We start from the raw sequence: 57,671 nt of genomic DNA on the forward strand, positions 1-57,671 counted from the left end.
TCCTTCTTTGTTGTGGTGTGGCCTCCCCCCCCGGGGGGGGCCCCCCCGCCCGTGGGGGGGGGGGGGCCGGGGGGGGGGGGGGGCCCCCGGGGGGGGGGGGGGCCCCCCCCCCCCACCCCCCCCCCCCCCCCGCTCCAGGTTGACGCTGTCGGCGAGCCGACGACCCGTCAGACCTCCACGACGACAGGCAGGATCATCGGCCGGCGCCGGTAGGTGTCCGAGACCCACTTGCCGAGGGTCCGGCGGATCAGCTGCTGGAGCTGGTGGGGCTCTACGACACCGTCCTGGGCCGAGCGCTCGAGTGCCTCGGTGATCTTGGGGAGCACCGCGGTGAAGGCCGAGTCCTCGATGCCCGAGCCACGGGCCTGGACGTGCGGACCACCGGTGATCTTGCCGGTGGAGGAGTCCATGACCACGAAGACCGAGATGATGCCCTCGTCGCCGAGGATCTTCCGGTCCTTCAGGGCCGGTTCGCCGACGTCACCGACCGAGAGGCCGTCGACGTAGACGTATCCGGCCTGGACCTTGCCGGTGATCTTCGCCTTGCCCTCGACCAGGTCGACCACCACGCCGTCCTCGGCGATGACGATCCGGTCGTGCGGGACTCCGGTCAGCGCACCCAGCTCGGCGTTGGCGCGCAGGTGTCGCCATTCGCCGTGGACCGGCATCAGGTTCTTCGGGCGGCAGATGTTGTAGAAGTACAGCAGCTCGCCGGCCGAGGCGTGGCCCGAGACGTGGACCTTGGCGTTGCCCTTGTGGACGACGTTGGCGCCCCAGCGGGTGAGGCCGTTGATCACGCGGTACACCGCGTTCTCGTTGCCCGGGATGAGGGACGAGGCCAGGATCACCGTGTCGCCGTTGACGATGCGGATCTGGTGGTCTCGGTTGGCCATGCGGGACAGGGCCGCCATCGGTTCGCCCTGGGAGCCCGTGCAGACCAGGACGACCTCGCTGTCGGGCAGGTCGTCGAGCGTCTTGACGTCGACCACCAGGCCCGGCGGGACCTTCAGGTAGCCGAGGTCTCTCGCGATGCCCATGTTGCGGACCATGGAGCGGCCGACGAAGGCGACCCGGCGGCCGTACTCGTGCGCGGCGTCCAGGATCTGCTGGATGCGGTGGACGTGGCTGGCGAAGCTGGCGACGATGATCCGCTTGCGGGCGCCGGCGAAGACCTGCCGCAGGACGTTGGAGATGTCCCGCTCGGGCGGGACGAAGCCCGGCACCTCGGCGTTGGTCGAGTCGGCGAGGAGCAGGTCGATGCCCTCCTCGCTGAGCCGGGCGAACGCGTGCAGGTCCGTGAGGCGGCCGTCCAGCGGAAGCTGGTCCATCTTGAAGTCGCCGGTGTGGACGACCATGCCCGCCGGGGTGCGGATGGCGACGGCCAGCGCGTCCGGGATGGAGTGGTTGACCGCGACGAACTCGCAGTCGAAGGGACCGACGCGCTCACGGTGTCCCTCCGCCACCTCGAGGGTGTACGGGCGGATGCGGTGCTCCTGGAGCTTGGCCTCGATGAGCGCGAGGGTCAGCTTGGAGCCGATCAGCGGGATGTCCGGCTTCTCGCGGAGGAGGAAGGGGACGCCGCCGATGTGGTCCTCGTGGCCGTGGGTCAGGACGATGCCCTCGATGTCGTCGAGGCGGTCCCGGATGGACGAGAAGTCCGGCAGGATCAGGTCGATGCCGGGCTGCTCCTCCTCGGGGAAGAGCACGCCGCAGTCGACGATCAGCAGACGGCCGCCGTATTCGAAGACCGTCATGTTGCGGCCGATTTCGCCGAGGCCGCCCAGCGGCGTGACCCGCAGGCCGCCCTTGGGGAGCGCCGGGGGCCGGCCCAGTTCAGGATGCGGATGACTCAAAAGACTCTCCTCACCACACGCGCCACGTACCGGTGGGCACGTGGCGCGCATGACGTTCGTGCAGAAGCAGTTGTCGGTGGGGTGCGGGCACCGGTGGCCCGCCTATTCAGTTGTGAAGTCCGTCGGTCGTGCGGTGGTGCGAAGTCTGATGTCAGAGCTGTACCCCGCCGGCGGCAAGATCGATCTTGAGCTGCTCGGTTTCCTCCGGCGTGAGGCCGACCATGGGGGCGCGCAGCGGACCGGCGGGCAGTCCCTGGAGGGCGAGCGCGGTCTTGGTGGTCATGACGCCCTGGGTACGGAACATGCCGGTGAAGACCGGGAGCAGCTTCTGGTGGATCTCCAGCGCCTTCTGTACGTCACCCGCGACGTGCGCGTCCACCATGGCGCGCAGCTCCGGGGTGACGACGTGGCCGACGACGGAGACGAAGCCGACCGCGCCCACGGCGAGCAGCGGCAGGTTGAGCATGTCGTCGCCGGAGTACCAGGCGAGGCCGGAGCGTGCGATGGCCCAGCTCGCGCGGCCGAGGTCGCCCTTGGCGTCCTTGTTGGCGACGATCCGGGGGTGCTCGGCGAGGCGGACCAGAGTCTCGGTGTTGATCGGGACACCGCTGCGGCCGGGGATGTCGTAGAGCATGACCGGCAGTGTCGAGGCGTCGGCGATCGCCTTGAAGTGCAGGTAGAGGCCCTCCTGCGGAGGCTTGTTGTAGTACGGCGTGACGAGCAGCAGGCCGTGTGCACCGGCGCGCTCGGCGGCGTGGGCCAGCTCGATGCTGTGCTGGGTGTTGTTGGTGCCGACTCCGGCGACGACGTGTGCCCGGTCGCCGACGGCCTCCAGGACGGCTCGTACGAGGTCCGCTTTCTCCGCGTCGCTGGTGGTGGGCGACTCGCCGGTGGTGCCGTTGATGATCAGGCCGTCGTTGCCTGCGTCCACCAGGTGGGCGGCGAGTCGCTGGGCACCGTCGAGGTCGAGTGCGCCGTCCGCCGTGAAGGGCGTGACCATGGCGGTGAGGACCCGCCCGAAGGGGGTCTGCGGAGTGGAGGTCGGAGCCATGGGTTACACGCTACTCGTTGCTCAGAGCGGGGTCTGCCCTCGGGGGAGGCGGCAGGACGGTACGGAAGTGGAGCCCGGCACTGCCTGCTCGGGGGTTCAAGCAGTGCCGGGTCCCTTTGATCAGGCTAAGTGAACTTCTCCAAACGCCGCAATCCGGACACTTCGCATGGTTGATGCGTACATCTGTGCCCGGTCCGGCGGTCCGGAGGCCGCGGGCTACGGCGCGACGCGGCCGTTGGCGTTGAAGGCGGCGTGGGTGAGCGGCATCAGGCGGGCCCACTCCTCCTCCATCTTCTCGCCGACCATCTCGATCTCCCGCTGCGGGAAGGAGGGCACCTTCGCCAGCTCGTGCTGGGTGCGCAGGCCCAGGAAGTGCATCAGGGAGCGGGCGTTGCAGGTCGCGTACATCGAGGAGTACAGCCCGACGGGGAGGACCGCGCGGGCCACCTCGCGGGCGACGCCGGCGGCGAGCATCTTCTGGTACGTCGCGTAGGCCTGGCGGTAGGAGTCCTCCATCGCGCCGCCGACCAGCTCGTGCTGCTCGGGGGTGCCCTCGACGAAGACGTACTTGCCGGGGCGGCCCTGCTGCACCAGCTTGCGGGAGGCGTCCGGCACGTAGAAGACCGGCTGGAGCTCCCGGTAGCGGCCCGACTCCTCGTTGTAGGACCAGCCGACGCGGTGCCGCATGAACTCCCGGAAGACGAAGATCGGCGCGCTGACGAAGAAGGTCATCGAGTTGTGCTCGAACGGGCTGCCGTGCCGGTCCCGCATGAGGTAGTTGATCAGGCCCTTGGAGCGCTCCGGGTCCTTCTTCAGCTCGTCCAGGGACTGCTCCCCGGCGGTCGAGACGCGGGCGGCGAACAGCACGTCGGAGTCGGTCGCGGCGCTCTTGACCAGCTCTACGGTGATCTCGCTGCGCAGGTCGATCTTGAAATCGTCGGCGGGGGTGTCGGTCACGGTGTGGAGGGCCTTCCCATCTCGTCGCACGGCGCCCGTCGGGTCACTCGGCGCGCGTCTCCTCGCTTGGCGAGGCCACTCTACGGCCCGCCGTGGGGCACCGAATCGGGCGTTCGGTGCCGTGCCGCGATGAAGTCGGTGAAACAGGGCACCTGGAGGGCGGTTCGTTCGTCTGTATGAGTAACAGCACTTGAATCCAGTCCCTGAAGGGAGACGCAGTCCCTATGATCCGCCGGCGTGAACCCGTGCCGTTCGCCTTCGTCGCCGAAGCCGACAGGTTCCGCAGCAATGTCACACCCCCGCCGCGCGAGCGGGCGTCCTTCGGCCAGCTGGCCGGACGCTGGCTGCTCGGCCTCACCGTCGCCGCCGGCCTCGTGGGCTCCCTGGTGATCGGGATGCCGGCCCTGTCGGCCGACCAGCCCGCTTCGCACAAGCAGCCGTCACAGGCGTCCGAGGGACGCTGAGGCGCGACCACCGCCGTCGGCCCGGCCTCCGTACGGGCCCCCGAGGGTGGTGACCCGAGACACAGGTCGGTAGCCTCACCGGGCACAACACTTGCCATGGAACGAGTGAGGACCAGCCGTGCCCCTGCCCTTCCTGACGGCCGACCGCGCCTTTGACACGGCCGACGACGTCGCGCTGCCGTTCGACGACCGCGACCTGTGGCGCCGGCCCTACCGGCCGGGACCGTGGCGCGTGGGGGCGGCGGCGCTGATGCTGCTGCTCGCCTCGTTCGTCCTGTTCGCGGCGGTCATCATCGCGGTGACGGGCGGGCCGTCCGCCGCCGGGCTGGTCTTCGGCATCGCGGGCGTCGTCATCGTGTGCGCCCTGCGGATGCTGCGCATGGGCGTGTGGGTGAGCGCGCACGGGGTGCGGCAGGTGGGCTTCTTCACCACGCGCACGGTGGCCTGGCAGCAGGTCGCCAGTGTGCGCACGGTGCAGCAGCCGGTGCGCTGGCTCGGGCTGCCGCGCACGGTGCAGGGCCAGGCGCTGCTGCTCGTGCGGCAGGGCCGGACGGCGGAGCCCATGACGCCGCTGCTGACCACGCACAACTCCGACTTCCTCGCCCGCGACGGCGCCTTCAACCGGGCGGCCGACGCGGTGGAGGCGTGGGCGGACGAGTACCGCCGGGGCTGAGCGCCCGGACGACGAAAGGCCGGGGCCCGGACCGCAGCTGTGCGGTCCGGGCCCCGGCCTTTCGGCTGCCGCCTGCTCAGGCCACCTCGACGTGCTTGCCGTCGTGGAGGGCGATCGCCCGTTGCATCGCCTTGCGGGCGCGCGGGGTGTCGCGGGCGTCGTGGTAGGCGACGGCGAGGCGGAACCAGGTGCGCCAGTCGCCGGGTGCGTCCTCCGTCTCGGCCTTGCGCAGGGCGAAGACCTCGTCGGCGGACTCCCGGTCGACCCGGCCGCTCGGGGTGCGCTTCAGCTCGTCGACGGGCAGTCCGCCCTCGGCGTCGAGTTCGGCGGCGAGCTGGTTGGCCCGGCGGACGAACTGGGTGTTCTTCCACAGGAACCACAGGCCGATCACGGGCAGGATCAGCACCGCGACGCCGAAGGTGACCGTGAGGAGGGTGCCGGTCTCGATGAGCAGTACGCCGCGGCTGCCGACCAGGACGAAGTAGAAGACCAGGACGGCGGCCGTGACGAGGTAGGTGATCTTCGCGCGCATCGGGGTCGGGGCCTCAGTTCAGGTCCAGGAAGTGTTCCAGGCCGAAGGTGAGGCCCGGGGTGGTGACCACCCGGCGGGCGCCCAGCAGGATGCCCGGCATGAAGCTGCTGTGGTGCAGGGAGTCGTGCCGGACGGTGAGGGTCTCGCCCTCGCCGCCCAGCAGGACCTCCTGGTGGGCCAGCAGACCGCGCAGCCGGATCGCGTGGACCGGGACCCCGTCGACGTCCGCGCCGCGGGCGCCGTCCAGGGCGGTGGCAGTGGCGTCGGGCGCCGGTGCGGCGCCTGCCTTCTGCCGGGCCTGGGCGATCAGCTGGGCGGTGCGGGTGGCGGTGCCGCTGGGGGCGTCCACCTTGTTCGGGTGGTGCAGCTCGACGACCTCGACGGACTCGAAGTACGGGGCGGCGATCTGCGCGAACTTCATGGTGAGCACGGCCCCGATGGAGAAGTTCGGCGCGATGAGCACGCCGGTCTCCGGGGAGGCCTCCAGCCACGCGTTCAGCCGGGCAAGGCGCTCGTCGGTCCAGCCGGTGGTGCCGACGACGGCGTGGATGCCGTGGCGCACGCAGTAGTCGAGGTTGTCCATCACCGAGGCGGGGGTGGTCAGCTCGACGGCGACCTGGGCGCCGGACTCGGCCAGCGACTCCAGGGCGTCGCCCCGGCCGAGGGCGGCGACCAGCTCCATGTCCTCGGCGGCCTCCACCGCCCGTACCGCCTCGGAGCCGATCCGGCCCTTGGCACCGAGGACGGCCACGCGCAGCTTGCTCATGTCACATGCTTCCTTCTCGAAAGGGACCGTCAGGCGACGGCGTCGTGCAGCCGGGCCGCCTGCTTGTCCTTGAGCGGGCCGATGACCGACAAGGACGGCCGGCGGCCCAGGACGTCACGGGCGACGGCGCGGACGTCGTCCGGCGTGACCGAGGCTATCCGGGCCAGCATGTCGTCGACGGACATCTGCTCGCCCCAGCACAGCTCGCTCTTGCCGATGCGGTTCATCAGCGCGCCCGTGTCCTCCAGGCCGAGGACCGTGGAGCCCTGGAGCTGGCCGACGGCGCGGCCGATCTCGTCGTCGGTGAGGCCGTGCTCGGCGACGTGGTCCAGCTCGTCGCGGCAGATCTTGAGCACGTCGTGCACCTGGGAGGGCCGGCAGCCCGCGTACACGCCGAAGAGACCGCAGTCGGCGAAGCCCGAGGTGTACGAGTACACGCTGTACGCCAGGCCGCGCTTCTCGCGGACCTCCTGGAAGAGGCGCGAGGACATGCCGCCGCCGAGGGCGGTGTTGAGCACGCCCATCGCCCAGCGGCGCTCGTCGGTGCGGGCCAGGCCCGGCATGCCGAGGATGACGTGGGCCTGCTCGGTCTTGCGGCCGATCAGCTCGACGCGGCCGGCGGCTCGGACGGTGCGCCGTCCGTCGCGCGGGGCGAGCGGCTGGGCCACCGGGTCCTTGAGGGCGCCGGCCTTCTCGAAGGCGGCACGGACCTGTCGTACGACCTTGTCGTGGTCGACGTTGCCCGCCGCGGCGACCACGAGGTGGGTGGGGTCGTAGTGCTTCTTGTAGAAGCGGCGGATGCGCTCGGCGGTGAGGGCGTTGACCGTGTCGACGGTGCCGAGGACGGGGCGGCCCAGCGCGCTGTCGCCGAACATGGTGTGCGCGAAGAGGTCGTGCACGCAGTCGCCGGGGTCGTCCTCGGTCATCGCGATCTCCTCGAGGATGGCGCCGCGCTCGACGTCGACGTCCTCCTCCTGGATCAGCGAGCCGGTCAGCATGTCGCAGACGACGTCGATGGCGAGCGGCAGGTCGGTGTCGAGCACGCGCGCGTAGTAGCACGTGTACTCCTTCGCCGTGAACGCGTTCATCTCGCCGCCGACCGCGTCGATGGCGGAGGAGATGTCCAGGGCGCTGCGCTTGCGGGTGCCCTTGAAGAGCAGGTGCTCCAGGTAGTGGGTGGCGCCGTTCAGCGCGGGGGTCTCGTCGCGGGAGCCGACGTGGGCCCAGATGCCGAAGGTCGCCGAGCGGACCGAGGGCAGGGTCTCGGTGACGATGCGCAGGCCGCCGGGGAGGGTCGTCCGGCGGACCGTGCCGATGCCGTGCTCGCCCTTGATGAGCGTTTGGGTACGGGCGACGGCCCGCGCCTCCGAGGAGGTGCGGGCCGTCGCCTTGGCGCTACGGGACGTCACTGGTCGGCGTCGTCCTTCTTGTCGTCGCCCTCTTCGCCCTCGATCACGGGGATGAGGGAGAGCTTGCCGCGGGAGTCGATCTCGGCGATCTCGACCTGGACCTTGGCGCCCACGCCGAGCACGTCCTCGACGTTCTCCACGCGCTTGCCGCCGGCGAGCTTGCGGATCTGCGAGATGTGCAGCAGACCGTCCTTGCCGGGCAGCAGGGAGACGAACGCGCCGAAGGTGGTCGTCTTGACGACCGTGCCCAGGTAGCGCTCGCCGACCTCGGGCATGGTCGGGTTGGCGATGCCGTTGATCGTGGCGCGCGCGGCCTCGGCCTGCGAGCCCTGGGCGGCACCGATGTAGATGGTGCCGTCGTCCTCGATCGTGATGTCGGCGCCCGTGTCCTCCTGGATCTGGTTGATCATCTTGCCCTTGGGGCCGATGACCTCACCGATCTTGTCGACGGGGATCTTCACGGTGATGATCCGCGGCGCGTTCGGGGACATCTCGTCCGGGGTGTCGATCGCTTCCATCATCACGTCGAGGATGTGGAGGCGGGCGTCACGGGCCTGCTTGAGGGCGGCGGCCAGGACGGAGGCGGGGATGCCGTCCAGCTTGGTGTCGAGCTGGAGGGCGGTCACGAACTCCTTGGTGCCGGCGACCTTGAAGTCCATGTCGCCGAAGGCGTCCTCCGCACCGAGGATGTCGGTGAGGGCGACGTAGTGGGTCTCGCCGTTGATCTCCTGGGAGATCAGGCCCATGGCGATGCCGGCGACGGGGGCCTTCAGCGGCACACCGGCGTTCAGCAGCGACATAGTGGAGGCGCAGACCGAGCCCATGGACGTCGAACCGTTGGAGCCGAGGGCCTCGGACACCTGGCGGATCGCGTAGGGGAACTCCTCGCGCGTCGGCAGCACCGGCACGATGGCGCGCTCGGCGAGGGCGCCGTGGCCGATCTCGCGGCGCTTCGGGGAGCCGACGCGGCCGGTCTCGCCGACGGAGTACGGCGGGAAGTTGTAGTTGTGCATGTAGCGCTTGCGGGTCACCGGGGAGAGGGTGTCCAGCTGCTGCTCCATGCGGAGCATGTTCAGGGTGGTGACGCCCAGGATCTGGGTCTCGCCACGCTCGAACAGGGCGGAACCGTGCACGCGCGGGATGGCCTCGACCTCGGCGGCCAGGGTGCGGATGTCGGTGACACCGCGGCCGTCGATGCGCTTCTTCTCCTTGATGACGCGCTCGCGGACCAGGGACTTGGTCAGCGCGCGGTACGCGGCGGAGATCTCCTTCTCGCGGCCCTCGAACTCCGGCAGGAGCTTCTCGGCGGCGATGCCCTTGACGCGGTCCAGCTCGGCCTCGCGCTCCTGCTTGCCGGCGATGGTGAGCGCCTGGGCCAGCTCGGGGCGGACGGCGCCGGTCAGCGCCTCGAGGACGTCGTCCTGGAAGTCCAGGAAGATCGGGAACTCGCCGGTCGGCTTGGCGGCCTTGGCGGCGAGGTCGGCCTGGGCGCGGCAGAGCACCTTGATGAAGGGCTTCGCGGCCTCGAGACCGGCGGCGACGACCTCCTCGGTGGGCGCCTCGGCGCCGCCCTCGACCAGCTTGACGGTCTTCTCGGTGGCCTCGGCCTCGACCATCATGATCGCGACGTCGCCGTCCTCCAGGGCACGGCCCGCGACGACCATGTCGAAGACGGCGTCCTCGAGCTCGGTGTGCGTCGGGAAGGCCACCCACTGGCCGCGGATCAGCGCGACGCGGACGCCGCCGATCGGGCCGGAGAAGGGCAGGCCGGCCAGCTGCGTCGACGCGGACGCGGCGTTGATCGCCACGACGTCGTACAGGTGGTCGGGGTTGAGGGCCATGACCGTGGCCACGACCTGGATCTCGTTGCGCAGGCCCTTCTTGAAGGACGGGCGCAGCGGGCGGTCGATCAGGCGGCAGGTGAGGACCGCGTCCTCGGAGGGCCGGCCCTCACGGCGGAAGAAGCTGCCGGGGATCTTGCCGGCGGCGTACATCCGCTCCTCGACGTCCACCGTGAGCGGGAAGAAGTCGAGCTGGTCCTTCGGGTTCTTGGAGGCGCTGGTGGCCGACAGCACCATGGTGTCGTCGTCCAGGTACGCCACGGCGGAACCGGCGGCCTGACGGGCCAGACGGCCCGTCTCGAAGCGGATGGTGCGGGTGCCGAACGCGCCGTTGTCGATCACGGCTTCGGCGTAGTGGGTCTCGTTCTCCACTAGTGATTTCTCCGATACTTTGTCGTCTTTTGTCCCACGCCGCCCGTGTGGCGGGGGGACGATGCCGGAGAAGCGTTCCGTGCAATGCGGGCCGGTCTTCGATCGAAGCACCCGGGGATCTGCCCCCGGGGGCCACTACCGAGGACCGGCGGCGGCGTGAGGTCCGCTTCTCCTCGTACGTCTGGTGTTCTGCTACCACACTACAAAGGTGCGGCGACAGTGCGCACGTACAGCAAAGGGAGCGGCCCCCTTGAGTCGGGAACCGCTCCCTTCACGGCGTGCTATCGGGCGCCCGCCGCACCGCGGCGGATGCCGAGGCGCTCGACCAGCGCACGGAAGCGCTGGATGTCCTTCTTGGCGAGGTACTGCAGCAGCCGGCGACGCTGGCCGACCAGGATGAGCAGACCACGACGGGAGTGGTGGTCGTGCTTGTGGGTCTTGAGGTGCTCGGTCAGGTCGGAGATCCGACGGGACAGCAGAGCGACCTGGACCTCGGGGGAGCCGGTGTCGCCCTCCTTGGTACCGAACTCGGTGATGATCTGCTTCTTCACTGCGGCGTCGAGCGACACGCGTACTCCTCTTGGTCTGTGACTGGCCACCGAGTGCCCCCGGTCTACGTCTCGGGGGATCTTCCACGACTCGGAAGGCGGGGATCCGCTGGGCGCGACCTCCAGGGCTCGAGGGCTCCGGGGGCGCGTACACATACGGCCGTCACACAGCGTACCAGTCGGGAGGCACCGCCCGTCCCGGGCCCGGGGAGTCACCGGCCCGCACGTCCCGGCCCGGGCGGCAGGTGGATGCCCGGGCAGGTGCGTAGTGGGCGTGGGAGGCCGAAGCGCACGGTGGAGGTCTTCGGGCCGAGAGAGTCGTGTCTCGGCGAGTCGCCGAGTCGGAATGTCAAGGAGTCGACAGTGCCGTCACTCCCTGCCTGGTGAGAGGTGTGCGAACGGCACTTCGGCAGGAAGGGCAGCAAGTAGGGTAGCCGCACAGTTCGTTGGCGCAGCAGGAAGGACCGGAGCCCCGATGGCCGATGTCGAGGACAAGGAACTCCGAGCACGCAAGGACAGGGAGCGGGACGAGCTCTACGCCCTGGACATCTCCGGCGTCGAATGGCACAGCGCGCCCGGCACCGAGACCCACGAGGAACGGGTCGAGATCGCCTACCTCCCGGACGGCGCGGTCGCCATGCGGTCGTCCCTCGACCCGGACACCGTGCTGCGGTACACCGAGGCGGAGTGGCGGGCGTTCGTGCTCGGTGCGCGGGACGGGGAGTTCGACCTGGAGCCGGCGCCCCGGGAGAGCGGGAAAGACGCCGGCTGACGCTTCGGCCGGGCGGACGCTGCTGCCCCGCCGGACGGACTGATCACCAGGTGTCCCACCCCGTCCGCCCGGTCCGGTCCGTCAGGGCTTCTTCGATGCGCTGCCGCCGATGCCCAGTACGAGGTAGCTCCACTGCTTGGTCTTGGGTTCGGCCGGGCCGTTCGCGGCCTTGACGCCGAAGAAGAGGCGGCCGTTCTGGACCACGATGTCGTTCTCGTTCGTCCCCGTCATCATCTGCGCCTCGCTCGGCAGGCCGAAGTAGAGGTACGGCACCTCCTCGTCCGTCGCCGGATCCACGGCGACCAGTGCGTTCGGTGCGATGTCGTCGTTGCTCAGCCGCAGGGCGAGGAGCTGGTCGCCGCTCATGCGCACCGGGTGGAGCAGCGCCCCGGGGCCGGAGTCGAACTTCTTGGTGGTGTTCCCGGTGGCGAGGTCGAAGCCGATGATCCAGTTGGAGGTCTGCTTCTCGAGCTGGTCCTTGCTGCGGATGAAGACCTCGTCCTTTCCGACGGCGATGGTCGGGCAGTCGTCGATCAGGAGGTAGTCGGTGAGGGAGCACTCGGCTGCGTAGGCGCCGTTGCGCAGACTGATGGTGGCGCGGTTGCGGCCCCGGTCGTCGAGGGAGATGAGGTCGGTGACCACGGTGTCACCGGCGGACACGGCGATGACCGCCGGATCGACCGAGGGCACGTCGAGGGTGCGGACGCCCTTGGCCGCGGAGTACGTCCACCGGGCCTCACCCGTCGCCGGGTCCAGCTTGCGCAGTTTGTACGTGCCGTTCTGCGGGGAGCCCGCGGGAAGGCTCTCGTCGCCGCTCCAGCACTCCTCCCGGACGATCAGGCCGCGGCCGCCGGCGACGCCCATGTCCTGGCAGGGCGCGGTGGTCGTCGTGGTCCAGCGGGTGGCGCCCTTCTTCATGTCGTACCCGACGGTGCCACCGCCCCAGGTGACGGCGACCGTGCCGTGCGCGAGGGCGACGCCGGGCCGGTCCTTGTCGGTGCCCGCCACGTCGCCGGACTCCCGCCCGGCCGCGGAGACGGGGAACTTGGCTTCCCAGACCAGGCGGCCGTCGTCGAGGTCGACGAGGGCGACCTGGTTGCAGAGGGCCTCCTCCGCCCAGTCGTTGGCCCGGAAGAGGACGGCGGTGCGGTGGTCGCCGGTGACGTGGCGTGTGTAGCCGCAGATCGGGCCGTCGAGTTCGAGCCGCCACTTCTCGTCGCCCGGCGCGGCGTCGGTGCCGATGGCCAGACCGACGAGGGTCTTGTTGATGCCCTTGGCGAGGATGCGGTCCGTGGCCCACATCCCGGGCATCTCCACGTGCTCCCCGGTCTTCATGTCGTCCACCGAGAAGCGGAACGCCATCTGGCCGTTGGTGCTCGCGGGCGGCTTCTCGACCGTCTCGCGGACGTCGAGCGGGCCCTGCGCGATCGGATCCCGGGACTTGCCCGGGGTGTCGGAGGCCCCGCCGTCGCGCCCCCACAGCAGCCAGCCGCCGGTGCCGAGCGCCCCGGCCAGGACCACCGCGAGCAGCACGATCAGCAGCTTGCGGGGGCCTGTTCGCCCCGCGCCGCCGTTCCCGCTGCCGCCGGGGCCGCGCGGGCCGGGCCGGCTCTCGGCGGAATCAGCGGCGGTCGGGGGCCCTGAGGGCATGGACGGGGGCGGGCCGAAGCTCACTCGGGGCCTCTTCCTCTTCTCTGGGAATTCCGGTGGTTCCGGTTCTCTGGGAATTCCGGTGGTTTCGGGGGGAATTCCGGCAACGGGACGACGGAGATCGCCACCAACTATGCCGGGCTCGTGATCACTCGATGGAACCGGGTGGTGACGGGCGGAGTCATCCTCCGTACGAGGGTGGGCAGATGAAGCGACGTGATGCTTCCCGGACGCCTGCGGTGCGACGGGCGGGACTTCCGGGGGAGGGCAGGGGCTGCCGGGGCGGGGCTCGTGATGATTAGGCTGGTGTCGGGCGCGACACCAGAACCCGTGAGCGGGCGTCGGCGTCCCAGGGGGAGGACCGGTGGATCGGACGACCTCGGACCATTCCGAAAGACAAGCAAGGGTCGCCCCAGCACGGCTTGAGGGTGCTCGACCACACCAGGAGGAACTGTGAGCAGCGATCGGGACGGGACGCGCGGGGGCTGGGCTACACCCGGCGATGACCAGCCCGACGCGGAGTCCTCCATCGAGACGACCGGTGAGTTCACCATCGACTACGCGCCGCCCGCCTGGTACACGCAGAACGCGTCCGGTGACGGTGGGCAGGAGGAGAGCGAGGAGTCCGGGACCCCTTCCGGGTCCTCTTCCGGGTCCTCTCCCGAGCCGTCTTCAGAGCCTTCCTCCGGTTCGTCCTCTTCTTCCGGACCTTCGGGACCTTCCGGTCCGTCTACTCCGCGTGGTCCGGTTCCGCCCTTGCCGGGGCTGACTCCGCCGCCGCACGCGACGCCCAACGGGTCTTCGTCCGTTCCAGCTCCCGCTCCTGGTGCGCCGTTCACGCCGCCGCCTCCGGCGCCCGCTCCGGGTGCCGCCTTCACGCCGCCTCCGCCGCCGGGGCCGGGCGCGCCGTTCACGCCCCCCGCGCCGCCGAGCGCAGGACCGACCGGGGTGCCCAGGCTGCCGGTGGGGAGCGGGTTCGAGCCGCAGCCTCAGCCGGTGCCCCGGCAGTCGCCGGTGCCGGAGCCCGAGGACGGGCCGGCAGCGCAGGTGCCGGAGCCGGAGTCGCAGGCCCCGGCCGACCGGGCTCCGGCCGACCGGGCTCCGGGCGCGGATCCCGCGTCTCCCACGGCCCTGCCGGCGTTTCCGGCCGGTGGATTCCAGCTCCAGGCCCCCACGCCGCCGCCCGCCGAGAAGCCCGAACCTGCCGTCCAGCCCGAACCGGTCGCCGAGCCGGAGCCTGCCGTCACGCCCGAGGCGGCGGCCGAGCCGGAGTTCGGCGTCGACGACCTCGGCAGCGGGGATCTGGACAGCGGTGCCACCATGCGCTTCTCCGCGGTCGCCCTGAAGCGCGCGATCGCCGAACGGGCCGCGGCGGAAGACGCTTCCGGGGAGACCCCGGACAGCTCCCCCGCGGTCACGGACGACGTCGCGGAGACCGGGCGCGCCGACGGTACCGAAGACACCGCTGCAGGAGCCTCGGACGGCGACGCCGGCGCCGACGCCGACTCCGACGCCGTTTCCGAGAAGGTCTCCGGCGAGGCCCCCGACGAGGCGTCCGACGCCGGGGACGGCGACGTGGACGACTTCCGCCCCGATGTGCCCGCCCAGGACGCCGAGCCGGAGCCGGTCGCCCCGGCCGCCGAGCCCGGTCCCGTCCTCGATGCCGGGGCCAAGGACGACCCCGCGGACAGCGTTTCCGCGGCGGGCGAGCCCGAGGACGCGGTGCCCTCCGACGCCGCACCACCGGCCGACAGCGCGCCTCAGGACGCCGTTCCGCAGGACGCCGTTCCGCAGGACGCACCGCCTCCCGCTCCGGCACCGGCACCGGCACCGGCACCGGCACCGGGCGGAATGCCGCCGCTGCCTCCGTCGTACCCGCCGGTCGCACCCGCGCCGGCCCAGCAGTGGCCCGTGCAGCCGCAGCCCGCCCCGGCCGTTCCGGAGCAGCCCTCCGTGCCGGCCCAGCAGCCTTCGTTCCAGCCGCAGGCTCCGCAGCCGGCGCCCGCCGCCTGGAACCAGCCGGCCGCCGCGCCCGACCAGGTGACCGCACCGCCCGCTCCCCCGGCCCCGCAGACCGGTTACGGCTTCCCGCAGCCCGGTGCACCGGCTCCCCAGCCGCACCCGCAGCAGCACTCCCCCGCCCAGCCCGGCGGATACGGCTTCCCGCAGGCGCCGTACGGCCAGCCGCCGCAGCAGCCGTACCCCGGCATGCCCCAGCCTGGACAGCAGGGGCACCAGGCGCCGCAGGCACCGCAGGTGCCACCGGCCCAGGCAGGTCAGCCGGGCCACCCGGGCCAGGCCCCGGACGCACCCCACGCCATGCAGCCGCCCCAGGCGATGCAGCCGCCCGCGCAGCAGCCCCAGCAGCTTGGACAGCAGCAGCCGGGACAGCAGCCGGAGCAACACCAGGCCCACCAGCCGCTTCAGCCCCACCCGCAGGCACCGCAGCCCCAGCCCCAGCCCCAGCCACCGACGCAGCAGCCGCCGCAGCCGCAGCACCCCGAGCCGCCCGCCGATCCCCGGCTCGGTGCCGCCTGGCCTCAGCCCATGCAGCACGACCAGCGGCAGCCCACCAACCCGGGGGCGGCACCGCTCGGTTACACGGCTGCCGTGGAGCTGTCGTCCGACCGGCTGCTCAACAACAAGCGCCAGAAGGCGAGGAGCAGCCGTCCCGCGGCCGGCGGTTCGCGGTTCAAGCTGGGCGGGAAGAAGGAAGAGGCCGAGCGGCAGCGGAAGCTGGACCTGATCCGCACGCCGGTGCTGTCCTGCTACCGCATCGCCGTCATCAGCCTCAAGGGCGGCGTCGGCAAGACGACCACCACCACCGCGCTCGGCTCCACGCTCGCCACCGAGCGGCAGGACAAGATCCTCGCGATCGACGCCAACCCGGACGCCGGTACGCTCGGCCGCCGGGTGCGCCGGGAGACCGGCGCCACCATCCGTGACCTCGTCCAGGCGATCCCGTACCTCAACTCGTACATGGACATCAGGCGGTTCACCTCGCAGGCCTCGTCCGGTCTGGAGATCATCGCCAACGACGTCGACCCGGCCGTGTCCACGGCCTTCAACGACGAGGACTACCGGCGCGCGATCGACGTGCTCGGTCAGCAGTACCCGATCATCCTCACCGACTCGGGCACCGGTCTCCTCTACAGCGCCATGCGCGGTGTGCTGGACCTCGCCGACCAGCTCATCATCATCTCGACGCCGTCCGTGGACGGTGCGAGCAGCGCCAGTACGACCCTGGACTGGCTGTCCGCGCACGGGTACGCCGACCTCGTCTCCCGGTCGATCACGGTCATCTCCGGGGTCCGTGAGACCGGCAAGATGATCAAGGTCGACGACATCGTGGGGCATTTCCAGACGCGGTGCCGGGGTGTGGTCGTGGTGCCGTTCGACGAGCATCTGGCCGCCGGCGCCGAGGTCGACCTGGACATGATGCGGCCGAAGGTGCGGGAGGCGTACTTCAACCTCGCGGCGATGGTCGCCGAGGACTTCGTCCGTCACCAGCAGTCGCACGGCCTGTGGACGTCCGACGGCAACCCGCCGCCGGTGGCCGCCCCGCCCATGCCGGGCCACGCGATGCCGCCGCAGCCGATGCCGGGCCAGGGCGTTCCGGGCCCGCCGATGCCGGGCCAAGCGGTTCCGGGCCAGCCGATGCCCCCGCAGCCGGGGCAGCCGTACCCGCCGCAGCCGGGACCCGGAGCCGGACAGCAGCAGCCGTATCCCCAGCCGGGTTACGGTCAGCCCCACGCCCAGCAGCCCGGATACGGGTACCCGCCGCAACAAGGCCAGCCGGGACAGCCCGGGCAGCCCGGGCAGGCGCCGCCTCCCCCGCCCCAGCAGTAGCCCGACCCGCCTCCGAAGGCCCGCACCGTCCCCTCGGTGCGGGCCTTTGTGCGTGTGCGAACGACAACGTCCGCCCCAGCCGTCACGCTCTCACCAGCAAGGCGCCAGTGGTCTGCGCCAATGAGGGTCACACATCGGTCAAGTAGCCGTTTCCGCAGGCCACATGGGGTTTGACATACCGTTGACGCGCGCAGACTGCCGCTGGTAGACACACATGTCGTTCCGCGTTCACCACCGTTCAAGCCCGCCTCACGCGAGGGCGCCCCGGCGTCTGCGCGTGCGATGACGCGAGGTCAGGTAGTCATGAGCACACACGATCAGCACGGCAGCGGACGACGTTCCGCCCACCGGCCGTGGAGAATCCGCCTCCTCGCGGCAGCGGGGGCCGGCGCGCTGCTCCTCGCCTCGGGGGCGATCGCCCCCTCGGCCTCGGCGAAGGACGACGGCGGGGACGACGGCGGGGACAAGGTGCTCAACGTCGCCGTGGCGCAGAGCGTGGACTCGCTCAGCCCCTTCCTCGCGGTACGGCTGCTCAGCACAAGCATCCACCGGCTGACGTACGAGTACCTGACCAACTACGACGCCAAGGACAACCACGTCATACCCGGGCTCGCCACCGAGTGGAAGTCCTCCTCGGACAAGCTGACCTGGACGTACACGATCCGCTCCGACTCCAAGTGGTCGGACGGCGAGCAGGCCACCGCCGAGGACGCGGCGTGGACGTTCAACACGATGATGACCGACCCGGGCGCCGCCACCGCCAACGGCAGCTTCGTCGGCAACTTCGCGAAGGTCACCGCGCCCAGCCCGACCCAGCTGGTGATCCGGCTGAAGAAGCCGCAGGCGACGATGACCGCGCTGGACGTGCCGATCGTGCCCAAGCACGTGTGGGAGAAGGTCGACGACTTCTCGAAGTTCAACAACGACAAGGACTTCCCGGTCGTCGGCAACGGCCCCTTCGTGCTGACCGACTACAAGCCGGACAGCTATGTGCGGCTGAAGGCCAACAAGGACTTCTGGCGCGGCGCACCGAAGTTCGACGAGCTGGTGTTCCGGTACTACAAGGACCAGGACGCCGCCGTCGCCGCCCTGCGCAAGGGCGAGGTGTCGTTCGTCGCCGGGTCGCCCTCGCTGACGCCGGCCCAGGCCGACTCGCTCAAGGGCGAGGAGAACATCCGCGTCAACGACGCCCCCGGCCGCCGCTTCTACGCCCTGGCCACCAACCCGGGCGCGCGGGCGAAGGACGGCACGAAGTTCGGTGACGGCGACCCCTCGCTGCTGGACCAGCGGGTGCGCAACGCGTTGTTCATGGCGGTGGACCGCAAGGCGATCGTCGACAAGGTGTTCCAGGGCCACGCGGTCGAGGGGGCCGGCTACATACCGCCGCGCTTCTCCTCGTACTTCTTCGAGCCGTCGTCCGGGCAGGAGCTGGCGTACGACCCGGAGCGGGCCGCCAAGCTGCTCGACGAGGCGGGCTACCGGACGAACGCCGACGGCAAGCGCCTCGGCAAGGACGGCAAGCCGCTGGACTACCGCGTGCTGTGCCACGCCACCGACCCGAACGACAAGGCGGTCGGCAAGTACCTCCAGGAGTGGTGGGGCGAGCTGGGCATCTCGGTGACCCTCGACTGCCTGGACAACGTGACCGATCCGTGGCTGGCCGGCAAGTACGACCTCGCCTTCGACGGCTGGTCCGTCAACCCCGACCCGGACTTCGTGCTCTCCATCCACACCTGCGCGGCGCTCCCTGCGACGCCGAAGGACACCGGGGCCACGGACAACTTCATCTGCGACAAGAAGTACGACGAGCTGTACGCGAAGCAGTTGGGCGAGTACGACGCCGGCAAGCGGGCCGAGGTCGTCAAGCAGATGCAGTCCCGGCTGTACGACACCGGGTACATGAACGTGATGGCGTACCCGAACGCGGTCGAGGCCTATCGCACGGACCAGATCAAGTCGATCACGACGATGCCCTCCGACGCGGGCAACATCTACGGACAGGACGGCTACTGGAGCTGGTGGTCGGCGGTTCCCGCGGACTCCGGTGACTCCTCCGGGAGTTCGTCGTCGACCGGCACGGTGATCGGGATCGCGGCGGGCGTCGTCGTCCTCGCCGGTCTCGGAGTGCTCTTCGCCGTCCGCCGCCGGGCGTCGGCGGACGACCGTGAGTAGCGTCGCCGGCTCCGCGGCCGACTCCGTGAGCGTCGCCGCGCTCGGGAAGCGGCCGCCCACGCCGTCGCGCGGGCGCTCCCGCAGCGGGTATCCGCGGTACGTGGCGGGCAAGCTGGCGGGCGCGGTCGTCTCCCTGCTCGCCGTCCTCGTCACGAGCTTCTTCCTCTTCCGGCTGATCCCCGGTGATCCGGTGAAGTTCATGACCGGCGGACGCCAGGTCTCGGCCGAGCAGCTCGCCGCGTACAAGGAGGAGTTCGGGCTCGACCTGCCGTTGTGGGAGCAGTTCACGGACTACTGCGCCAAGGCGCTGACCGGGGACCTGGGCACGTCGTACCAGTTCCACGCGCCCGTCATGGACAAGATCACCGAGGCGCTGCCGAACACCCTGCTGCTCACCGGGACGGCCTTCGTGCTCTACACCGCGCTGGGTGTCTTCCTCGGCACCCGCTCGGCGTGGCGGCACGGCGGGCTCGGCGACCGGCTCAACACCGGTCTGGCGCTGACCCTTTACTCCATCCCGTCCTTCTGGCTGGGGCTGCTGCTCATCATCGTGCTGTCGGTGGGCGTCGACCCGATCCCGGGTCTGTTCCCGACCGGGGGCATGGAGTCGGGCCGCGAGCAGGGCTTCGCCCACGTGCTCGACGTGGCGCACCATCTCGTCCTGCCGGTGGTGACGCTGGTAGCCGTGGAGTACGGGCAGACGCTGCTGGTCACCCGGTCGGCGCTGCTGGACGAGATGGGGGGCGACTATCTGACGACCGCGCGGGCCAAGGGACTCAGGGACGACCTCGTACGGCGCCGGCACGCCGTGCCCAACGCGCTGCTGCCGACCGTGACGCTGGTCTTCGTGAATCTCGGACGGACCGTGGCGGGGGTCATCCTCGTCGAGACGGTCTTCTCCTGGCCGGGCCTGGGAGGGCTGTTCTACCAGGCGCTCAGTGTGCCCGATCTCCCGCTGGTGCAGGGGTTGTTCTTCGTGTTCGCCGCCGCGGTGATCCTGATGAACACGCTGGCCGACCTGTTGTATCCGATGCTCGATCCGAGGGTGGGCCGATGACCGCCAAGACCACCGAGCCCGCCGAGCCCGCCGTGAAAGCGAACGCGCCGAGTCCGCGTGCTCTCGCCCGGCGGCGGCGCCGCGCGTCCGCGGCCCGCTTCTGGAGGGAGTACCGCAAGCACCGCGCCGGAGTCTTCGGGCTGGCCGCGCTGGTGCTGTTCGTGCTCGTGGCGCTGACCGCGCCGCTGACCGTCGGGTCGGACGTGGACAGCGTGACCGACGCGCCCGGGCAGCCGCTGGAGAGTCCGAGCGGCCGGTTCCCGCTGGGCACCGACCAGTTCGGGCGGAGCCTGCTGGGCCTGCTGGTCTGGGGCTCGCGCGTCTCGCTGCTGGTCGGGCTGCTCGCGGCGGTGCTGTCGGTGCTCATCGGGGCGCTGATCGGGATCACGGCAGGGCACTTCCGCGGCTGGTACGCCACGGTGATGATGCGGATCACGGACTGGTTCCTGGTGATGCCGACGCTGGTGCTCGCGATCGTGCTGGCGACGGTGCTGTCCCGGTCGCTCGGCACCATCGTGCTCGCGATCGGCGTGACCACCTGGCCCACCACGGCGCGCCTGGTGCGGGCGCAGACGCTGGCGGTGGAGTCACGGCCGTACATCGAACGGGCGAAGGCGCTCGGGGGCGGGCACTGGCACATCATGTCGCGGCACGTGCTGCCCAACGTCATGCCGCTGATCCTCGCGCAGACGACGCTGATCATCTCCTCCGCGATCCTGGCCGAGGCGACCCTGGCCTTCCTCGGGCTCGGGGACCCGACGGTGGTGTCCTGGGGCGGGTTGCTGCAGGACGCGCGGGAGGCGGGTTCGGTGAGTTCCGGCGACTGGTGGTACCTGGTGCCGCCGGGTGTCGGGATCGCGGTCGTGGCGCTGGCGTTCACGCTGTGCGGGCGCGCGGTGGAGGCCGTTCTCAATCCCAGGCTGGGGGTGTCCCGTTGAGTCTGCTGGAGGTCCGGGACCTGGAGGTGACGTATCCGGGCGGCGCGGCCGCGGTGCGCGGGGTCGACCTGACGCTGGAGGCGGGCGAGAAGCTCGGCATCGCGGGCGAGTCCGGCTGCGGCAAGTCCACGCTGGCACTGTCGCTGCTGCGGCTGCTGCCGCCGGGCGCGCGGGTCGGCGGGGAGATCCTGCTGGACGGCGAGGACGTGCTCACGATGAAGTGGGGCCGGCTGCGGGCGGTCCGGTGGGCGGGGGCGTCGATCGTCTTCCAGGGCGCCATGCACTCCCTGAACGCCGTCCACCGCATCGGTGACCAGATCGCCGAGCCGATCCTGCTGCACCGCAGGGCCACCCCGGCGGGGGCGCGCAAGCGGGCCGGGGAGCTGCTGGAGCAGGTGGGGCTGCCGGCCGCCCGGGCGAGTGCCTACCCGCACGAGCTGTCGGGCGGCCAGCGGCAGCGGGTGATGATCGCGATGGCGCTGGCCTGCGACCCGCGTCTGATCGTCGCCGACGAGCCGACCACCGCGCTCGACGTGATGATCCAGGCGCAGATCCTGCGGCTGATCGAGGGTCTGGTGGGCGAGCAGGACGTCGGCCTGATCATGATCAGTCACGACCTGGCCGTGCTGGCCGACACCTGCGACCGGCTGGCGGTGATGTACGCGGGCCGGGTGGTCGAGGAGGGCCCGGCCCGGCAGGTCTACGACGACGCCCGGCATCCCTACGGCCGGGCCCTGTCCGGGGCGTTCCCGAGGATCGGCGACCCGGCCTCGCGGTTCGCGCCGCGCGGACTGCCCGGTGATCCGCCCGACCCGGCGGCAGTACCCTCCGGGTGCGCGTTCCACCCGCGCTGCCCGGTCGCCCTGGACCTCTGCGCCACCGAGGACCAGGCGTTGCGGACGGCGGGCGCGGGGCGCCGGGCGGCGTGCGTGCACGTGGGGGCGGACGGCTCCGGGACACCGGGCGGCGGCGCCGCTGCCGGTGGCGGGGAGCCGGACGGCGACGGCGGGAAGGGCGGTGACGCCCGGGAGGGCGGCAGCGGAACGCCCGGCGTGGACGCCGGACCGGTCGCCGCCGACGACCGTACGGGTGCGACCGCCGACGACCGTACGGGTGCGGGCGGCGAGGACCGTACGGGTGCGGCCGGCGGTGTCCCGTCCGCGCAGGACGACGGAGTGAGGAGCAGCACCCCATGAGCAGCACCACGTCAGGCGACGCGTCGCACCCCACGGCCGGTACCGCGCCGCCGCTGCTGAGCGTCCGGGGGCTGCACGTCACCTTTCCCGGGCGGCACGGGGCCGCCGCCGCGCGGGCCGTGGACGGGGTCGACCTCGACATCGGGCGCGGTGAGATCGTCGCGCTGGTCGGGGAGTCGGGCTGCGGCAAGACGACCCTCGCCCGTTCGCTGCTCGGCCTGGTCCGGCCGAGCGGGGGGCGCGTCACCTTCGACGGTGCCCCCCTCGCGTACTCCGCCCGGGCACTCAAGGCGTACCGCAGGCGGGCGCAGCTGGTCCTGCAGGATCCGAGCGGCTCGCTGAACCCGCGGCACACGGTGTACGACATCGTCGCCGAGGGCCTGCGCATCCACGGCCACGCCGGGGACGAACGGACGGCGGTCGCCGAGGCGCTGGCGCGGGCCGGGCTGCGGCCTCCGGAGCGCTTCTTCCTGCGCTACCCGCACGAGCTGTCCGGTGGCCAGCGCCAGCGCGTCGTCATCGCGGGCGCGCTGGTGCTGCGGCCCGAACTCCTCGTCGCCGACGAGCCGGTGGCCTCCCTCGACGCGTCGGTGCGCGGCGAGATCCTGGCGCTGCTGCTGCGGCTGCGGGCCGAGCTGGGCCTGTCCGCGCTGGTGGTGACCCACGACCTGGGGCTGGCCTGGAACATCGCCGACCGGGTCGCGGTGATGTACCTCGGCCGGATCGTCGAGACGGGGTCGGTGGAGCAGGTCCTGACGGCGCCCCGGCACCCGTACACCCGGGCGCTGCTGTCCGTGCTTCCGGAGGCGCCCGGCACCCCGGTCGTGCTCACCGGTGAGCCGCCGGACCCGTCGTACGTGCCCGGCGGCTGCCGCTTCCACGTCCGCTGCCCGGTCCTTGCGGGGGGCGAGGCCGAGCGCGCCGGTGTCGCGGACGCCTGCCGGAACCAGGAGCTGGAGATCCTGCGCGGCGGCGACGAGTCGCAGGTCGCCTGTCACTGGGCCCGGGCGGAGCGGCCCACGGCCGGGCGTCCCGTCTGACGCCGAGGACGGGACGGTGCCGTCAGGCCCTCGGGGCGTCCGCCCTGGTGGCCGTTAGGCCCTCGGGGCGTCCGCCCCGGTGATCTCGCGGCACCTGTCCACGTCCTCGGCCATCTGCACGAGGAGCGCGTCCAGCGTCTCGAACCTCGCCTGCCCGCGGACGAAGGCCACGAAGTCCACGGCGACGTGCAGGCCGTACAGCTCGAGGTCCACGCGGTCGATGGCGTAGGCCTCGACGGTGCGCTCGGTCCCCTCGAACTGCGGGTTGGTGCCGACGGAGATCGCGGCCGGCATGGCCTCGCCCTGGGCGTGCAGCCAGCCGGCGTAGACGCCGTCGGCCGGAATCGCGGTGTGCGGGAGGGTCTCGACGTTGGCCGTCGGGAAGCCCATCTCGCGGCCTCGCTGGGCACCGCGCACGACCACGCCCTCCACGCGGTGCGGGCGGCCCAGGATCTCGGCGGCGCCCGCCACGTCGCCCTCGGCGACCAGGCGGCGGGTCAGGGTGGAGGAGAACGGCTCGCCGCCGCCCGCCTCGCCGGTGACGAACAGGTCGACGACCTCGACCTCGAAGTCGTAGACCTTGCCCTGCTCGACGAGGAAGTCCACGGTGCCGGCGGCCTTGTGGCCGAAGCGGAAGTTGGGGCCCTCGACGACGGCCTTGGCGCGCAGCCGGTCGACCAGGACCTTGACCACGAAGTCGGCCGGGGAGAGCTTCGAGAACTCCTTGGTGAAGGGGAGGATCAGCACCGCGTCCACGCCCAGGTCGGCCATCAGTTCGGCCCGGCGGTGGTGCGGGGCGAGCAGCGGGGGGTGGCTGCCGGGGCGGACGACCTCGCTGGGGTGCGGGTCGAAGGTGACGACGACGGCGGGGACGCCCAGCTCGCGGGCGCGGTCCACGGCGTGCCTGATGATCAGCTGGTGCCCGCGGTGGACACCGTCGTAGGAGCCGATGGTGACGACGCTGCGTCCCCAGTCCTCGGGGATGTCCTCCAAGCCACGCCAGCGCTGCACTGTGTCCGCTCCTCGGTGCTTCCGTGGTTTCCATGGTTTCCGTGGTGACCCTTACGCAGGACTAAGGGTGCCATGCCGTACGGCTCCCGCCCGCATCGGCGTCGGTGCTGTGACCGGGTGCACGCCGCCGGGAGCCCCGGAGTCGGGACCGGGGCCAGGGCCGGGGTCAGGCGGGGACGCGGACACCCGCCAGGTGCTCGATCGTGCGGCGGGTGCTCGGACCCACCAGCGCCGCCCAGTCCTCGGGTGCGTGGCGGAGCCAGCCGGTCAGGCGGGTGGCGAACCCCGGGAGGTGGCGGGCCAGGTCGACGAGGCCCCGGTCGAAGCGGGTGGCACCGTCCGGAGTGCGGACGAGGAGCCGGCCGGTGCGGTGGACGAGGGCGCGCAGCTCCGCTCGGTCGCACCGGACGGCCGCGTGCAGCAGGGCGTCCAGGACGGCGGGTTCGTGCTCGTGGGTGAACAGGTGCTCCCGCAGCGTGCGGCGAACCGGAGCGCCGGCCGTGGCCCCGTCCGCGGCGAGGATGCCGGCGAGCGCGGCCCGCGCGGGCTCGGGTCCGTCGTCCAGGAGACGGGTGACCAGCGGGAGGAGTACGGCGTGGGGGTCGGGGTCCCGGTCCAGACGGCGGTCGACGTACGCGGCCAGGTGCCCGGCGGTCTCGGGACGCTCCGCCACGGCCCGACCGACGACGGCGGCCACCCGGCCGGCCAGTGCGGGTGTGGTGGCGTCGGCGAGCCCGCGCAGCGCCTCACCGGCGTCAGGGCCCGGCAGCCGCACCCGGAAGGCTTCCAGGACGGGCCCGGGGTGGGTCGGCAGGGCGGCGGCCACCGCGCTCGGCGGGAGGTACGGGTCACCCGCGGCGAAGTGGTCCAAGGCGCTGGGGAGGTGGCGGTCGCGGCAGCCCGGGTCCTGGACGAGCAGGGCGAGCGCGCCACCGCGCAGGGGGCTGCCGGAGGGCCCGGCGAGCAGCACCAGGGCGGCGTGGCGGAGCAGGGCGCGGTCGGCGCCGGTGCGGGCGTGCGGGGCGGTGCGCAGACCGTGGGTGACCGCGGCGGCCTGCCGATCCGGACGCTCGTCGCGGGCCCAGCGCTCCACGGCTCGGCACAGCGCCGACGGCTCCTCCTCGGCCAGGACCGCGAGCAGTTCGTCGGCGCGTCGGTGGGCGCTGTCGGCGAGCGCCTCGGTGAGGCCGTCCAGGCCGCGGTGGCGGTGGGTGTGCAGCAGCGCCTGCGCGGCCGTCGCGACAGTGGCGTGCGGGGCGGCGGGCAGCGGCCGCTCGTCGTCGAACCAGCGGACGAGCAGCGGTTGTACGGCCGCGGGGTCGTCGGTGAGCAGCCCGGCCACGGTGTCGAGGTGGCGGGGGCCGGGCTCGTGCGGAGGGCCGTCGGCGAGGACGAGGCGGCGCAGCAGGTCCAGGCGGACGGCCCCGGGCAGCCGCAGGGCCGTCCAGAAGCCGGGCCCGAAGACCCGGGGTGAGCGGTGCCCTTCCCCGCCCCGCTCCGCGATGCCGTCGGCGAGCAGCCGCAGCACCTCGGTGTACGGCGTCGCGTCCGGTACCCGGGTCAGCACCTCGGCGAGCAGCCGGGCGGCCCACCAGGAGTGCGGGTCGAGGTCGAGGGCGTGCACCAGCTCTTCGAGGGTCAGGGCGAGTTGCGGGACGCCGTGCTGACGGGCGAGGAGCAGGAGTGCCTCGACGACGGAGCCGACGCGGTGGTGCGGGACGGGGAGGGTGCGCGTGCCCGGGGGTGGGGTGTCCCGGCGGTGGACGAGGGCGCGCAGGGCCCCGTCCAGGTCGAGGTGGACGCCCTGGATCCAGTCGGCCAGCTCCTCGTGCGCGAAGCGGTAGCCGCTGCCCGCGGGGGTGAAGAGCCCCTCGGCGAGCACGGCCGGCGCCCAGCCGGTGCCGCCGCCCAGCCGGGCCGGGGCCGGTCCCCACGGGAAGAGCGCCTCGAAGGACTCCCGGTCCAGTCCGCCCTGCCCGGGTCCGAGACTGCGCCGGGCCGCCTCGTGGACCTGCCCGGAGACCTTCGCGGCGAGCCTGCGCACGGCGGAGCCGTGCAGGCCGTTCTCCCCGGCCAGGCGGGTCGCGACGCGCAGGCACATCAGGTCCAGGTACGCGGCGAACACCGCGTCCCGGGTGACGGTCGCGGGGGCCGGAGGGCCGGGGAGGGCGGCGTGGACCTCCGCGAGCAGGCGGAGGGTGAGGGGATGCCTCGCGTCCGGGTCCGTCAGGGCACCTTCCGGTACCCGGTACCGCGCGCGGGCTTCACGGGCCTCGTCCTCGGCCAGGTCGCCGAGGCGGACACAGGGCGGCAGCCCGGCGCCTCCGGAGCGCGCGGTGGCCCCGGACCCGGCGGGCCCCGGTTCGGCGACCGCCGGTCCGGGACGGGGGGCCGTCGAACGGGGACGGGGGGCCGCCGGTCGGGGGGCGGGGCCCGCCGGCCCCGGCGCGAGGCCCGCGGCGGCCACCGGGGACAGCGCTTCCGGCCGCCACGCTCCGCCGGCGGCCGCGGTACCCCCGAACCCGGCGGGCAACGGTTCGGCGGCTCCCGGACCAGGGGCGGAGCCCGCCGGCCCCCGCGCAACGCCAGCCGCCGCAACCCCGGACAACCCCTCCCGCCAGCCCGCGTCCCCGGCACCCGCGGTGCCCCCGAGGCCGGTGGGCACCCTCCTGGCGAGAGACCCCCGGGGCGGCGGCACTTCGCTCGCCCGCGCGGACGTCCGCGCCGCGGTCTCCCGACCGGACGGCGGCATGCCGATGGCCCGAGGCGCAGACGGCGCCCCCGCGACCGCCCCGTACAGCAGCTCCCTCGGGAACTCCGCCCCCGCGTGCTCCCAGTACTCCGCACGGCAGGCCACCACGAGCCGGGCCTCGGTCTCCCGCAGCCAGGCCGCCGTGCCCTCGGTCCACTCGGGCAGGCGGTGGGCCAGGACCGGCGGCATCTCCTCGGGACCGTCGAGGAGGACCAGGAGGGGCCGGCCGGCGGCGCGGGCCAGGTGGGCGAGGCGTTCCGGAGTGGTGTCGCCGAGGTCGGCGGGGCGGGCGACGTCCGGTGCCGCGACGAGACGGGCGGCCCTGGCCAGCGTCCGGCGGGCCGCGTCCGCCAGCGACATGTCGTCGTCACGTAGATCGGCCCCGCGCAGCCACAGCGTGGGGGCCGCGTCCGTCCCCCCGGCGCGGCGGGCGGCGAGGGCCGCGAGCTCGGTCGTACGGCCGCTGCCCGGCGCGCCGACCAGACCCAGCACCCGGGCGGGGCTCGCGGCGAAGGCGGCGAACTCGCGGGCCGTCCCCGCGCGTTCGACCGGTGCCACGGCGCCCGGACCGCCGCATGTCCCGGCGGCGGGCCCCCCGTCCGTGACCGTGGTCGTCGTGAGGGCGAGCACGCCGGCCAGGTTGAGGTCGGCGCCGTACGCCGGGACCGTCGCCGCGTTCTCGGCGAGCAGGTCGGCGAGCGGACCGGGGGCCGCGCGGCGCAGCGCCACGGCGAAACCGACGTCGCTGTGGCCGGAGCTGAGCGCGGTGCCGAGGACGCCGACGACGGCGCCGGTCGTCACGTCGAGCACGGGTCCGCCCGCCGCGCCGCCGCCCAGCCGCAGGGCGTCCCGTCCGCAGGTGCCGACGGCCAGTTCGAGGGCGTCGCCGAGGACGTGGAAGCGGTCGGTGGCCGTGTAGGTGACGTCGGTGACGCCGAGGACCCGGGCCTCGCGCCAGCCGCCGGCGGCGATGCGGACGTAGGTACCGGACTCGACGCGCTCCCGCGTGGTGAGGGGCAGCGGGGCGACTCCGAGGCCCTCGGTGCGCACGAGGGCCAGACCGAGCTCGGGCAGCGGGGTCACGTCGGCGGCTGCCACGACGCGGCGGCGGTCCCCGGCGGTGCTCAGGACCAGCCGGGTCAGGCCGTCGACCGCCTCGTGGCTGGTGAGCACCGTGCCGTGGTGGTCGGCGACGAACCCGGTGCCGCGGGGGCGCCCGGCCAGGTCGTGGACGCGGACGAGGGCGGCGTCGAGCACCGCGCTCCCCACCGTGTCGGCCCCCCGGACGGCCGGAGGTCCGCCCCGCGCCTCCCGGAAGCCGTTTCCCGGCCGCTCCCCCGCCCTGCCGCCCGACGCCTCCCGGGACCGGTTCCGCGACGCCATCGTCGAACCTCCCCGCCGTACACCCGTGCCGTGTGCTCGACGGTAGGCGCGCGATGATCAGCGGGACAGATCCCCTGGCGAACGCGCCCCCTTCCACTCCCCCGCTTCACTCCGAGCGCCTGCCCGGACGGGTGAACAGAAGGGGTGGGTTGGATACACCCTAGGGAGTGGGGGAACCGAGGGGGGACCGTGGAGCGGCGACAGTGGCAGTCCCCGTGATCGCCGCTCCACGGACGGACGGTGACGGTGCGTCGGCTCAGCCGAACACGGCCAGGCTCTTGGCCTTGCCCTTCTGCTCCTCCACCAGGGCGAGCAGGCGCCCCTCGGGACCGAAGACGGCGACGGCACCGGCGCCGGTGTACTCCTCGGGCATCTCCAGCCGTACACCGTTGGTGAGCAGCCGGGCCCTCCTGGTGTCCACGTCCCAGCGCGGGAAGGCGGCGGCGGCCGCGTCCGCGACGGGCATGACGGCGAGGTCCTGCTGGAGCTGGTCCAGCGTCCGGGCGCCGTCCAGCTTGTACGGACCGACCCGGGTGCGGCGCAGCGCCGTGAGGTGCCCGCCGACGCCGAGGTCGGCGCCCAGGTCGCGGGCGAGCGCCCGGATGTACGTACCGGAGGAGCAGGTCACCGAGACCACGAGGTCGAGCACCGGGGTGCCGTCGTCGGCGACGGCGTCCCGGACGTCGTACACCGCGAAGGAGGAGACGGTGACGGGGCGGGCGGGGATCTCGAAGTCCTCGCCCTCGCGCGCCCGCTTGTAGGAGCGCACGCCCTTGATCTTGATGGCGCTGACCTTGGACGGCACCTGCATGATGTCGCCGCTCAGCTTGGCGACGCCGGCGTCGATCGCTTCCCGGGTGACCTTCGAGGCGTCCCGCGACCCCGTGATCTCGCCCTCGGCGTCGTCGGTCAGCGTCGTCTGCCCGAGCCTGACGGTGCCCAGGTACTCCTTCTCGGTGAGGGCGAGGTGCCCGAGGAGCTTGGTCGCCCGCTCCACACCGAGGACCAGGACGCCCGTCGCCATCGGGTCGAGCGTGCCGGCGTGCCCGACGCGCCGGGTGCGGGCGATGCCCCGCATCTTGGCGACGACGTCGTGCGAAGTGAAGCCCGACGGCTTGTCGACGATGACAAGGCCGTCGGGCGTGGTGTGCTTCTCGGTCATTTAGCGGTGTCGTCCGTCTCGTCGGCCTCGGTCTCGTCCTCGTCCGGCTTGCGGTACGGGTCCGCCTCGCCCGCGTACGCGGCGCCCGCGGACGCCTCGCGCACCTTCTCGTCGGACTGCCGCGCCTTGTCGAGGAGGTCCTCGATGTTCCGGGCGGTGTCCGGCAGGGCGTCCATGACGAAGGTCAGGGTCGGCGTGAACTTCACGCCCGCCGCCTTGCCGACCTCGGAGCGCAGGATGCCCTTGGCGCTCTCCAGGCCCGCCGAGGCGGCCTTGCGCTCCTCGTCGTCCCCGTAGACCGTGTAGAAGACGGTCGCCTCCCGCAGGTCACCCGTGACCCGGGTGTCCGTGATGGTGACGTGTGAGCCGAGCCGCGGGTCCTTGATCCCGCGCTGCAGCTTCTGGGCCACCACCTCTCGGATGAGGTCCGCCAGCCTTTTCGCCCGCGCGTTGTCGGCCACTGGTCCGTCTCCCGTTCTTTCTTCTCTTGCCTGATCTGGCTTCTCTTGCCTGATCCGGTCCTCTGCCCGATCCGGTCAGTCGTCGTCGCCGTGGAAGCGCCGCCTGACGGACAGCAGCTCCACCTCGGGGCGACCGGCCACCAGCCGCTCGCACCGGTCGAGCACGTCGCTGAGGTGGCCCGCGTCGCCGGACACCACGGCCAGACCGACGACGGCCCGGCGATGGAGGTTCATGTGCTCCACCTCCGCCGCGCTCACCGCGTACTTCCGCTGGAGCTCGGCGACGATCGGGCGGACGACGGAGCGCTTCTCCTTCAGCGAATGTACGTCGCCGAGGAGGAGGTCGAAGGACAGCGTCCCCACATACATGTGCAACCGGTTCACCCGCCGGTCCGGGATCGATGGCCCCGCCGTCCACCGGCGGGGGCATCAGAACCGTACAACGAACGGCCGGGGCCGATCGACGGATATTGTGCTCCGCCGACCGGCCCCGGACCGGTCACTCCCGGAAGTCGCGGTGCTTACACCCGCGGCTTCTCGCGCATCTCGTACGTCGCGATGACGTCGTCGACCTTGATGTCGTTGAAGTTTCCGAGGTTGATACCGCCCTCGAAGCCTTCGCGGATCTCGGTGACGTCGTCCTTGAAGCGACGCAGACCCTCGATGTTGAGGTTCTCCGCGATGACCTTGCCATCGCGCAGGAGGCGCGCCTTGGTGTTGCGCTTGACCTCGCCGGAGCGGATGAGCACACCCGCGATGTTGCCCAGCTTGGAGGAGCGGAAGACCTCGCGGATCTCCGCCGTGCCCAGCTCGACCTCTTCGTACTCCGGCTTGAGCATGCCCTTGAGGGCCGCCTCGATCTCCTCGATCGCCTGGTAGATGACCGAGTAGTACCGGACGTCCACGCCTTCGCGCTCGGCCATCTGCGCGGCACGCCCGGCGGCGCGCACGTTGAAGCCGATCACGATGGCGTCGGAGCCCATCGCCAGGTCGATGTCGGACTCCGTGACCGCACCGACGCCGCGGTGCAGGACGCGGATGTCGACCTCTTCGCCGACGTCCAGCTGGAGCAGGGAGGATTCCAGCGCCTCGACCGATCCGGACGCGTCGCCCTTGATGATCAGGTTGAGCTGCTGGACCTCGCCGGCCTTCAGCACCTTGTCCAGGTCCTCCAGCGACACGCGGCGCGTGCGCTTGGCGAACGCGGCGTTGCGCTCGCGGGCGGCGCGCTTCTCCGCGATCTGGCGGGCCGTACGGTCCTCCTCGACCACGATGAAGTTGTCACCGGCGCCCGGGACGTTGGTCAGACCCAGCACCTGGACCGGCGTGGACGGACCCGCCTCGGCGACGTTGTTGCCGTTGTCGTCGAGCATGGCGCGGACGCGGCCGTAGGCGTCGCCCACCACCATCGTGTCGCCGACCCGCAGGGTGCCTCGCTGCACGAGGACGGTAGCCACGGCACCGCGGCCGCGGTCGAGACGGGACTCGATCGAGATGCCCTGCGCGTCCTGGACCGGGTTGGCCCGCAGGTCGAGCGAGGCGTCCGCGGTGAGGACCACGGCCTCCAGCAGGGAGTCGATGTGCAGACCCTGCTTGGCGGAGATGTCGACGAACATGGTCTCGCCGCCGTACTCCTCGGCCACCAGGCCGTACTCGGTCAGCTGACCGCGCACCTTGGTCGGGTCGGCGCCCTCGACGTCGATCTTGTTGACCGCGACGACGATCGGCACGTCGGCCGCCTTCGCGTGGTTGAGCGCCTCGACCGTCTGCGGCATGACGCCGTCGTTGGCCGCGACGACCAGGATCGCGATGTCGGTCGACCGGGCACCACGGGCACGCATGGCGGTGAACGCCTCGTGACCCGGGGTGTCGATGAAGGTGATCTTGCGCTCTTCTTCGTTGACCTCGGTCGCGACCTGGTAGGCACCGATGTGCTGCGTGATGCCGCCGGCCTCGCCCGCGATCACGTTCGTCTTGCGGATGGCGTCGAGCAGTCGGGTCTTACCGTGGTCGACGTGACCCATGACGGTCACGACCGGCGGACGGACGACCAGGTCCTCCTCGGAGCCCTCGTCCTCGCCGAACTCCAGATCGAAGGACTCGAGCAGCTCGCGGTCCTCCTCCTCCGGGCTGACGATCTGAACCGTGTAGTTCATCTCGTCGGCGAGGAGCTGGAGCGTCTCGTCGGAGACGGACTGGGTCGCGGTGACCATCTCGCCGAGGTTCATCATGACCGCGACGAGCGACGCCGGGTTGGCGTTGATCTTCTCCGCGAAGTCGGTGAGCGACGCACCGCGCGACAGGCGAATGGTCTCGCCGTTGCCGCGAGGCAGCATCACGCCGCCGACCGACGGGGCCTGCATGGCCTCGTACTCCTGGCGCCTCTGCCGCTTCGACTTGCGACCGCGACGCGCGGGACCGCCGGGACGGCCGAAGGCGCCCTGCGTGCCACCACGGCCACCCGGACCACCGGGACGACCGCCGAAGCCGGGACGGCCACCGCCGCCACCGAAACCGCCGCCACCACCGGGACGACCGGCGAAACCGCCGCCGCCACCGGGACGACCGCCGCCACCGCCGCCACCGGGACGGCCGGCGAAGCCGCCGCCACCGGGACGACCGCCGCCGCCGGGACGACCGGCACCGGCGGGACCGCGACCGCCGCCACCGGGGCCGGGACGCGGGCCGGCAGCCGGGCGCTGCGGCATCATGCCGGGGTTCGGACGCGGGCCACCGCCGGGACGGGGACCGGCGCCGCCGCCCTGCGGACGCGGCATCGAGCCCGGGCTCGGACGGTTGCCGCCCGGAGCCTGGGGACGGGGACCGCCGCCCTGGCCGCCGGGACCCTGCGGACGCGGACCGGCGCCGGGGGCACCGGGACCGCCATGGCCACCGGGACGGGGCCCGCCCTGCGGACGGGGCGCCTGCGGGCGCGCCATGCCGGCGTTGCCGCCGGAGGTGAAGGGGTTGTTGCCCGGACGGGGACCGCCGGGACGGCCACCGGGACGCTGGCCCGGGGCGCCGGGACGCTGGCCACCGGGACGGCCCTGGCCGCCCTGCTGACCGCGCTCCTGACCCGGACCGGACGGACGGGCACCACCGGGCTTGGGAGCACCGGGACGCGCGCCACCGGGCTTCGGGCCGGCCGGAGCCTGCGACGAAGCGGCCGGGGCCGCCGGCGGAGCGGTGAACTCCGGCGCGGCCGGGGCCGGACGCGGCGCGGGCCTGGGGCCCGGCGTCGGGCGCGTGCCCTGGGACTGGGACTGGGACGGTGCCGGCGCGGGGGCCGACGGGGCCTCGGGCTGCTCGGCGGCCGCGGGCTTGGGAGCCGTCGGAGCCGCCGGAGCCGCGGGGCCCGGACGGGGCGCAGCCGGGCGGGCCGCCTGCGCCGGGGAAGGCGCCGACGGCCTGGGGGCAGCCTTCTTCGGGGCCGCGGGGCGACCGGCGGACCGGCCGTTTCCGCCACCCTGCTGGAAGGCGTCTGTCAGCTTGCGTACTACGGGCGCTTCGATCGTCGAAGACGCCGAACGGACGAATTCACCGAGTTCCTGGAGCTTGGCCATGACGACCTTGCTCTCGACGCCGAACTCCTTGGCGAGTTCGTAGACCCGGACCTTAGCCACTTCGCTCCTCTGAGGTCCGGGTTGCGTCCGGACCGTCGCTAGTTCATGGGCGTACTCATCGCGTACTCATCGAGTGCTCATCGCAATCTCGACCTGCTTTCGACTCGCGAGGTACCAGGCCGCGCGGGGTTCCGCGCGGCATGTCTTCCTTACCATGTTGCTCACGTGCTGCTTTCAGCAGCGTCGTCGCAACCTTGTGCCTGCTCGACGTAGTGGCGCAACGCCTTTACGTCGAGCGGACCCGGGACGCGGAGCGCCCGCGGGAACGCCTTGCGGCGCACTGCCTGGTCGACACAGACCGGCACGGGGTGCACGTACGCACCCCGGCCGGGCAGCGTACCGCGTGGATCAGGGGTGCAATCACCCTCGACCGCCACGGTGCGCAGCAGCGCGCTCTTGACCGCTCGCTCCCGGCACCCCACGCAGGTGCGCTCGGGGCATGCTCGGGTACGTGTCCGGCCAGACACTCCTAAGTCTACCTCCCCGGACCGACCTCACCCCTTCGGGGCAAGAATCGAACACGTGCCGCACACAAAGCTGTCGTGATCTCAGCGGCGTGCGGCCTGGATCTATTCCCCGCGGCCGCCGGACGGCCGGTCGGGCTGCTGGTCGTCGGGCTGCTCGGTGTCCGGGCGGATGTCGATCCGCCAGCCGGTCAGCCGGGCCGCGAGGCGGGCGTTCTGGCCCTCCTTGCCGATGGCCAGCGACAGCTGGTAGTCGGGCACGATCACGCGTGCGGAGCGGGCCGCCAGGTCCACGACCTCGACCTTGGAGACGCGGGCCGGGGAGAGCGCGTTCGCCACCATCTCCGCCGGGTCGTCCGACCAGTCGACGATGTCGATCTTCTCGCCGTTCAGCTCACCCATCACGTTGCGAACCCGGCCGCCCATGGGGCCGATGCAGGCGCCCTTGGCGTTCAGGCCGGAGCGGGTGGAGCGTACGGCGATCTTGGTGCGGTGGCCGGCCTCGCGGGCGATCGCGGAGATCTCGACGGATCCGTCGGCGATCTCCGGCACCTCCAGGGCGAACAGCTTCTTCACCAGGTTGGGGTGCGTGCGGGACAGGGTCACGGACGGACCGCGCACGCCCTTGGCCACGCGCACGACGTAGGAACGCAGTCGCGTGCCGTGCGGGTAGGTCTCGCCGGGCACCTGCTCCTGCACCGGCAGGATGGCCTCCAGCTTGCCGATGTCGACCAGCACGTTCTTCGGGTCGCGGCCCTGCTGGACGACGCCGGTGACGATGTCGCCCTCACGGCCTGCGTACTCGCCCAGCGTCGCGTCGTCCTCGGCGTCGCGCAGCCGCTGCAGGATGACCTGCTTGGCGGTGGTGGCGGCGATGCGCCCGAAGTCGGACGGGGTGTCGTCGAACTCGCGGGCCGCCTGGCCCTCGTCGAGGTCGTCGGGGTCTTCCTTCGCCCACACGGTCACGTGCCCGGAGTTCCGGTCGAGCTCCACGCGCGCGTGCCGGCGGCTTCCCTCGGTGCGGTGGTAGGCGATGAGGAGGGCCGACTCGATCGCTTCGACCAGCAGGTCGAAGGAGATCTCCTTCTCCCGCACCAAGCCCCGCAGGGCGCTCATGTCGATGTCCACGGCTACGCCTCCTCCTCTTCCGTCGTCTCGTTGTCGTTCTCGTTGTCGTGCACGTCGTGCACGTCGTGCTTGACGTGCTTGTCGTGCTTGTCGTGCTTGTCGCCGCTGTCCTTGGCGTCCTTGCGGTTGAACTCGACCTGCACGCGTGCCTTGTCGATGTCGCCGAAGGGCAGTCTGCGGGTGGTGGCCTTGCGGCCCTTGACCCCAGGTACTTCGAGGTCGAGTCCGTCCTCGTCCACGGCCAGGATGCGGGCGACCAGCTCGCCGCCCTCCTGCAGCTGGAACCGGACCAGGCGGTCGGTGGCGCGCACGTAGTGGCGGTGTTCGGTGAGCGAGCGCTCCGCGCCAGGGGTGCCGACCTCGAGGGTGTACTCCCCGTCGCCCATCGCGTCGCTCTCGTCGAGCTTCGCCGAGAGCGCGCGGCTCACATCGGCGATCCGGTCCAGGTCCGCTCCGGTGTCGGAGTCGACGACCACCCGCAGCACGCGCCTGCGGCCGACCGAGTCCACCGCGAGCTCTTCGAGGTCCAGTCCCTGGGAGGCGACGAGCGGCTCCAGCAGCTCTCGCAGCCTCTCGCTGTGGGTGGTGCTCATCCGGGTGACTCCTCGGCCGCGTGTGCTGTTGTGGGACGGTGCGCGTGTCTGGTCAAAGGGTATCCGGTCGCAGGGGGTGTTGCCGTCCACCGGGTCCCGGGGGTGCCGATCCGGGTCCGGGGGGTTCCGGCCCGGGGACATCCGGGTCCGCAGGGGTGATACGGGTCCGGTGGCGCCGATGAGTGGTGCCCGGGCGGGGCACGGGTACCGTGATCACCGGCAGGCCGCGGCGACGGGTTCCCGCCGTCCTGCCGTGTCGTGCCGCTCTGCCTCTGTCTGCTGTCGCCCCCTTGTCGCTTCGCCGCTTCGCCGCTTTGTCGCCTTTGCCGTCGCTTCCGTACGAGCCCTGTCGAGGACGTCTGCCGTGTCGCCTTCCCCATCGCCGCGCCTGCCTCTGGGGCCGCGCAGAAGGAGCCTGCTCGCATCGGCCGCCGGGGCCGCCCTGCTCGTCGGGTGCACGGGGGATCCGGACGCCGGGGACGCGGGGATCGATCCGTCTGCCGCCGAGCGGGTACGCGCGCGTGCGGCCCGGGACAGTGAGGGCCTCGCCGGGCGGTACGCGGCGGTGATGGCGGCGCATCCCGGGCTCGCGGAGCGGCTGGGGCCGCTGCGGGAGGAGGTCGTACGGCACGCGGAGGCGTTCGGCGGGGTGCGGGTGGCCTCGCCGGAGGTGTCGGGGACGGCGGTATCGCCGGAGGTGTCGGGGACGGCGGTGTCGCCGGAGGCGTCGCCGTCGGGGTCCGCTCGGGCCGCCGGGCCGGGTGACGCCGGTGGCGTGCCTGCGGACGAGAAGGGCGCTCTGGCGCTGCTCGCCGACGCCGAGCGGAAGCTGGCCGACCGGCGGGCCGGGGCGCTGCTCTCCGTGCCCGGCGAGTCGGCGCGGCTGCTGGCCTCGGTCGCGGCGGCCGGGGCCGCGCACGTTTTCCTGCTGACGGAGGGTGGCCGGTGAGCAAGGCGGACGACGGGCGGCTCGACGCCCTCCAGGCGGCGCTGGCGGCGGAGCACGCCGCCGTGTACGGCTACGGGGTCGTCGGTGGGCGGCTCGGCGAGGAACGGCGCACCGAGGCGCGGGCGGCGTACGACGCGCACCGGGCGCGCCGGGACGCGCTGGCGCGCGAGGTGCGGGACCTGGGCGGCGAACCGGTCGCCGCGGCGGCGGGGTACGCGCTCCCCTTCTCGGTGCCGGACTCGACGGCCGCGGTGCGGCTCGCGGCCGAGTTGGAGGACCGGGTGGCCGGGGTCTACTCCGACCTGGTGCGGGCCGCCGAGGGTGACGGACGGGCCGCGGCGGCCGGGGCGCTGCGCGAGGCGGCGGTCCGCGCGGCGCGATGGCGGAGCGGGAGCGTAGCCTTCCCTGGGCTCGCCGAGCGGGCCGGCACGGTGACGGCTCCACCGACTGCGTAACACGTACGGCTGTCCGTACGGGAAGGGAACGGCTCGCGCATGGCTTTCGAACCGCCGCGGCGTTTGATCAGGGCGTTCGGAGAGACGGCACCGGGTGGTGACGACTGGTTGACGACGCTGCCCGATGCTGTGGAGCGGGCCGTGGCGGTGCGGGAGTTGACCGTGGAGCGGGTGCAGGTGCCCGGGGGGCGCAGCAGCCTGGTGGTGCTGGTGCGGACGGCCGACGGGGCGCCTGCGGTGCTGAAGCTGGCTCCGCGCCGGGCGCGTCCGGAGAGTGAGCGGGCCGCGCTCGCGCACTGGGGCGGGCGAGGGGCCGTGCAGGTGCGCGAGGAGGCGGCCGAGGAGGGCGTGTTGCTGCTCGAGCGGCTGCATCCGGACGTGTCGGTGCGGTCGTTGCCGGAGGCGAAGGCGTTGCTGGAGGCCGCGGGGACGTTGCGGCGGCTGTGGGTGGAACCGCCCGTCTCTCATGCCTTCGAGACCGTGGCCGAGCGGACCGGGCGGCAGGCGGAGGCGATGCGGGCGGGCGCTGCGGGTGACGCGGATGTGGCACCGCTGGTCGACGCGGCGCTCGCGGTGCGCGAGGAGCTGTTGGCCGGGCCGCCGGAGGAGCGGTTGCTGCACGGGACGTTCCGGCAGAGCAAGGTGCTCGCCGGGGACCGGGTGCCGTGGCTGGCGGTGGGGCCCGATCCGGTGGTCGGGGAGAGCGCGTTCGATCTTGCGCGGTTGGTGCGGGACCGGGTGGAGGATCTGATCGCTCAGCCGTCGGGGGCGTCGACGACGCGGCGGCGGATCAAGCGGCTCGCGGAGTCGCTGGAGGTCGACCAGGAGCGGTTGCGCGGCTGGACGCTGTTCCGGGCGGTGGAGTCGGGGGTTCGGGCCCGGCGGGTGGGACGGGAGCAGGACGCGGAGCTGCTGCTGGAGTTCGCGGGCTGGGTGTGAGTGGGCCGTGCCTGCGCCTGCGGTGGTGGTGCGGGTGGGTGGGTGGGTGCGGATGCCTGCGGCGCCTGTGCGGGTTCGGTGGGGGTGCGCGTAGCGCCTTGGGTTCGGTGGGTGGTGCGGGGCCGGGGCGGGGGGTGTCCGTCCTCGGAACGGCGCGGAATCGGTCGGCCACAGAAGCGGGAGGCGTTGACGCGCCAACCGCTGCGGGCGGACACCCCCCCGCCCCGTCCCCTCCCCGCCGTACGCGAGTGCGGGTCGCCATCCCCCCCGGCGTCCCCTTCCCGCCGTGGCCCGCCCCTAGCTGCGGGCAGTCGTGCCGCTGGGGCGGCACGGGTGGGCGCAGCGGCACCCGGCAGCGCCGGGCCACGCCTCTCCTCGCCCCGCACCCACCCCGGGCCACCGGACGGCGCCGGGACGCGGCCCGCACCACCCCGGCCCACCGGGAAACGCCGGGACGCGGACCGCCCCACCCCGGCCCACCGGGCGACGCCGGGCCACGTGACCCGCCCCCGCCGGGGGCCAGGGCACGGGGCGGGGCGGGGCGTGATCGTCCGGGGTCAGCTGGTGAGGCGGGTGAGGGCCTCCTCGACCGTTACCTCCTCGCGCTCCCCCGTGCGGCGGTCCTTCAGTTCGACGACGCCCTCGGCCGAGCGGCGGCCGGCCACCAGGATCTGCGGGACGCCGATGAGTTCGGCGTCGGTGAACTTGACGCCGGGAGAGACTCCCGCGCGGTCGTCCACCAGGACGCGGACACCCGCCGCGGCCAGCTTGTCGGAGACGTCGAGGGCCAGCTCGGTCTGCAGGGCCTTGCCCGCGGCGACGACGTGGACGTCGGCGGGGGCGACCTCCCTGGACCAGACGAGGCCCTTGTCGTCGGCGTGCTGCTCGGCGAGGGCGGCCACCGCGCGGGAGACGCCGATGCCGTAGGAACCCATCGTCACGCGGGCCGGCTTGCCGTTCTGGCCGAGGACGTCGAGCTTGAGGGCGTCGGCGTACTTGCGGCCCAGCTGGAAGATGTGGCCGATCTCGATGGCGCGGTCCAGCTTGAGGCCGGTGCCGCACTTCGGGCAGGGGTCGCCCTCCCGGACGACCACGACGTCGACGTAGGTGTCGACCTCGAAGTCGCGGCCCGCCACGACGTTCCTGGCGTGGGTGTCGGCCTTGTTGGCGCCAGTGATCCATGCGGTGCCGGGCGCGACGCGGGGGTCGGCGATGTACTTGACCTTGTCGCCCAGGCCCTGCGGGCCGACGTAGCCGCGGACCAGGTCGGGACGGCCCACGAAGTCCTCCGCGGTGACCAGTTCGACCGTGGCGGGCGCGAAGTGCGCCTCCACCTTGTCCAGGTCGACCTCGCGGTCGCCGGGGACGCCCACGGCGACGATCTCGCCGTCCACCTTCACCAGGAGGTTCTTGAGGGTCGCGGACGCCTCGACGCCGAGGGACGCGGCCAGGGTCTCGATGGTGGGGGTGTCGGGGGTCGGGATGTCCTCCGCCGCGGGGGCGTCCGTCGCGTCCACGGGCGTGAGGGCGAAGGTGATCGCCTCCGTGTTGGCGGCGTAGTCGCAGTTCGGGCAGTCCGCGAAGGTGTCCTCGCCGGCCTCGGCGGGGGCCAGGAACTCCTCCGACTTGGATCCGCCCATCGCGCCGGCGGTCGCCGCGCAGATGCGGTAGTCGAGGCCGAGGCGCTCGAAGATGCGCTGGTAGGCGGCGCGGTGCAGGGCGTAGGACTCGGCGAGGCCCTCGTCGGCGACGTCGAAGGAGTAGGAGTCCTTCATGAGGAACTCGCGGCCGCGCAGGATGCCGGCCCGGGGGCGGGCCTCGTCGCGGTACTTGTTCTGGATCTGGTACAGGATGACGGGCAGGTCCTTGTAGGAGGACGCCTGGTCCTTCACCAGGAGGGTGAAGATCTCCTCGTGGGTGGGGCCGAGGAGGTAGTCGCCGCCCTTGCGGTCCTGGAGGCGGAAGAGTTCGGGGCCGTACTCCTGCCAGCGGCCGGTGGCCTCGTAGGGCTCGCGCGGCAGCAGGGCGGGGAGCTGGACCTCCTGGGCGCCGATGGCGTCCATCTCCTCGCGGACGATGCGCTCGATGTTGCCGAGGACCTTCTTGCCGAGCGGCAGCCAGCTCCACAGGCCGGCGGCGGTGCGGCGCACGTAGCCGGCGCGGACCAGCAGCTTGTGGCTGAGGACCTCGGCGTCCGCCGGGTCGTCGCGCAGCGTCTTCGCCATCAACTTCGACATGCGCTGGACCGGTGCCTTGGCCATGGTTCTCGTGTCTCCTGCTGCGTAAGGGTGGTGCTAGGAGGTTAGCCGGGCGGTCCGGTGCGGTGGAAATCGGTTATCGACCGGCCGGCCGCCTGCGCAGCGGGAGCGTGGCGCCCATCACCGCGTACGGCTTGGGGGCGCTCGGGAAGTGGACCTGGCGGGCGAGGTCCTGGTAGCCGAGGGAGCGGTAGAGGCCGCGGGCGGGGCTCTCGGTGTCGATGGCGGAGAGGATCGAACGGGGCTCGGCGGCGCCGTCGGTGATCCTGGTGATGAGGGCGCGGCCCGCGCCGCGGTTCTGGTGGGCCGGGTGGACGTGGAGTTCCGTGATGACGAAGGAGTCGTCGAGCCAGTCGTCGGTCCCCTGGGCGCGCAGGCAGGGCTCGACGACCGTGGACCACCACTGGGCGCGGTCGTTGGGCATGCCGTAGACGAAGCCGACGAGACGGTCCCCGTCGGTGGCGCCGAGGGCTCTGGCACCCGGCTGGGTCATGTGGCGCAGGACGATCTGCCGGCGGACGGCCACCTCGTCGGGGCCGAGGCCGAACGCGGCGGCTTGGACGGACAGCGCCTCGTCGACGTGCGCGGACAGGTCCAGTGGGCCGATCACGAGGTCCATGGCGGGGAGCCTACAGGGGGGACCAGGCAGGTGGACGGGTGCGGTTCGTGCGCCGGGAACGCCGGGGGTTTCAGAACAGCACGCTCATGAAGGCGTCGACTTCACGGAACCCGACGCGCCGGTACGTGCGCCTCGCCGCGGTGTTGAAGTCGTTGACGTAGAGGCTCGCCACCGGGGCCACGTCGGCGAGGGCGTAGCGCAGGACCGCCGCCATGCCGGGCGCCGCCAGGCCCTTGCCGCGGTACTCGGGGGCCACCCACACGCCCTGGATCTGGCAGGCGCGGTCGGTGGCGGCGCCGATCTCGGCCTTGAAGACGACCTTGCCGTCGGCGTCGAAGCGGGCGAAGGAGCGGCCGGAGCCGACGAGTTCGGCGACCCGGGCCTGGTAGAGCAGACCGCCGTCGCCGGCCATCGGGGAGATGCCGACCTCCTCGGTGAACATCGCCACGCAGGCGGGCATGATCCGTTCCATCTCGTCCTTGCGGACGCGGCGGACGTAGGGGTCCGGGGCGACGTCGTCGGGGAGGTGGTCGGTGACCATGAGGGGCTGGTGGGCGCGGACCTCGCGGGCGGGTCCCCAGCCCGGTTCGAGCAGCCGCCACAGCTGGGCGGTCGGTTCGGCGGGGCCGACGATCGAGGAGCAGCGGCGGCCGGCCCGGCGGGCGCGGTCGGCGAAGGCACGGACGGCACGCTCGGTGGCGCAGATGGGGACGAGGTTGGCGCCCGCGTAGCACAGGGACGTGAGCATGCCGTGCTCGTACCAGCCCCACATCTCGCCGCCGAGGCGCCACGGGTCGAGTCCGGCGATCTGCACGCGGGCGGTCACGAAGGCGTTCGCGACCGGCTCGCGGTCGAGGACGGCGAGCGCGGCTTCCAGGTCGCTCGGTTCGAGCACGCGGGAGGTGGTCTGCGTCAACACGTGCGGGGGCCTCACCCTGAGATCTGCTGGTCTCCGCACTGTACCTGTCGTGCATATGCCGCGCCGCCCCCCGGGGGTGACGCGGCATCGGCGGGCGGTTCAGCCGGCGATGGAGACCGAGGGTTCGCCGGAGGTCACGCCGTCCTTCTCCATCTGTTCGGCGATCTTCATGGCCTCCTCGATGAGGGTCTCCACGATCTTGGACTCGGGGACGGTCTTGATGACCTCGCCCTTGACGAAGATCTGGCCCTTGCCGTTGCCGGAGGCGACGCCGAGGTCGGCCTCGCGGGCCTCGCCGGGGCCGTTGACGACGCAGCCCATGACGGCGACCCGCAGCGGCACCTCCATGCCCTCCAGACCGGCGGTGACCTCCTCGGCCAGCTTGTACACGTCGACCTGGGCGCGGCCGCAGGACGGGCAGGAGACGATCTCCAGGCCGCGCTGGCGCAGGTTCAGCGACTCCAGGATCTGGATGCCGACCTTGATCTCCTCGACCGGCGGGGCGCTCAACGACACGCGGATGGTGTCGCCGATGCCCTGGGAGAGCAGCGCGCCGAAGGCGACGGCCGACTTGATCGTGCCCTGGAAGGCGGGGCCGGCCTCGGTGACGCCGAGGTGGAGGGGGTAGTCGCACTGGGCGGCGAGCTGGCGGTAGGCCTCGACCATGACGACCGGGTCGTTGTGCTTGACCGAGATCTTGATGTCCCGGAAGTCGTGCTCCTCGAAGAGCGACGCCTCCCAGAGAGCCGACTCGGCCAGCGCCTCCGGGGTCGCCTTCCCGTACTTCTGGAGCAGGCGCCGGTCCAGGGAGCCCGCGTTCACGCCGATGCGGATGGGCGTGCCGTGGTCCTTCGCCGCCTTGGCGATCTCCTTGACCTTGTCGTCGAACTGCTTGATGTTGCCCGGGTTGACCCGGACCGCCGCGCAGCCCGCCTCGATGGCGGCGAAGACGTACTTGGGCTGGAAGTGGATGTCCGCGATCACCGGGATCTGCGACTTCTTGGCGATCACCGGCAGCGCGTCGGCGTCGTCCTGCGTGGGGCAGGCCACCCGGACGATCTGGCAGCCCGACGCCGTCAGCTCGGCGATCTGCTGGAGCGTCGCCCCGATGTCGGAGGTGCGGGTCGTGGTCATGGACTGCACCGACACGGGGGCGTCGCCGCCCACCGCCACGGAGCCGACCTGGATCTGCCGGCTCTTGCGGCGCTCCGCGAGCCTGGTCGGAACGTCCGGCATGCCGAGAGAAATCGCAGTCATCTGCTGTGCAACCCCAAGTCGTGGATCAAGGTCCGGTCCCGTCAGCGGCGGGCTCAGGCAATCGAGATTACGGCACCGACGTGAACGCCGGGCACGCGGCGTACGGCAGATGCACCCTTTGGCGCCCATCTGCCGGGCGGGACGAGTGAAGCCCGGTCCGGAGGGACAGGCTCTCCGGATCGGGCTTCTCATCGGATCGGTCGGACGGTCCGCAGATCGGGTGGTCGGGCCGGTGCCGCGGGCGTCCGGCGTCAGGTGATGCGCACCGGGTTGACGACGTCCGCGACCAGTACGAGCAGCGTGAAGCAGACGAAGACGCCCGCCACCACGTAGGCCACCGGCATCAGCTTCGCCACGTCGAAGGGGCCCGGGTCGGGCCTGCGCAGCACCCTGGCCGCGCCGCGGCGCAGCGACTCCCACAGCGCGCCCGCGATGTGACCGCCGTCGAGCGGCAGCAGCGGGAGCATGTTGAAGAGGAACAGGGAGAGGTTGAAGCCGGCCACCAGCATGACGAACATGGCGAGCTGCTGGGTGGGCGGGATGTCCAGGGTGGCGATCTCGCCGCCGACGCGGGCGGCGCCGACGACGCCCATCGGGGAGTCGGCCTCGCGGGGTCCGTCGCCGAAGGCCGCGTCCCACAGGGCGGGGATCTTGGCGGGCAGGGCGGCGAGGCTGTCGACGGCGTCGCCGATCCGGTCGCCCATCCAGGTCACGGACTGGCCGAAGTCCTGCTTCACGACGCCGGTGGCGGAGCTGAAGCCGAGGAAGCCGGCCGTGACGTACTCGCCCTGGACGATCTGCCCGTTGGAGTCCTTCTTGGCGACCTTGTTGGTGGCGATGGTCGCGTGGAGGGTGATCTCCTCACCCTTGCGCTCGACGACGACCGGCACGTCGTCGCCGGGGTTGGCACGGATCAGGTCGGAGAGCCTGTCCCAGTCGTCCGTCCGCACGCCGTCGAAGGCGACGATCTTGTCGCCCGCCCTGAGGCCCGCCGCGGCGGCCGGGGAGGCCGGGTCGGACTTGGTGCAGTCGTCGCGGTTCTCGCTCTGTGAGATGACGCACTGCGAGACGGAGCTGACGGTGGTGGTCTGCTGCGAGATGCCGAAGCCCATCAGCACGGTGAGGAAGAGCACCACCGCGAGAACGAGGTTCATGAACGGGCCGGCGAACATGACGATGACGCGCTTCCACGGCTTGCGCGTGTAGAAGAGGCGCTTCTCGTCACCGGGCTGCAGTTCCTCGAAGGCGGCCGAGCGGGCGTCCTCTATCATCCCGCGCCAGGGCGAGGTGGAGCGTGCCTCCATGCGGCCGTCGGGCCCGGGCGGGAACATGCCGATCATGCGGATGTAGCCGCCGAACGGGATGGCCTTGACCCCGTACTCGGTGTCGCCCTTCTTCTTCGAGAAGATCGTCGGTCCGAAGCCCACCATGTACTGCGGCACGCGGATGCCGAACATCTTGGCCGTGGAGAGGTGACCCAGCTCGTGCCAGGCGATGGAGAACAGCAGTCCGACGGCGAAGAGGACTATGCCGAGGATGAACATCAGGGTCGTCATGCACGGGCCTCCGCCGTCTGTGCCGCCAGTTGCCGGGCCCGGGCGCGTGCCCAGGTCTCCGCTTCGAGGACGTCCGCGACGGTGAGCGAGGTTCCCGTACGGGGGGTGCCGTGCTCCTCGACCACCCGCGTGACGGTCTCCATGATCCCGAGAAACGGCAGGGCGCCGCGCCGGAACGCCTCGACGCACTCCTCATTGGCGGCATTGAACACCGCCGGGGCCGTGCCCGCGAGCTGTCCGACGTGCCTGGCCAGGCCGACGGAGGGGAAGGCCTCGTTGTCCAGCGGGAAGAACTCCCAGGTGGAGGCCTTGCTCCAGTCGAAGGCGGGGGCGGCGTCGGGGACGCGTTCGGGCCAGCCGAGGCCCACGGCGATGGGCCCGCCCATGTCGGGGGGCGTGGCGTGGGCCAGCGTCGATCCGTCCGTGTACTCGACCATCGAGTGGACATACGACTGCGGGTGCACGACCACCTCAATGCGGTCGAAGGGAATGTCGTAGAGCAGGTGGGCCTCGATCACCTCCAGGCCCTTGTTGACGAGGGTCGCGGAGTTGATCGTGATCACCGGGCCCATGGCCCAGGTGGGGTGGGCGAGGGCGTCCTCGACCGTGACGGTGGCCAGCTCGGCCTTCGTACGGCCCCGGAACGGACCGCCGGACGCCGTCACGACCAGCTTGCGCACGTCGGCGCGGGTGCCGGCGGCCAGCGCCTGGAAGAGGGCGGCGTGCTCGGAGTCGACCGGGATGATCTGACCCGGCTTGGCCAGCGCCTTGACCAGCGGACCGCCGACGATGAGCGACTCCTTGTTGGCCAGCGCGAGGGTGCGGCCCGCCTCCAGCGCGGCAAGGGTCGGCGCGAGTCCGATGGAGCCGGTGATGCCGTTGAGCACGGTGTGGCATGCGGAGGCGGCGACCTGGGTGGCCGCCTCCGGTCCGGCGAGGATCTCGGGGAGCGGCTCCCCGGCGCCGTACTGGGCGCCGAGCGCCTCCCGGAGCGCCGGCACGACGTCCTCGCGGGCGACGGCGACGGTCCGTGCCTTCAGCCGGTACGCCTGCTCGGCGAGGAGGGCGACCCGGCCGCCGTTGGCGGACAGGGCGGTGACCCGGAAGCGGTCCGGGTTGCGCAGCACGAGGTCGATGGCCTGGGTTCCGATCGACCCGGTGGACCCGAGGATCACCACGTCCTTCGGGCCGTCGCCCGCCACCGGGTCGTAGACGAGGTGGGGGTCGGCGAGTGGGGCTGGACTGTCGCTCATCCCCCCATTGTGTCCGCAACGGCCCTCCGGGAGGACAGCGCGTCCCTCGCTCGGGTGTCGCGCCCGCGCGCGAGGGCGGCCGACGCGCGCCCCGCCGCGGGCCCGTGGGGTGCCCCCGGCGTCCGTGCGGGGCCGGGGGCTCGGCCCCGGGCCGCGGCTTCCGCGGCCCGGGCGCCGGGGCGGCGCCCGCCCCTTTCGGCGGGACGCCCGGGTTCGTCCTCCGACGGCTCACCTCTGTGACGGGACCGCGGCCCGGCACCGCCTTCCCGGCGGGCCGGGCCCACGGCTCAGCCGATGGCGCGGCGGACGTTCTCCCGCTCGGAGGGGCCCGGTGCCGCGTCCGCGATCCACGGACCGTTGCCCGACGGGTCCACGACGCCCTCCTCCAGCCATGCGTACGCGCCGCCCAGCACGCCCTTGACCACCTTGCGGTCCAGGTCGTCCGTGTTGCTCCACAGGCGGCCGAAGAGCTCGTCGACGCGGATGCGGGACTGGCGGCAGAAGGCGTCGGCGAGCTGGTAGGCCTCACGGCCGTGTTCGCCCTTGGCCCGCAGGTGCTCGGCGCGGACACAGGCGGCGCTCATCGCGAACAGCTCCGCGCCGATGTCGACGATCCGGCCCAGGAAGCCCTGCTTGGTCTCCATCCGGCCCTGCCAGCGGGACATGGCGTAGAAGGTGGAGCGGGCGAGCTTGCGGGCGGTGCGTTCCACGTAGCGCAGGTGCCCGGACAGGTCGGGGTGCCCGGACGGGTGGAAGTCGGCGTACGAGCGCGGGAGTTGGCCGGGCCCGGCGACGAGCTTCGGCAGCCACTTCGCGTAGAAGACGCCGGCCTGTGCGCCCGCCCGCGCCTTGTCGGACAGGGTCTTGTCCGGGTCGATCAGGTCACCGGCGACGGAGAGGTGGGCGTCGACGGCCTCGCGGGCGATCAGCAGGTGCATGATCTCGGTGGAGCCCTCGAAGATGCGGTTGATGCGCAGGTCCCGAAGGAGCTGCTCGGCGGGGACCGCGCGCTCGCCGCGGGCTTCGAGGGAGGCCGCGGTCTCGAAGCCCCGGCCGCCGCGGATCTGGACCAGTTCGTCGGCGATCAGGCAGGCCATCTCGGAGCCGTAGAGCTTGGCGAGGGCGGCTTCGATGCGGATGTCGTTGCGGTCCTCGTCGGCCATCTGGGAGGAGAGGTCCACGACCGCTTCGAGGGCGAAGGTCGTCGCCGCGATGAAGGAGATCTTGGAGCCGACCGCCTCGTGCAGCGCGACGGGCTTGCCCCACTGCTCGCGCACCGCCGACCACTCGCGGGCGATCTTCAGGCACCACTTGCCGGCCCCCACGCACATCGCCGGGAGCGACAGGCGGCCGGTGTTCAGCGTGGTCAGGGCGATCTTCAGGCCGGCGCCCTCGGGGCCGATGCGGTTCGCGGCCGGGACCCGGACGCGGTGGAAGCGGGTGACGCCGTTCTCCAGGCCGCGCAGGCCCATGAAGGCGTTGCGGTTCTCGACGGTGATGCCCTCGGAGGCGGCCTCGACCACGAACGCGGTGATGCCCCCCTTGCCGCCCTCGCCGCTCTCGCCGTCCTGCGGCTTCGGGACGCGGGCCATGACCACGAGGAGGTCGGCGACCACCCCGTTGGTGGTCCACAGTTTCACTCCGTCGAGCACGTAGTCGTCGCCGTCCCGGACCGCCGTGGTGGCCAGCCGTGCCGGGTCGGAGCCGACGTCCGGCTCGGTCAGCAGGAAGGCGGAGATGTCGGTGCGGGCGCAGCGCGGCAGGAACGTGTCCTTCTGCTCCTGGGTGCCGAACATCTTCAGCGGCTGCGGCACGCCGATCGACTGGTGGGCGGAGAGCAGCGCGCCGATCGCGGGGTTCGCCGATCCGACCAGGGCGAGGGCCTTGTTGTAGTAGACCTGGGTCAGGCCGAGGCCGCCGTACTTGGTGTCGATCTTCATGCCGAAGGCGCCCAGCTCCTTCAGCCCGGTGATCACGTCGTCGGGGATCCGCGCGTCCCGTTCGATCACCGCTCCGTCGATCTTCGTCTCGCAGAAGTCGCGCAGCTTGGCGAGGAACTCCTCGCCCCGCTGGACGTCCTCGTCGGGAGGGAGCGGGTGCGGGTGGAGGAGGTCGAGGCGGAAGCGGCCGAGGAAGAGCTCCTTGGCGAAGCTGGGCTTGCGCCAGTCCTGCTCGCGAGCCGCCTCCGCGACCTGGCGGGCCTCACGTTCGGTGACGGTGGGTCGAGTGGATCGGGAGGAGGGGGTGGATGGTGCGGACATGAGGCTCACCTCGCCACGAATCGTCCTGCACGAACATGCGGACGTACGTTACTGGTTGGTGCTACTCGATCGTATGTACCCGATTCCGGGCACCCCAGCCACCCCTCGCGCGGCCGTTCGGCCGATACTGCGGGAGAGAGCCGGCGCGCAGAAAGCGGAGGAAAGAGCAGTCGAAGCGCTTCGACGGGCTATGGACACCCTTCCGCACTGAGGCTACTGTCGAACCACCCTCGCCCGCCCCTGTCCGTACCGCGCGCTGTCGAAGCGCTTCACACTGCTTGGAGAGCTGGATGGTCACTCTCGCCGAGGTCGCCCAGCACGCCGGAGTCTCGGCCAGCACGGTGAGCTATGTCCTCAGCGGCAAGCGGTCCATCTCCACCACCACCCGGCAGCGGGTCGAGGAGAGCATCAGGAAGCTCGGCTACCACCCGAACGCCGGCGCCCGGGCCCTGGCCAGCAGCAGGTCGAACATCATCGCCCTCATGATCCCGCTGCGTACCGACATGTACGTGCCGGTGATGATGGAGATCGCCATCGCGGTCGCGGCCGGTGCGCGGACCCACGGGTACGACATCCTGCTGCTCACCGACGAGGAGGGCCCCGACGCGGTGCGCCGCGTCACCGGCAGCGGTCTGGCCGACGCGATGATCCTCATGGACGTCGAACTCGACGACGAGCGGCTCCCGCTGCTGCGCGGCACCCACCAGCCGTCCGTCCTCATCGGGCTCCCCGCCGACACCGAGGGCCTGACCTGCGTCGACTTGGACTTCCGGGCGACCGGCGCGCTGTGTGTGGAGCACCTGGCGCAGCTGGGGCACCGCGACGTCGCCGTCATCGGCGAGGCCGCCGCCGTCTACGAACGGCACACCGGCTTCGCCGAGCGGACCCTCGACGGCCTGCGCTCCCGCGCCCGGGAGCTGGGACTGCGGCTGCTGCACCGGCCCTGCGACGGCGGGTACGACGCGATGGCGGCAACGCTGGCCCGCGTCTTCGACGAACGCCCGGACACCACGGGGTTCGTGGTCCAGAACGAGTCGGCGGTCGAGCCGCTGCTCGCCCTGCTGCGCCAGCAGGGCCGGGCCGTGCCGGAGGACGTGTCGGTGGTCGCGGTCTGCCCCGAGCAGGTCGCCGTCCAGGCCTCGGTGCGGCTCACCTCGGTCGCGGTGCCCGCGCAGGAGATGGGACGGCGGGCCGTGGAGCAACTGGTCGCCAAGCTCGACGGCCGCGGGAGCGACGAGGTCGTGCTGCTCGCGCCGGAGCTGACCGTCCGGGCCAGCACGGGGCCGGCGCCCGCCCGGCCGTAGCGCCCTGCCGAACCGCCCGGCCGTAGGGCCCAGCAAACCGCCCTGCGAAACGCCCAGCCGCAGCGCCCGTCCGCCGCTCGCCCGCACCCCGCCGACCTCGTCGCCCCGCTGCCCTCGTCATCCCGCTGCCCTCGTCATCCCGCTGCCCTCGTCATCCCGCAGGACTCTCCCAGGAGCATGCCTCGTGACCCAGCCTGCCCAGACACCGTCCAAGGTCAGCCTCGCCCAGTCCTCCCCCACCGTCGGCACGCTCCGCGAGCGGGACGGCGCCCTGGAGTGGAGCGGTCGTCAGGAGACCGTCCGGATCGAGCCGTGGGGCCCCGACGCCGTCCGGGTACGGGCCCGGCTCGGCGGCCCGGTACTGGAGGACCTGCCGGGGGCGCTCGCGGCCGAGGCTCCCGCGACCGAGAGCGCCGTCAAGATCGAGGACGGGCACGGCTCCCTCACCGTCGGCGCGCTGACCGCGGAGGTCGGCCCCGAGGGGCTGGTGCGTTTCGTGCGCACGGCGGACGGCGGTGAGCTGCTGGCCGAGGAGCGCGCCCACTTCTGGTGGCCCGGTCCGCGCCTGTACACGGCGGTCGGAGGCGGCCACCACCGGCTGGAGCAGCGTTTCGCCGCGTACGAGGGCGAGAGGCTGTACGGCCTCGGTCAGCACCAGCACGGCAGGCTCGACCAGAAGGGCCTGGTCGTGGACCTGGTCCAGCGCAACGCCGAGGTCTCCATACCGGTCCTCACCTCCAGCCGCGGCTACACGCTGTTGTGGAACAACCCGGCGATCGGCCGCGTGGAGCTGGCGCACAACGGCACCCGGTGGGTCGCCGACTCGGCCCGGCAGATCGACTACTGGATCACCGCCGGAGACCCGGCCGACACCCAGCGCCGCTACAGCGCGGTGACCGGCCGTACGCCGATGCTGCCGGCCTGGGCGGCGGGCTTCTGGCAGTGCAAGCTGCGCTACCGCACCCAGGACGAACTGCTCGCCGTGGCCCGTGAGTACAAGCGGCGCGGACTGCCGATCGACGCGATCGTCTGCGACTTCTTCCACTGGACGCATCTGGGTGAGTGGAGGTTCGACCCGGCCGAGTGGCCCGACCCCGCGGCGATGGTCCGTGAGCTGGACGAGCTGGGCGTCAAGCTGGTCGTCAGCGTCTGGCCTTCGGTGTCGCCGCTGTCCGAGAACCACCCGGTGATGGAACAGCGCGGCCACTTCATCGGCACCGAGTACGGCCCCCTGGCGCACGCCGACTGGCCGGACAAGGGGGTGGCGTCCACGGTCCAGGTGGCCTTCTACGACGCCACCAACCCCGGGGCCCGGGAGTTCGTGTGGTCCAAGGTCAAGGAGAACTACCTGGACCCGTACGGCATCACGGCCTTCTGGCTGGACGCCTGCGAGCCGGAGCTGAAGCCGGGGTTCCCGGAGAACCTGCGCTACTGGGCGGGTCCGGGCCTGGAGGTCGGCAACCTCTACCCGGCCGAGAACGCGCGCACCTTCGACGAGGGACTGCGCGCCTCCGGCGTGGACGAGGTGATCACCCTCAACCGCTCGGCGTGGGCGGGCAGTCAGCGCCACGGCGCCGCCCTGTGGTCCGGTGACATCGGCACCGACTTCGCGACCCTGCGCCGCCAGATCGCCGCGGGTCTCAACACGGCGCTCTCCGGCATCCCCTGGTGGAACACCGACATCGGCGGCTTCCACGGCGGCGACCCGGACGACCCGGCCTACCGCGAGGTGCTGGTCCGCTGGTTCCAGTTCGGGGCGCTGTCCCCGCTGATGCGGCTGCACGGCTTCCGCGACCCGGGCATGCCGCTCGGCCCCGACATGACCGGCGGCCCGAACGAGGTGTGGTCCTACGGCGAGCGGGCCTACCCGATCCTGGAGGAGTACCTGCGGTTGCGCGAGCGGCTCAAGCCGTACGTGCTCGACGTCATGCGCGAGGCCCACGAGGAGGGGCTGCCGGTGATGCGGCCGCTGTTCCTGGAGTTCCCCGGGGACGAGGCGGCCTGGGCGGTGGACGACGCCTACCTCTTCGGCCGGGACCTGCTGGTGGCGCCGGTGCTGGCGGCGGGCGCGACGGTCCGGACGGCGTATCTCCCGGCGGGGGCGCGCTGGACGGACGCGTGGACCGGTGAGACGTACGAGGGCGGGGCGGCCGTGACGGTGGACGCGCCGCTGGACCGGATTCCGCTGTTCCTCAGGGACGGCGCCCGGCTGCCGATCGTGGCGGACGCGGACGCGGACGCGGAGTGAGCGAAGGGGCCGGTCCCGGGACCGGCCCCTCGGCTGTGGTTCGGCCTGGCGCGGTCAGCCGCCGCTGACGGTCAGGTTGTCGGTGCGGAAGTCCAGGCCGCCGGCGGACGAGGTGATCTCGTAGCCGAACTGCACGTCACCGATGGTCTCGTTGCCCATCCAGCCCTTGGTGTCCTTGATCCACTTCAGGATCGGGAGGATGTTCACCGTGCCGGCGTCCGAGTCCGAGGTACGCAGGAACGAGAAGACCTCGTTGGCTCCGTTGTTCCCCTTGTAGACGTTCCAGGTGTGGCCGCCGAGGCTGACGGTCCCCTGCGAGGTGCCGAGGGGGCCGACGGCGCCGTTGTAGTTGACCCAGAGCATGATCTCGTAGTCGTAGTCCGTGTCCCAGATGTCGTACGACGTGTTGTACGCGCCGGACGACGGGACCGTGACGTCGTAGGTGCTGGTGAGCGAGGAGAGGGACGCGATCGGCTTGTTGATCACCTTCTTGGCGTTCGGGTAGGACTTGATGCCGCCGGTGTTCGGGTGGTCGGCCCAGACGCCCCAGTCGGTACCGGAGTTGGCCCACACGCACTGGCTGCCGGCTCCGGAGCCCCAGATGTTGTTGTAGAGCGTGTAGCCGTTCAGCGTGGTGTTGCCCCACTGGTCGCAGGAGTTCCAGACGGCGGCCTGGGCGGGGGCGGAGGCGAGCCCGACGGTGGCGCCGAGCGCGAGTGCCGGGGCGAGGAGGGCGGTCAGGGTACGCGTGCGGGTGGTGCGGGTGCGTGGTGCCATGGCGTTTCCTTCCATGGGTGGGGGGACGTGCGCTGGTGTCACCGCGCCTCGATGTGGACGACGCGGTCCTCCCCGGCGACGAGGTCGAGCGGTTCGGCGCCGGAGGGAGTCCTGAGTTCGATGCGGTGGGTGCGGTCCGGGCGCAGGACGGCCCGCGCGCTGCCGTCCGGCGTCCAGGTGAGGTCGAGCGAGGCCCCGAACCGGGTGCGTACGCCCGCGAGTCGGCCCTGCGGGCAGGAGGCGGGCAGGGCCGGCAGCAGGACCAGCCGGCCGGGGGTGGACTGCACGAGCATCTCGATGAGCACGGCGGGCAGGGCGTGCGCGGCGTCCGCGTTGTAGACGTCGCGGTGGGGGTAGTGCGCGCTCATCAGGGAGGCGTGGAAGAAGTCGCCGTCGAGCACCTGGCCGAGGGCGTGGGCGACCCGGGCGCCGTCCCTCAGGCGGGCGGCGACCAGGGCGTGGTGGAGGTGGCCGTGGGCGGAGTCGTTCTCTGCGCCGCGCAGTTCGAGGGCCCGGCGGGCGGCCTCGGCGAGGTCGGGGGTGTCGTACGGGTTGATCTCGTCGAGGGGCCAGACGCCGTAGAGGTGGCTGAGGTGGCGGTGTTCGTAGGTGTCCGCCAGGCCGGGCCGCGCCCACTCCGCGAGGGCGCCGTCGGCGTTGACCCGGTGCGGCGGGAGACGGCCGGCGAGGGCGCGCCAGCCGGCGGCGTGCTCGGGGTGGTGGTCGGCGGCGGTCAGCAGGGCGTGCCGGGCGGCGGAGAGGTCCATGGCCGCGTCGAGGGTGCCCCAGCTCGCGTTCGCCGGGCGGTTCTCCGGTGAGTAGGAGGGGACGACGACCAGGTGCCCTTCGTCGTCGGTGCGGGTGAGGAAGTCCTCGTAGAAGAGGGCGACTTCGGCGAGCGCGGCGGCGGTGCGCGGGTCCCGACCGCCGTAGGTCTCGTCGTGGTCGACGAGAGGCTTGAGCAGCCAGTCGGCGCCCGCGGTCCACAGGTGCAGCGGGTAGGCGCGGCTGAAGTGGCAGGTGTGGCCGCTCTCGCCGTCGGTGTGCGAGGGCGCGACGACGCCGCGGGCACCGAAGATCTCGCGGGCGTTGTCCCGCCAGTGCGGGAGCTGGCGGTGGACCAGGGCGGCGTGGGCCTCGGTGACCTCGGGAAGGGCGGCCGCCGCGGCGGAGGCGGTCTGGAGGTTCAGGTTGGCGTTGGTGGTGAAGGCGCCGGACCAGGCGGTGTTCCAGTCGCCGGTCCACAGGCCGGTGAGGCGGGGCGGGAGCAGGCCGCTCGCCGACAGCAGGTGGTAGCGGCCTGCGGCGAAGAGCCGCTCAAGCAGGGCCGCGCCGCTGGGCCGGGCGAGCAGCTCGGAGCCGGGCAGGGCGCGTTCTGCGGGGTCGGCGGCGAGGTCGAGGGTGACGCGGTCGTAGGCGGTGCGGTGGCGGGTCAGGTGCCGGGCGAGGAGGTCGTCGTACGTGGCCGCGTACGGGGTCCGGCCCAGCAGCTCGCGCAGGGCGCGGCCCTCGGCGACGGTGTCCAGCTCGCCGGTGTGGCGTCGCACCCGGGTCAGCAGCAGCACCTCGGTGGCGCCCTCGACGAGGACGCCGGGCGGCACGAGCCGCGTGGTGCCGCCGGTGACGGCGACGAGGGTGACGCCGGTGTAGGAGAGGTCGCTGCCGGGATAGCGGGCGCGCAGGGTGAGCAGGGCGCCCTCGGGGGTGCGGACGGTGCCGTGGCCGACACCGAGCGCGGCGGGGGCGCCGGGGAGGCGGGGGTCGAGGGACAGGTCGAGGGTGAGGTGCGGGGCGGTGACGTGCTGGACGATCACGTCGTCGGCGCGGGAGACGAAGACGCGGCTGGTCCAGCCGGCGCGGGCGGCCGTGGTCTCGCCGGTGGTGAAGTCGACGGCGCGGCGGTAGGCGGCGGGGCGGGTGTCGTCGGCGGGCGGCCTGTCCAGGCGGAGCTGGAAGGCCGGGTGGAAGGGGCGTACCCATTGCAGCGGGCGGCCGTCGGTGAAGGCCTCGGCGGCGGTGGTGTCGCCGGCCAGCAGACGGTCCTGGAGGGCGGGGAGTCCGGCGGCGAGCGCGGGCGGGCGGCGGTACTCGTCGCCGCCGTTCGGACGGACGAGGGTGTGGTGCGTGACGACGACCCGGTCGGCGTGCGGATCGCCGAACACCAGGGCGCCGTGGTGGCCGTTGCCGCTCAGGAAGGCGTCCTCCCAGCGGGCGGCGGGCTCTGGCTCCCAGGTGCCGTGGACGGGCGTGGTGCTCATGGCCTCAGCACCGCCGCGCCGGATGGCCTCAGCACCGCCGCGCCGTAGCGGCCGAGGGTGATCCGGCCGGTCGCGGTCGTCTCCGTCAGCAGGTCCCGGTGGGTGCCGGTGAGGTCGACGGTGACCGGTTCGCGGCCGTGGTTGAGCAGGAACAGCAGCGCGCCGCGCCGGACCGCCTCGACGCCGTCCGGGAGTCCGTCGAGCACCGGCCGGACGCCCGCGTCCGCGGCGACGCGGGCCAGCAGGGCGCGCAGCGCGTCCGGCTCGGGGAGCGTGGAGACGTACCAGGCGCGGCCCTTGCGCAGGACGGCCGGGAGTCCGTCGAGTTCCCCGCCCTGGTAGGCGAGGGTCTCGTCGGCGGTGCCGTCGGGCTCCAGCTCCTCGGACCACAGGGTGCCGCGCAGGCCGCCCTCGCACGCGGCGCCCTCGCCCGGCTCAAGCGGCCACCACTCGTGCAGGGTGCGGATGCCGAACAGCTCGCGCAGCCGGGCGTCCATGGCGCCGGGCCGTACCCGGTCGTCCTCGTCGGCGACACCGGTCAGGAAGCCGCACACGAGGGTGCCGCCGCCGTGCACGTGGGCGAGGAGGTTGTCCACGGCGGCGTCGGTGAGGAGGTAGAGCTGCGGGACGACCACGAGCCGGTAGCCGGTCAGGTCGTGCCGGGGGTGGGCGAAGTCGGTGGTGAGGCCGGCCTGCCACAGCGCGCGGTGCCAGGCGCCGAGGACGTCCGGGTAGTCGACCTCGCGGGAGGGCCGGGCCTCCTGGTCGCCGGCCCACCAGGAGTGCCAGTCGTGCAGGACGGCGACGTCCGCGGGGACCGCGGCGCCGGCGACGTGCGGGGCGATCCTGGCCAGGTCGGCGCCGAGCTGCTTCACCTCCTGGTACGTACGGCCCCGCTCGCCCGCGTGGGAGACCATCCCGGAGTGGAACTTCTCCGCGCCCTGCCGCGACTGGCGCCACTGGAAGTGGCAGACGGCGTCGGCGCCGCGGGCCACCGCCTGGAGCGACCAGAGGCGGTTGAGGCCACGCGGCTTGGGGTGGTTCACACCGCGCCAGTTGACGGGTCCCGCGGCCTGTTCCATGAGCATCCACGGGCCGCGTGCCTGGGAGCGGGTCATGTCCTGGACGAGGGCGCCGTGCTGGGCGCCGGACGGGTCGCGGGGGTCGGGGTAGAGGTCGACGGAGACGACGTCCTCCTCCTCGGCCCAGCGCCACGCGTCCTGTCCCGCCCACAGCGGCATGAAGTTGGTGGTGACCGGGATGTGCGGGGAGTGGCGCCGGACGATGTCGCGCTCGGCGGTGTAGCACTCCAGGAGCATGTCGGAGGTGAACCGCCGGAAGTCCAGGACCTGGGCCGGGTTCTTGAGGTAGTGGGTGCGGCGGGACGGCAGGATCTCCGCCCAGTCGCCGTAGCCCTGGCTCCAGAAGGCGGTGCCCCAGGCGGCGTTGAGGGCGTCGAGAGTGCCGTAGCGGTCCCGCAGCCAGCGGCGGAAGCGGTCGGCGGCCTCGTCGCCGTGGTCGTAGGTGCAGTACTCGTTGTTGATGTGCCACAGGGTGAGGGCGGGGTGGTGCGCGTAGCGGGCGGCCAGGGCCTCGGTGATGGCGGCGGCGTGGCGGCGGTAGACGGTGCTGGAGTGCGAGAAGTGCTGCCGGCCGCCCCACCACTCGGTGCGGCCGTCCTCGTCGCGGGGCAGGGTCTCGGGGTGGAGCCGGCCGAGCCACGGCGGGGGCGAGGCGGTGGGGGTGGCGAGGACGACGCCGATGCCGCTCGCGTGCATCAGGTCCATGAGCCTGTCCAGCCAGGCGAAGTCGTGCACGCCGGGGCGTGGTTCGAGCTTCGACCAGGAGAAGACGCCGAGGGTGACGGAGTTGACGCCCGCGGCCTTCATCAGGCGGACGTCCTCGGGCCAGGTCTCCTCGGGCCACTGCTCGGGGTTGTAGTCGCCGCCGTAGAGGATGCGCCGGCCGGTGGCGTCGGACAGGTCCGGCATCAGCCCTTCACCGCCCCGGTGAGCATGCCCTTCTTGAAGTGGCGCTGGACGAAGGGCGACAGGACGGCGACCGGCAGCAGGGCCATGACCATGACGGCCATCTGCACGGCCAGGCCGGACAGTTCACCGGTCTTGATGGCCTGGCCGAGGCCGACCGGCGCCTCCTGCTTCTGCACCAGCTGGATCATGACGTTCTGCAGGGGCAGCATGTCCTGGTCGTTCAGGTACAGGGAGGCGTTGAACCAGGCGCTCCAGTAGCCCACGGCGTAGAACAGCGTGATCACCGCCACCACCGCACGGGACAGCGGCAGCACGATCTGCCACAGGATGCGCAGGTCGCCGGCGCCGTCGATGCGGGCGCTGTCGGTCAGTTCCTGGGAGATGCCCATGAAGAAGCCCCGCAGCACCAGGATGTTGAAGACGCTGATCGCGCTCGGCAGGATCAGCGCGAGGTAGCTGTCGGTGAGGCCGAGGGACTGCACCAGCAGGTAGGTGGGGATGAGGCCGGCGCTGAAGAACATCGTGGCGAGCAGCACCATGAGGATCCAGCGGTGCCCCAGCGAGCCGCTGCGGGAGAGCCCGTACGCGCACAGCACGGACACCGCCATGGAGAACAGGGTGCCGACGAGGGTGACGCCGACGCTGACGATCGCGGCGCGGGTGACCTGGCCGCCGCTGAGCAGCTCCTGGTAGGCGACGAAGGTGATGTCCTTGGGGATCATCACCAGGCCGCCGGCCTCGTCGATGGCCCTGCGGGTGGACAGGCTGGTGACGACCACGATCCAGAGCGGGAACAGGATGCCCAGGCAGGCCAGGAGCAGCACGAGGCCCTTGCCGGCCAGTCCGGCCCTGCCGGGCGGCTCCTCCCACACGGGCCGGGGCGGGGCCGCCCACCGGTGCGGGGTGCGCG

General features: G+C 72.4%; 43 protein-coding genes (1 of these 43 running past the window's edge). 14 read left to right on the top strand and 29 right to left on the bottom strand.

The window, feature by feature from the left end; all coding sequences use genetic code 11:
• Window positions 1-167: 167 nt before the first annotated feature.
• The 3 genes from EV562_RS26450 to thyX form a co-directional block, all read right to left on the bottom strand.
• The gene (locus EV562_RS26450; protein WP_133889377.1) at window positions 168-1,853 is read right to left on the bottom strand and encodes a ribonuclease J; all 1,686 of its coding nucleotides are present in this window, start codon (window positions 1,851-1,853) and stop codon (window positions 168-170) included.
• Between the two features lie 151 nt (window positions 1,854-2,004).
• The gene (gene dapA, locus EV562_RS26455) at window positions 2,005-2,904 is read right to left on the bottom strand and encodes a 4-hydroxy-tetrahydrodipicolinate synthase (RefSeq protein ID WP_133889378.1); all 900 of its coding nucleotides are present in this window, start codon (window positions 2,902-2,904) and stop codon (window positions 2,005-2,007) included.
• Between the two features lie 216 nt (window positions 2,905-3,120).
• On the bottom strand, window positions 3,121-3,861 hold the full coding sequence (thyX, locus tag EV562_RS26460; RefSeq protein ID WP_133889379.1) for an FAD-dependent thymidylate synthase: 741 nt from the start codon (window positions 3,859-3,861) through the stop codon (window positions 3,121-3,123).
• Window positions 3,862-4,085: 224 nt separating this feature from the next.
• On the opposite strand from thyX, the gene EV562_RS26465 reads away from it, so the two are divergent.
• Together EV562_RS26465 and EV562_RS26470 are read left to right on the top strand one after the other, a co-directional pair.
• Complete coding sequence (locus EV562_RS26465; RefSeq protein ID WP_133889380.1) at window positions 4,086-4,325, top strand: hypothetical protein; 240 nt, start codon at window positions 4,086-4,088, stop codon at window positions 4,323-4,325.
• Between the two features lie 118 nt (window positions 4,326-4,443).
• Window positions 4,444-4,998: a PH domain-containing protein gene (locus tag EV562_RS26470; protein ID WP_133889381.1), complete on the top strand. Its 555-nt coding sequence runs from the start codon at window positions 4,444-4,446 to the stop codon at window positions 4,996-4,998.
• Window positions 4,999-5,074: 76 nt separating this feature from the next.
• Here EV562_RS26470 and EV562_RS26475 read toward each other — a convergent pair whose 3' ends face one another.
• From EV562_RS26475 to rpsO, 5 genes are all read right to left on the bottom strand, one after another.
• Window positions 5,075-5,530: a hypothetical protein gene (locus EV562_RS26475; RefSeq protein WP_133889382.1), complete on the bottom strand. Its 456-nt coding sequence runs from the start codon at window positions 5,528-5,530 to the stop codon at window positions 5,075-5,077.
• A 13-nt stretch (window positions 5,531-5,543) separates the two neighbouring features.
• Window positions 5,544-6,296 carry a 4-hydroxy-tetrahydrodipicolinate reductase gene (gene dapB, locus EV562_RS26480; protein WP_133889383.1) on the bottom strand — a complete coding sequence of 251 codons (753 nt, stop codon included), beginning with the start codon at window positions 6,294-6,296 and terminating at the stop codon, window positions 5,544-5,546.
• A gap of 29 nt (window positions 6,297-6,325) precedes the next feature.
• Window positions 6,326-7,705: a pitrilysin family protein gene (locus EV562_RS26485; RefSeq protein WP_133889384.1), complete on the bottom strand. Its 1,380-nt coding sequence runs from the start codon at window positions 7,703-7,705 to the stop codon at window positions 6,326-6,328.
• Window positions 7,702-9,918: a polyribonucleotide nucleotidyltransferase gene (locus EV562_RS26490; protein ID WP_133889385.1), complete on the bottom strand. Its 2,217-nt coding sequence runs from the start codon at window positions 9,916-9,918 to the stop codon at window positions 7,702-7,704. The genes EV562_RS26485 and EV562_RS26490 overlap by 4 nt, the downstream gene beginning before the upstream one ends.
• Window positions 9,919-10,199: 281 nt before the next feature.
• Window positions 10,200-10,487, bottom strand: coding sequence for a 30S ribosomal protein S15 (gene rpsO / locus EV562_RS26495; protein WP_003973291.1), 288 nt, complete (start codon window positions 10,485-10,487; stop codon window positions 10,200-10,202).
• 454 nt (window positions 10,488-10,941) lie between these two features.
• Between rpsO and EV562_RS26500 the strand changes: the two genes are divergently transcribed.
• On the top strand, window positions 10,942-11,238 hold the full coding sequence (locus EV562_RS26500; RefSeq protein ID WP_133889386.1) for a DUF397 domain-containing protein: 297 nt from the start codon (window positions 10,942-10,944) through the stop codon (window positions 11,236-11,238).
• Window positions 11,239-11,319: 81 nt separating this feature from the next.
• Here the strand turns inward: EV562_RS26500 and EV562_RS26505 are convergent, their stop codons facing one another.
• On the bottom strand, window positions 11,320-12,888 hold the full coding sequence (locus EV562_RS26505) for a PQQ-binding-like beta-propeller repeat protein (RefSeq protein WP_133889597.1): 1,569 nt from the start codon (window positions 12,886-12,888) through the stop codon (window positions 11,320-11,322).
• A gap of 453 nt (window positions 12,889-13,341) precedes the next feature.
• Here EV562_RS26505 and EV562_RS26510 point away from each other — a divergent pair, with 453 nt between their 5' ends.
• From EV562_RS26510 to EV562_RS26535, 6 genes are all read left to right on the top strand, one after another.
• Window positions 13,342-16,737 (top strand): SCO5717 family growth-regulating ATPase, encoded by a 3,396-nt coding sequence (locus tag EV562_RS26510; RefSeq protein WP_133889387.1) that lies wholly within the window; start codon window positions 13,342-13,344, stop codon window positions 16,735-16,737.
• A 303-nt stretch (window positions 16,738-17,040) separates the two neighbouring features.
• Entirely contained in the window at window positions 17,041-18,909 is a 1,869-nt protein-coding gene (locus EV562_RS26515) for an ABC transporter substrate-binding protein (protein WP_133889388.1), read from the top strand.
• Between the two features lie 25 nt (window positions 18,910-18,934).
• Entirely contained in the window at window positions 18,935-19,966 is a 1,032-nt protein-coding gene (locus EV562_RS26520; protein ID WP_243860194.1) for an ABC transporter permease, read from the top strand.
• Window positions 19,963-20,904, top strand: coding sequence for an ABC transporter permease (locus EV562_RS26525; protein ID WP_133889390.1), 942 nt, complete (start codon window positions 19,963-19,965; stop codon window positions 20,902-20,904). The genes EV562_RS26520 and EV562_RS26525 overlap by 4 nt, the downstream gene beginning before the upstream one ends.
• A complete protein-coding gene (locus EV562_RS26530; RefSeq protein WP_133889391.1) occupies window positions 20,901-22,100 on the top strand; it encodes an ABC transporter ATP-binding protein in 1,200 nt (399 codons plus the stop codon). Before EV562_RS26525 ends, EV562_RS26530 begins: the two co-directional genes overlap by 4 nt.
• Window positions 22,097-23,140 carry an ABC transporter ATP-binding protein gene (locus tag EV562_RS26535; protein WP_133889392.1) on the top strand — a complete coding sequence of 348 codons (1,044 nt, stop codon included), beginning with the start codon at window positions 22,097-22,099 and terminating at the stop codon, window positions 23,138-23,140. Before EV562_RS26530 ends, EV562_RS26535 begins: the two co-directional genes overlap by 4 nt.
• Before the next feature lie 54 nt (window positions 23,141-23,194).
• Here the strand turns inward: EV562_RS26535 and EV562_RS26540 are convergent, their stop codons facing one another.
• The 9 genes from EV562_RS26540 to rimP all read right to left on the bottom strand — a co-directional run bounded on the left by EV562_RS26540 (window position 23,195) and on the right by rimP (window position 35,717).
• The gene (locus tag EV562_RS26540) at window positions 23,195-24,151 is read right to left on the bottom strand and encodes a bifunctional riboflavin kinase/FAD synthetase (protein WP_133889393.1); all 957 of its coding nucleotides are present in this window, start codon (window positions 24,149-24,151) and stop codon (window positions 23,195-23,197) included.
• A gap of 166 nt (window positions 24,152-24,317) precedes the next feature.
• Window positions 24,318-28,286, bottom strand: coding sequence for a trypsin-like peptidase domain-containing protein (locus tag EV562_RS26545; RefSeq protein WP_133889394.1), 3,969 nt, complete (start codon window positions 28,284-28,286; stop codon window positions 24,318-24,320).
• Between the two features lie 256 nt (window positions 28,287-28,542).
• Window positions 28,543-29,448: a tRNA pseudouridine(55) synthase TruB gene (gene truB / locus EV562_RS26550; protein ID WP_133889395.1), complete on the bottom strand. Its 906-nt coding sequence runs from the start codon at window positions 29,446-29,448 to the stop codon at window positions 28,543-28,545.
• Window positions 29,445-29,909 carry a 30S ribosome-binding factor RbfA gene (rbfA, locus tag EV562_RS26555; RefSeq protein WP_104636672.1) on the bottom strand — a complete coding sequence of 155 codons (465 nt, stop codon included), beginning with the start codon at window positions 29,907-29,909 and terminating at the stop codon, window positions 29,445-29,447. Before rbfA ends, truB begins: the two co-directional genes overlap by 4 nt.
• Window positions 29,910-29,984: 75 nt before the next feature.
• A complete protein-coding gene (locus EV562_RS26560; protein WP_052843289.1) occupies window positions 29,985-30,278 on the bottom strand; it encodes a DUF503 domain-containing protein in 294 nt (97 codons plus the stop codon).
• Window positions 30,279-30,430: 152 nt separating this feature from the next.
• Window positions 30,431-33,532, bottom strand: coding sequence for a translation initiation factor IF-2 (gene infB / locus EV562_RS26565; RefSeq protein ID WP_133889396.1), 3,102 nt, complete (start codon window positions 33,530-33,532; stop codon window positions 30,431-30,433).
• Between the two features lie 161 nt (window positions 33,533-33,693).
• On the bottom strand, window positions 33,694-33,999 hold the full coding sequence (locus tag EV562_RS26570) for a YlxR family RNase P modulator (RefSeq protein WP_133889397.1): 306 nt from the start codon (window positions 33,997-33,999) through the stop codon (window positions 33,694-33,696).
• A 102-nt stretch (window positions 34,000-34,101) separates the two neighbouring features.
• A complete protein-coding gene (gene nusA, locus EV562_RS26575) occupies window positions 34,102-35,124 on the bottom strand; it encodes a transcription termination factor NusA (RefSeq protein WP_133889398.1) in 1,023 nt (340 codons plus the stop codon).
• Between the two features lie 2 nt (window positions 35,125-35,126).
• Window positions 35,127-35,717, bottom strand: coding sequence for a ribosome maturation factor RimP (gene rimP / locus EV562_RS26580; RefSeq protein ID WP_133889399.1), 591 nt, complete (start codon window positions 35,715-35,717; stop codon window positions 35,127-35,129).
• Between the two features lie 364 nt (window positions 35,718-36,081).
• On the opposite strand from rimP, the gene EV562_RS26585 reads away from it, so the two are divergent.
• The 3 genes from EV562_RS26585 to EV562_RS26595 are packed head-to-tail and all read left to right on the top strand — an operon-like array spanning window position 36,082 to window position 38,060.
• Complete coding sequence (locus EV562_RS26585; protein ID WP_133889400.1) at window positions 36,082-36,666, top strand: hypothetical protein; 585 nt, start codon at window positions 36,082-36,084, stop codon at window positions 36,664-36,666.
• Window positions 36,663-37,121, top strand: coding sequence for a ferritin-like domain-containing protein (locus tag EV562_RS26590; protein ID WP_133889401.1), 459 nt, complete (start codon window positions 36,663-36,665; stop codon window positions 37,119-37,121). Before EV562_RS26585 ends, EV562_RS26590 begins: the two co-directional genes overlap by 4 nt.
• Window positions 37,122-37,160: 39 nt before the next feature.
• Window positions 37,161-38,060, top strand: a complete 900-nt coding sequence (locus EV562_RS26595; RefSeq protein WP_133889402.1) for an aminoglycoside phosphotransferase family protein — start codon at window positions 37,161-37,163, stop codon at window positions 38,058-38,060.
• 557 nt (window positions 38,061-38,617) lie between these two features.
• Here the strand turns inward: EV562_RS26595 and EV562_RS26605 are convergent.
• From EV562_RS26605 to EV562_RS26635, 7 genes are all read right to left on the bottom strand, one after another.
• A complete protein-coding gene (locus tag EV562_RS26605) occupies window positions 38,618-40,321 on the bottom strand; it encodes a proline--tRNA ligase (protein ID WP_133889403.1) in 1,704 nt (567 codons plus the stop codon).
• A gap of 73 nt (window positions 40,322-40,394) precedes the next feature.
• Window positions 40,395-40,937 carry a GNAT family N-acetyltransferase gene (locus EV562_RS36020; protein WP_133889404.1) on the bottom strand — a complete coding sequence of 181 codons (543 nt, stop codon included), beginning with the start codon at window positions 40,935-40,937 and terminating at the stop codon, window positions 40,395-40,397.
• Window positions 40,938-41,007: 70 nt separating this feature from the next.
• Entirely contained in the window at window positions 41,008-41,856 is an 849-nt protein-coding gene (locus EV562_RS26615; protein ID WP_133889405.1) for a GNAT family N-acetyltransferase, read from the bottom strand.
• Between the two features lie 99 nt (window positions 41,857-41,955).
• Window positions 41,956-43,113, bottom strand: coding sequence for a flavodoxin-dependent (E)-4-hydroxy-3-methylbut-2-enyl-diphosphate synthase (gene ispG, locus EV562_RS26620; protein ID WP_133889406.1), 1,158 nt, complete (start codon window positions 43,111-43,113; stop codon window positions 41,956-41,958).
• 251 nt (window positions 43,114-43,364) lie between these two features.
• Entirely contained in the window at window positions 43,365-44,657 is a 1,293-nt protein-coding gene (locus tag EV562_RS26625; RefSeq protein ID WP_133889598.1) for a site-2 protease family protein, read from the bottom strand.
• An 8-nt stretch (window positions 44,658-44,665) separates the two neighbouring features.
• Complete coding sequence (gene dxr / locus EV562_RS26630) at window positions 44,666-45,922, bottom strand: 1-deoxy-D-xylulose-5-phosphate reductoisomerase (protein ID WP_133889407.1); 1,257 nt, start codon at window positions 45,920-45,922, stop codon at window positions 44,666-44,668.
• 287 nt (window positions 45,923-46,209) lie between these two features.
• Window positions 46,210-48,183, bottom strand: coding sequence for an acyl-CoA dehydrogenase family protein (locus EV562_RS26635; protein ID WP_133889408.1), 1,974 nt, complete (start codon window positions 48,181-48,183; stop codon window positions 46,210-46,212).
• A gap of 290 nt (window positions 48,184-48,473) precedes the next feature.
• Here EV562_RS26635 and EV562_RS26640 point away from each other — a divergent pair, with 290 nt between their 5' ends.
• The gene (locus EV562_RS26640) at window positions 48,474-49,487 is read left to right on the top strand and encodes a LacI family DNA-binding transcriptional regulator (protein WP_133889409.1); all 1,014 of its coding nucleotides are present in this window, start codon (window positions 48,474-48,476) and stop codon (window positions 49,485-49,487) included.
• A gap of 184 nt (window positions 49,488-49,671) precedes the next feature.
• On the top strand, window positions 49,672-51,735 hold the full coding sequence (locus EV562_RS26645) for a glycoside hydrolase family 31 protein (RefSeq protein ID WP_133889410.1): 2,064 nt from the start codon (window positions 49,672-49,674) through the stop codon (window positions 51,733-51,735).
• 54 nt (window positions 51,736-51,789) lie between these two features.
• On the opposite strand, the gene EV562_RS26650 is transcribed toward EV562_RS26645, so the two are convergent.
• The 4 genes in view from EV562_RS26650 to EV562_RS26665 are tightly spaced (at most 38 nt apart) and all read right to left on the bottom strand, a layout consistent with a single transcriptional unit that may run on beyond the window.
• Window positions 51,790-52,512: a hypothetical protein gene (locus tag EV562_RS26650; protein ID WP_133889411.1), complete on the bottom strand. Its 723-nt coding sequence runs from the start codon at window positions 52,510-52,512 to the stop codon at window positions 51,790-51,792.
• A gap of 38 nt (window positions 52,513-52,550) precedes the next feature.
• Window positions 52,551-54,770: a glycoside hydrolase N-terminal domain-containing protein gene (locus tag EV562_RS26655; RefSeq protein WP_133889412.1), complete on the bottom strand. Its 2,220-nt coding sequence runs from the start codon at window positions 54,768-54,770 to the stop codon at window positions 52,551-52,553.
• Window positions 54,767-56,761, bottom strand: a complete 1,995-nt coding sequence (locus tag EV562_RS26660; protein ID WP_133889413.1) for a beta-galactosidase — start codon at window positions 56,759-56,761, stop codon at window positions 54,767-54,769. Before EV562_RS26660 ends, EV562_RS26655 begins: the two co-directional genes overlap by 4 nt.
• Window positions 56,761-57,671, bottom strand: the 3' portion of a protein-coding gene (locus tag EV562_RS26665) for a carbohydrate ABC transporter permease (RefSeq protein ID WP_133889414.1). 61 nt of this gene lie beyond the right edge of the window; 911 of the gene's 972 nt are visible here — the last part of the coding sequence; the start codon falls outside the window, past its right edge — the gene reads right to left on this strand; its stop codon occupies window positions 56,761-56,763. The genes EV562_RS26660 and EV562_RS26665 overlap by 1 nt, the downstream gene beginning before the upstream one ends.

The organism is Streptomyces sp. BK208, assembly GCF_004364245.1.
Taxonomy (GTDB): domain Bacteria; phylum Actinomycetota; class Actinomycetes; order Streptomycetales; family Streptomycetaceae; genus Streptomyces.

What these genes read in the sequence shown, in the direction of transcription:
- EV562_RS26525 (WP_133889390.1), top strand. Translation starts at nt 19,963, where the DNA reads ATGACCGCCAAGACCACCGAGCCCGCCGAGCCCGCCGTGAAAGCGAAC.
- EV562_RS26465 (WP_133889380.1), top strand. Translation starts at nt 4,086, where the DNA reads ATGATCCGCCGGCGTGAACCCGTGCCGTTCGCCTTCGTCGCCGAAGCC.
- dxr (WP_133889407.1), bottom strand. Translation starts at nt 45,922, where the DNA reads ATGAGCGACAGTCCAGCCCCACTCGCCGACCCCCACCTCGTCTACGAC.
- EV562_RS26660 (WP_133889413.1), bottom strand. Translation starts at nt 56,761, where the DNA reads ATGCCGGACCTGTCCGACGCCACCGGCCGGCGCATCCTCTACGGCGGC.
- EV562_RS26475 (WP_133889382.1), bottom strand. Translation starts at nt 5,530, where the DNA reads ATGCGCGCGAAGATCACCTACCTCGTCACGGCCGCCGTCCTGGTCTTC.
- rimP (WP_133889399.1), bottom strand. Translation starts at nt 35,717, where the DNA reads ATGAGCACCACCCACAGCGAGAGGCTGCGAGAGCTGCTGGAGCCGCTC.
- EV562_RS36020 (WP_133889404.1), bottom strand. Translation starts at nt 40,937, where the DNA reads ATGGACCTCGTGATCGGCCCACTGGACCTGTCCGCGCACGTCGACGAG.
- EV562_RS26650 (WP_133889411.1), bottom strand. Translation starts at nt 52,512, where the DNA reads ATGGCACCACGCACCCGCACCACCCGCACGCGTACCCTGACCGCCCTC.
- EV562_RS26535 (WP_133889392.1), top strand. Translation starts at nt 22,097, where the DNA reads ATGAGCAGCACCACGTCAGGCGACGCGTCGCACCCCACGGCCGGTACC.
- EV562_RS26515 (WP_133889388.1), top strand. Translation starts at nt 17,041, where the DNA reads ATGAGCACACACGATCAGCACGGCAGCGGACGACGTTCCGCCCACCGG.
- EV562_RS26595 (WP_133889402.1), top strand. Translation starts at nt 37,161, where the DNA reads ATGGCTTTCGAACCGCCGCGGCGTTTGATCAGGGCGTTCGGAGAGACG.
- EV562_RS26545 (WP_133889394.1), bottom strand. Translation starts at nt 28,286, where the DNA reads ATGGCGTCGCGGAACCGGTCCCGGGAGGCGTCGGGCGGCAGGGCGGGG.
- EV562_RS26560 (WP_052843289.1), bottom strand. Translation starts at nt 30,278, where the DNA reads ATGTATGTGGGGACGCTGTCCTTCGACCTCCTCCTCGGCGACGTACAT.
- dapA (WP_133889378.1), bottom strand. Translation starts at nt 2,904, where the DNA reads ATGGCTCCGACCTCCACTCCGCAGACCCCCTTCGGGCGGGTCCTCACC.
- EV562_RS26635 (WP_133889408.1), bottom strand. Translation starts at nt 48,183, where the DNA reads ATGTCCGCACCATCCACCCCCTCCTCCCGATCCACTCGACCCACCGTC.
- dapB (WP_133889383.1), bottom strand. Translation starts at nt 6,296, where the DNA reads ATGAGCAAGCTGCGCGTGGCCGTCCTCGGTGCCAAGGGCCGGATCGGC.
- EV562_RS26605 (WP_133889403.1), bottom strand. Translation starts at nt 40,321, where the DNA reads ATGGCCAAGGCACCGGTCCAGCGCATGTCGAAGTTGATGGCGAAGACG.
- EV562_RS26655 (WP_133889412.1), bottom strand. Translation starts at nt 54,770, where the DNA reads ATGAGCACCACGCCCGTCCACGGCACCTGGGAGCCAGAGCCCGCCGCC.
- ispG (WP_133889406.1), bottom strand. Translation starts at nt 43,113, where the DNA reads ATGACTGCGATTTCTCTCGGCATGCCGGACGTTCCGACCAGGCTCGCG.
- EV562_RS26500 (WP_133889386.1), top strand. Translation starts at nt 10,942, where the DNA reads ATGGCCGATGTCGAGGACAAGGAACTCCGAGCACGCAAGGACAGGGAG.
- truB (WP_133889395.1), bottom strand. Translation starts at nt 29,448, where the DNA reads ATGACCGAGAAGCACACCACGCCCGACGGCCTTGTCATCGTCGACAAG.
- EV562_RS26640 (WP_133889409.1), top strand. Translation starts at nt 48,474, where the DNA reads ATGGTCACTCTCGCCGAGGTCGCCCAGCACGCCGGAGTCTCGGCCAGC.
- EV562_RS26505 (WP_133889597.1), bottom strand. Translation starts at nt 12,888, where the DNA reads ATGCCCTCAGGGCCCCCGACCGCCGCTGATTCCGCCGAGAGCCGGCCC.
- EV562_RS26625 (WP_133889598.1), bottom strand. Translation starts at nt 44,657, where the DNA reads ATGTTCATCCTCGGCATAGTCCTCTTCGCCGTCGGACTGCTGTTCTCC.